Source organism: Propionivibrio sp., assembly GCF_047602565.1.
Taxonomy (GTDB): Bacteria; Pseudomonadota; Gammaproteobacteria; order Burkholderiales; family Rhodocyclaceae; genus Propionivibrio.
On the sequence record NZ_JASGGX010000001.1, the window covers coordinates 572,734 to 629,467 of the forward strand.

At 68.1% G+C, this 56,734-nt stretch carries 49 protein-coding genes and 4 pseudogenes (2 of these 53 running past the window's edge); 27 read left to right on the forward strand and 26 right to left on the reverse strand.

The genetic code is table 11. From position 1 onward, the window contains the following. Positions 1–207, reverse strand: the 5' portion of a protein-coding gene (locus QM701_RS02635; protein WP_415165545.1) for a dodecin. It extends 6 nt beyond the left edge of the window; 207 of the gene's 213 nt are visible here — the first part of the coding sequence; its start codon is at positions 205–207; the stop codon falls past the left edge of the window. Between the two features lie 312 nt (positions 208–519). Here QM701_RS02635 and QM701_RS02640 point away from each other — a divergent pair, with 312 nt between their 5' ends. After that, positions 520–906, forward strand: a complete 387-nt coding sequence (locus QM701_RS02640) for a hypothetical protein (RefSeq protein ID WP_415165546.1) — start codon at positions 520–522, stop codon at positions 904–906. An 87-nt stretch (positions 907–993) separates the two neighbouring features. Here the strand turns inward: QM701_RS02640 and QM701_RS02645 are convergent, their stop codons facing one another. The 6 genes from QM701_RS02645 to QM701_RS02670 form a co-directional block, all read right to left on the reverse strand. Then, on the reverse strand, positions 994–2,274 hold the full coding sequence (locus tag QM701_RS02645) for a TRAP transporter large permease (protein ID WP_415165547.1): 1,281 nt from the start codon (positions 2,272–2,274) through the stop codon (positions 994–996). A 4-nt stretch (positions 2,275–2,278) separates the two neighbouring features. Next, entirely contained in the window at positions 2,279–2,764 is a 486-nt protein-coding gene (locus tag QM701_RS02650; RefSeq protein WP_415165548.1) for a TRAP transporter small permease, read from the reverse strand. Positions 2,765–2,847: 83 nt separating this feature from the next. Next, positions 2,848–3,831, reverse strand: coding sequence for a TRAP transporter substrate-binding protein (locus QM701_RS02655; RefSeq protein WP_415165549.1), 984 nt, complete (start codon positions 3,829–3,831; stop codon positions 2,848–2,850). Between the two features lie 184 nt (positions 3,832–4,015). Then, positions 4,016–4,879, reverse strand: coding sequence for a phosphogluconate dehydrogenase C-terminal domain-containing protein (locus QM701_RS02660; protein WP_415165550.1), 864 nt, complete (start codon positions 4,877–4,879; stop codon positions 4,016–4,018). Positions 4,880–5,098: 219 nt separating this feature from the next. Next, positions 5,099–5,842, reverse strand: a complete 744-nt coding sequence (locus tag QM701_RS02665) for a FadR/GntR family transcriptional regulator (RefSeq protein WP_415165551.1) — start codon at positions 5,840–5,842, stop codon at positions 5,099–5,101. 97 nt (positions 5,843–5,939) lie between these two features. Next, positions 5,940–6,734, reverse strand: a complete 795-nt coding sequence (locus tag QM701_RS02670) for a sugar phosphate isomerase/epimerase family protein (RefSeq protein ID WP_415165552.1) — start codon at positions 6,732–6,734, stop codon at positions 5,940–5,942. 274 nt (positions 6,735–7,008) lie between these two features. On the opposite strand from QM701_RS02670, the gene QM701_RS02675 reads away from it, so the two are divergent. Beyond that, positions 7,009–8,067 (forward strand): AraC family transcriptional regulator ligand-binding domain-containing protein, encoded by a 1,059-nt coding sequence (locus tag QM701_RS02675; protein ID WP_415165553.1) that lies wholly within the window; start codon positions 7,009–7,011, stop codon positions 8,065–8,067. A gap of 137 nt (positions 8,068–8,204) precedes the next feature. On the opposite strand, the gene QM701_RS02680 is transcribed toward QM701_RS02675, so the two are convergent. The 4 genes from QM701_RS02680 to QM701_RS02695 are packed head-to-tail and all read right to left on the reverse strand — an operon-like array spanning position 8,205 to position 15,514. Continuing rightward, the gene (locus tag QM701_RS02680) at positions 8,205–11,507 is read right to left on the reverse strand and encodes an ESPR-type extended signal peptide-containing protein (protein ID WP_415165554.1); all 3,303 of its coding nucleotides are present in this window, start codon (positions 11,505–11,507) and stop codon (positions 8,205–8,207) included. A 54-nt stretch (positions 11,508–11,561) separates the two neighbouring features. Continuing rightward, positions 11,562–14,327: an autotransporter outer membrane beta-barrel domain-containing protein gene (locus QM701_RS02685; protein WP_415165555.1), complete on the reverse strand. Its 2,766-nt coding sequence runs from the start codon at positions 14,325–14,327 to the stop codon at positions 11,562–11,564. 10 nt (positions 14,328–14,337) lie between these two features. Continuing rightward, on the reverse strand, positions 14,338–15,375 hold the full coding sequence (locus QM701_RS02690) for an HD-GYP domain-containing protein (RefSeq protein WP_415165556.1): 1,038 nt from the start codon (positions 15,373–15,375) through the stop codon (positions 14,338–14,340). Further along, positions 15,365–15,514, reverse strand: coding sequence for a hypothetical protein (locus tag QM701_RS02695; protein WP_415165557.1), 150 nt, complete (start codon positions 15,512–15,514; stop codon positions 15,365–15,367). The genes QM701_RS02690 and QM701_RS02695 overlap by 11 nt, the downstream gene beginning before the upstream one ends. Positions 15,515–15,991: 477 nt before the next feature. On the opposite strand from QM701_RS02695, the gene QM701_RS02700 reads away from it, so the two are divergent. The 5 genes from QM701_RS02700 to QM701_RS02720 all read left to right on the forward strand — a co-directional run bounded on the left by QM701_RS02700 (position 15,992) and on the right by QM701_RS02720 (position 20,105). Further along, positions 15,992–17,653, forward strand: a complete 1,662-nt coding sequence (locus tag QM701_RS02700) for an ATP-binding protein (protein ID WP_415165558.1) — start codon at positions 15,992–15,994, stop codon at positions 17,651–17,653. Next, the gene (locus tag QM701_RS02705; RefSeq protein WP_415165559.1) at positions 17,646–18,347 is read left to right on the forward strand and encodes a response regulator; all 702 of its coding nucleotides are present in this window, start codon (positions 17,646–17,648) and stop codon (positions 18,345–18,347) included. Before QM701_RS02700 ends, QM701_RS02705 begins: the two co-directional genes overlap by 8 nt. Before the next feature lie 106 nt (positions 18,348–18,453). Further along, on the forward strand, positions 18,454–18,819 hold the full coding sequence (locus tag QM701_RS02710; protein ID WP_415165560.1) for an Hpt domain-containing protein: 366 nt from the start codon (positions 18,454–18,456) through the stop codon (positions 18,817–18,819). A gap of 62 nt (positions 18,820–18,881) precedes the next feature. Further along, on the forward strand, positions 18,882–19,352 hold the full coding sequence (locus tag QM701_RS02715) for a bacteriohemerythrin (protein ID WP_415165561.1): 471 nt from the start codon (positions 18,882–18,884) through the stop codon (positions 19,350–19,352). Positions 19,353–19,520: 168 nt separating this feature from the next. After that, positions 19,521–20,105 (forward strand): hypothetical protein, encoded by a 585-nt coding sequence (locus tag QM701_RS02720; protein ID WP_415165562.1) that lies wholly within the window; start codon positions 19,521–19,523, stop codon positions 20,103–20,105. A 55-nt stretch (positions 20,106–20,160) separates the two neighbouring features. Here QM701_RS02720 and QM701_RS02725 read toward each other — a convergent pair whose 3' ends face one another. From QM701_RS02725 to QM701_RS02745, 5 genes and pseudogenes are all read right to left on the reverse strand, one after another. Further along, complete coding sequence (locus tag QM701_RS02725; protein ID WP_415165563.1) at positions 20,161–21,315, reverse strand: iron-containing alcohol dehydrogenase; 1,155 nt, start codon at positions 21,313–21,315, stop codon at positions 20,161–20,163. Between the two features lie 26 nt (positions 21,316–21,341). Next, positions 21,342–22,526, reverse strand: a complete 1,185-nt coding sequence (locus QM701_RS02730; RefSeq protein WP_415165564.1) for a sialidase family protein — start codon at positions 22,524–22,526, stop codon at positions 21,342–21,344. A 29-nt stretch (positions 22,527–22,555) separates the two neighbouring features. Beyond that, positions 22,556–23,566 (reverse strand): 4-hydroxythreonine-4-phosphate dehydrogenase PdxA, encoded by a 1,011-nt coding sequence (pdxA, locus tag QM701_RS02735; protein WP_415165565.1) that lies wholly within the window; start codon positions 23,564–23,566, stop codon positions 22,556–22,558. Between the two features lie 11 nt (positions 23,567–23,577). After that, a complete protein-coding gene (locus QM701_RS02740; protein ID WP_415165566.1) occupies positions 23,578–24,330 on the reverse strand; it encodes a nucleotide-binding domain containing protein in 753 nt (250 codons plus the stop codon). Positions 24,331–24,375: 45 nt separating this feature from the next. After that, a pseudogene (locus QM701_RS02745) lies at positions 24,376–24,489 on the reverse strand (four-carbon acid sugar kinase family protein); the annotation flags it as partial. Positions 24,490–24,503: 14 nt separating this feature from the next. On the opposite strand from QM701_RS02745, the gene QM701_RS02750 reads away from it, so the two are divergent. Beyond that, positions 24,504–24,905: a hypothetical protein gene (locus QM701_RS02750; RefSeq protein WP_415165567.1), complete on the forward strand. Its 402-nt coding sequence runs from the start codon at positions 24,504–24,506 to the stop codon at positions 24,903–24,905. Here QM701_RS02750 and QM701_RS02755 read toward each other — a convergent pair. Beyond that, positions 24,883–25,731 (reverse strand): DeoR/GlpR family DNA-binding transcription regulator, encoded by an 849-nt coding sequence (locus tag QM701_RS02755; protein WP_415165568.1) that lies wholly within the window; start codon positions 25,729–25,731, stop codon positions 24,883–24,885. The genes QM701_RS02750 and QM701_RS02755 overlap by 23 nt on opposite strands. Positions 25,732–26,242: 511 nt before the next feature. On the opposite strand from QM701_RS02755, the gene QM701_RS02760 reads away from it, so the two are divergent. The 14 genes and pseudogenes from QM701_RS02760 to QM701_RS02825 all read left to right on the forward strand — a co-directional run bounded on the left by QM701_RS02760 (position 26,243) and on the right by QM701_RS02825 (position 38,061). Then, entirely contained in the window at positions 26,243–27,139 is an 897-nt protein-coding gene (locus QM701_RS02760; protein ID WP_415165569.1) for a dihydrodipicolinate synthase family protein, read from the forward strand. Positions 27,140–27,153: 14 nt separating this feature from the next. Next, on the forward strand, positions 27,154–28,104 hold the full coding sequence (locus QM701_RS02765; protein WP_415165570.1) for a phosphoglycerate dehydrogenase: 951 nt from the start codon (positions 27,154–27,156) through the stop codon (positions 28,102–28,104). Between the two features lie 62 nt (positions 28,105–28,166). Next, entirely contained in the window at positions 28,167–28,625 is a 459-nt protein-coding gene (locus QM701_RS02770) for a tripartite tricarboxylate transporter TctB family protein (protein ID WP_415165571.1), read from the forward strand. A gap of 9 nt (positions 28,626–28,634) precedes the next feature. After that, the gene (locus tag QM701_RS02775; RefSeq protein ID WP_415165572.1) at positions 28,635–30,137 is read left to right on the forward strand and encodes a tripartite tricarboxylate transporter permease; all 1,503 of its coding nucleotides are present in this window, start codon (positions 28,635–28,637) and stop codon (positions 30,135–30,137) included. A gap of 78 nt (positions 30,138–30,215) precedes the next feature. Beyond that, positions 30,216–31,193, forward strand: coding sequence for a Bug family tripartite tricarboxylate transporter substrate binding protein (locus QM701_RS02780; protein ID WP_415165573.1), 978 nt, complete (start codon positions 30,216–30,218; stop codon positions 31,191–31,193). 91 nt (positions 31,194–31,284) lie between these two features. Further along, positions 31,285–32,280, forward strand: coding sequence for a Bug family tripartite tricarboxylate transporter substrate binding protein (locus QM701_RS02785; protein ID WP_415165574.1), 996 nt, complete (start codon positions 31,285–31,287; stop codon positions 32,278–32,280). A 95-nt stretch (positions 32,281–32,375) separates the two neighbouring features. Continuing rightward, complete coding sequence (locus tag QM701_RS02790; RefSeq protein WP_415165575.1) at positions 32,376–32,828, forward strand: tripartite tricarboxylate transporter TctB family protein; 453 nt, start codon at positions 32,376–32,378, stop codon at positions 32,826–32,828. Positions 32,829–32,936: 108 nt separating this feature from the next. After that, positions 32,937–33,536: pseudogene (locus tag QM701_RS02795) on the forward strand (tripartite tricarboxylate transporter permease); the annotation flags it as partial. 115 nt (positions 33,537–33,651) lie between these two features. Continuing rightward, positions 33,652–34,365 carry a tripartite tricarboxylate transporter permease gene (locus QM701_RS02800; protein ID WP_415165576.1) on the forward strand — a complete coding sequence of 238 codons (714 nt, stop codon included), beginning with the start codon at positions 33,652–33,654 and terminating at the stop codon, positions 34,363–34,365. 106 nt (positions 34,366–34,471) lie between these two features. Then, a complete protein-coding gene (locus QM701_RS02805) occupies positions 34,472–34,744 on the forward strand; it encodes a hypothetical protein (protein WP_415165577.1) in 273 nt (90 codons plus the stop codon). Positions 34,745–34,791: 47 nt separating this feature from the next. Continuing rightward, the gene (locus QM701_RS02810; RefSeq protein WP_415165578.1) at positions 34,792–35,232 is read left to right on the forward strand and encodes a DUF192 domain-containing protein; all 441 of its coding nucleotides are present in this window, start codon (positions 34,792–34,794) and stop codon (positions 35,230–35,232) included. A 19-nt stretch (positions 35,233–35,251) separates the two neighbouring features. Continuing rightward, positions 35,252–35,818 carry a chorismate--pyruvate lyase family protein gene (locus QM701_RS02815; RefSeq protein ID WP_415165579.1) on the forward strand — a complete coding sequence of 189 codons (567 nt, stop codon included), beginning with the start codon at positions 35,252–35,254 and terminating at the stop codon, positions 35,816–35,818. Positions 35,819–36,082: 264 nt separating this feature from the next. Then, a complete protein-coding gene (locus tag QM701_RS02820) occupies positions 36,083–37,501 on the forward strand; it encodes a DEAD/DEAH box helicase (protein ID WP_415165580.1) in 1,419 nt (472 codons plus the stop codon). A gap of 83 nt (positions 37,502–37,584) precedes the next feature. Continuing rightward, positions 37,585–38,061, forward strand: a complete 477-nt coding sequence (locus tag QM701_RS02825) for a hypothetical protein (protein ID WP_415165581.1) — start codon at positions 37,585–37,587, stop codon at positions 38,059–38,061. 744 nt (positions 38,062–38,805) lie between these two features. Here QM701_RS02825 and QM701_RS02830 read toward each other — a convergent pair. The 4 genes from QM701_RS02830 to QM701_RS02845 form a co-directional block, all read right to left on the reverse strand. Beyond that, positions 38,806–39,582 carry an MBL fold metallo-hydrolase gene (locus QM701_RS02830; protein ID WP_415169334.1) on the reverse strand — a complete coding sequence of 259 codons (777 nt, stop codon included), beginning with the start codon at positions 39,580–39,582 and terminating at the stop codon, positions 38,806–38,808. Further along, positions 39,582–40,727: an outer membrane protein assembly factor BamC gene (bamC, locus tag QM701_RS02835; RefSeq protein ID WP_415165582.1), complete on the reverse strand. Its 1,146-nt coding sequence runs from the start codon at positions 40,725–40,727 to the stop codon at positions 39,582–39,584. The genes QM701_RS02830 and bamC overlap by 1 nt, the downstream gene beginning before the upstream one ends. A gap of 28 nt (positions 40,728–40,755) precedes the next feature. Continuing rightward, positions 40,756–41,640, reverse strand: coding sequence for a 4-hydroxy-tetrahydrodipicolinate synthase (gene dapA / locus QM701_RS02840; RefSeq protein ID WP_415165583.1), 885 nt, complete (start codon positions 41,638–41,640; stop codon positions 40,756–40,758). A gap of 112 nt (positions 41,641–41,752) precedes the next feature. Then, positions 41,753–42,718: a 3-hydroxybutyryl-CoA dehydrogenase gene (locus tag QM701_RS02845; RefSeq protein ID WP_415165584.1), complete on the reverse strand. Its 966-nt coding sequence runs from the start codon at positions 42,716–42,718 to the stop codon at positions 41,753–41,755. 68 nt (positions 42,719–42,786) lie between these two features. Between QM701_RS02845 and QM701_RS02850 the strand changes: the two are divergent. From QM701_RS02850 to mltB, 4 genes and pseudogenes are all read left to right on the forward strand, one after another. After that, a pseudogene (locus tag QM701_RS02850) lies at positions 42,787–43,720 on the forward strand (AAA family ATPase). After that, positions 43,720–44,670, forward strand: a complete 951-nt coding sequence (locus QM701_RS02855; RefSeq protein WP_415165585.1) for a DUF58 domain-containing protein — start codon at positions 43,720–43,722, stop codon at positions 44,668–44,670. The pseudogene QM701_RS02850 and the gene QM701_RS02855 overlap by 1 nt, the downstream one beginning before the upstream one ends. Continuing rightward, complete coding sequence (locus QM701_RS02860) at positions 44,663–46,696, forward strand: transglutaminase TgpA family protein (protein WP_415165586.1); 2,034 nt, start codon at positions 44,663–44,665, stop codon at positions 46,694–46,696. The genes QM701_RS02855 and QM701_RS02860 overlap by 8 nt, the downstream gene beginning before the upstream one ends. Continuing rightward, positions 46,693–47,739 (forward strand): lytic murein transglycosylase B, encoded by a 1,047-nt coding sequence (mltB, locus tag QM701_RS02865; RefSeq protein ID WP_415165587.1) that lies wholly within the window; start codon positions 46,693–46,695, stop codon positions 47,737–47,739. The genes QM701_RS02860 and mltB overlap by 4 nt, the downstream gene beginning before the upstream one ends. Before the next feature lie 21 nt (positions 47,740–47,760). On the opposite strand, the gene cimA is transcribed toward mltB, so the two are convergent. The 5 genes and pseudogenes from cimA to surE form a co-directional block, all read right to left on the reverse strand. Beyond that, the gene (gene cimA, locus QM701_RS02870; RefSeq protein WP_415165588.1) at positions 47,761–49,359 is read right to left on the reverse strand and encodes a citramalate synthase; all 1,599 of its coding nucleotides are present in this window, start codon (positions 49,357–49,359) and stop codon (positions 47,761–47,763) included. Positions 49,360–49,450: 91 nt separating this feature from the next. After that, on the reverse strand, positions 49,451–50,407 hold the full coding sequence (gene rpoS, locus QM701_RS02875; protein ID WP_415165589.1) for an RNA polymerase sigma factor RpoS: 957 nt from the start codon (positions 50,405–50,407) through the stop codon (positions 49,451–49,453). 2 nt (positions 50,408–50,409) lie between these two features. Next, complete coding sequence (locus QM701_RS02880; RefSeq protein WP_415165590.1) at positions 50,410–51,369, reverse strand: peptidoglycan DD-metalloendopeptidase family protein; 960 nt, start codon at positions 51,367–51,369, stop codon at positions 50,410–50,412. Continuing rightward, positions 51,366–52,026, reverse strand: a pseudogene (locus QM701_RS02885) (protein-L-isoaspartate(D-aspartate) O-methyltransferase). Before QM701_RS02885 ends, QM701_RS02880 begins: the two are co-directional and overlap by 4 nt. Next, positions 52,023–52,766, reverse strand: a complete 744-nt coding sequence (gene surE, locus QM701_RS02890) for a 5'/3'-nucleotidase SurE (protein WP_415165591.1) — start codon at positions 52,764–52,766, stop codon at positions 52,023–52,025. The pseudogene QM701_RS02885 and the gene surE overlap by 4 nt, the downstream one beginning before the upstream one ends. A gap of 473 nt (positions 52,767–53,239) precedes the next feature. On the opposite strand from surE, the gene QM701_RS02895 reads away from it, so the two are divergent. Next, positions 53,240–56,734 carry the 5' end (the start) of a hemagglutinin repeat-containing protein gene (locus QM701_RS02895; RefSeq protein ID WP_415165592.1) on the forward strand. Its footprint extends 6,498 nt past the window's final position, so 3,495 of the gene's 9,993 nt are visible here — the first part of the coding sequence; the start codon lies at positions 53,240–53,242; its stop codon lies off the right edge, out of view.

A 56,734-nucleotide genomic window follows, 5' to 3' on the forward strand; every position in this document is an offset into this window, starting at 1 on the left:
GGACTCGATGCGGAAGCCGACCTTGAGCGTCACCTGGACGTGCGCCACCTTGCCGTCCACGACGTGCCCGGTCGTCTTGACCACCTCGAACCAGGAAATATGGCGGAGGGTGTGCGCGCTCGTTTCGATCGCGTTGCGGATCGCGTCGTCGACGCCCAGATGCGAAGAACCGACGATCTCCACAATCTTGTATACATGGTCCGACATCGAAGACTCCTTTCATGCGGGAAGAATGTTCGCCCCTTTCTTTCCTGGGGGCACGGCGGGGGTTGCCGGTCCAGTATAATCCGGCCCGGCGGGAAACGCGCAGCCGCCGGAGCGGCGCGGGCCCGGGGCGCGTGACAAGAGACTCCCCGGATGCTAGGGTTACGTTCGAGCCGTCGGATTGTCCGCAGCGAAAAGCATTCCGTGGAACGCCCTCCGGGCGTGCAGCTGCCGTTCAAGGATTCCAGTGCTCGATCGGCCACGGCGGAAGGTGATTTCTGTTTTTTCGGCAATCAGGAATAGGAGTAGCGAGAGATGAACATCAAGGACACTGTCAAGGAAAACATCGCCTACAGCAAGGAATTGCTGGAAGCGGGCATCGATGGCGCCAACACCGCGCGCAAGGAAGTGCTGGCCTCGGAGGCGACGCCCGATCTGGTCACCTCCGCCGCGCAGGAATCATGGCAGCCGGCGACCATCGGCGTGCTCGCCGGCGCGATCTGCGGCGTGCTGGCCGACGACCGCAGGCCGCTGCGCGGCGTGATCGCCGGCGGGCTGTTCGGCGCCGTGCTCGGCTTCGCCGGCAGCTTCGCCTGGAAGACCCGGCCGCTGACCTCGGCCATGGCCCGCAAGGCCGGCAAGCGCATCACCGAGGTGCGCGACGGCCACTGGCTGAGCAAGCATCCGATCAACTACGGCTGAAACTACGGCTGATCGTCGGGCATTCATCGAAAAAACGAAGGGCCGGTCTGGAAAACCGGCCCTTCGCGTTTCCGGTCGGGCGTTGCCTCACTTCATGATCAGGTGGGGCAGGAAGGTCGTCAGCGCGGGGATGTAGGTGATCAGCCCCAGGACGCCGAGCGCGAGGAAGAACGGCACCCAGATGCCCCTGGCGAGTTTGTCGAGACTCAACCCCGAAATGCTGCAGATGGAGAACAGGACCGCGCCGACGGGTGGCGTGATCAGCCCCAGGACGAGGTTGAAGCAGACCACGATCCCCAGGTGCACCGGATCGATTCCCAGCTGCGCGGCGATCGGCGCGATGACCGGCGTCACGATGGTGATGGCCGGCGCCGTTTCGAGGGGAATCCCGACCAGGATCAGCAGCAGGTTGATCAGCAGCAGGACGATGTACGGCGAGGTGCTGATCTGGCCGATGGCGTTGATGATGATCTGCGGGATTTCCTCGGAGGCGATGACCCACGAGAAAGGCTCCGAGAGGCCGAGCAGCAGCATCACCATGGCCGATTCCAGCCCGGAGACCAGAAGAATGTCCGGGATGCGCCGCCACTTGAGCTTGCGGTAGAAGAAGGCGCCGACGAGGATGGCGTACGCGACCACCACGCCGGCGGCTTCCGTCGGCGTGAAAACCCCGCCCAGGATGCCGCCCATGATGATCACCGGCATCAGCAGCGCCGGCAGCGCCTGCCAGGCGCCCTTGCAGATCTCGCCGAACGATGCCTGCGGTTCCCGCGGATAGCCCCGCTTCCTGGCGACGAGATACACGTACACCATCAGGAACGCGCCGAGCAGCAGGCCGGGAATCACGCCGCCCAGGAACAGCGCGCCGATCGACACGTTGGCGATCACGCCGTACATGATGAATGGAATGCTCGGCGGAATGATCGGCCCCATGCACGACGCCGTCGCCGTCAGGGCCGCGCCGACTTCCTCGTCGTAGCCCGCCTCCTTCATGGCCGGAATCATGACCATGCCGATCGCCACGGCGGTGGCCACGGCGGAGCCGGAAATCGCCGCGAAGATGGCGCTGGCCAGCACGGTCGCCAGCCCCAGGCCGCCGCTGATGTGCCCCATGACGAGCCGGGCGAAACGCACGAGGTCCTTGGTCAGGCCGCCCTCGTTCATCAGGTTGCCGGCCAGCATGAACAGGGGAATCGCCAGCAGGGGGAACGACGACATGCCGCCGAACGTGGTCTGGACCAGCATGGTCAGGGACAGGTCTTCCTGCATGAGCACGTAGGCCATGGCCGAGGCGCCCAAGCCCAGGGCGATGGGCATGCCGAGCGCGAGCAGGACGACGAAGCTGATGCCGAATGCGATGAGGATCATCTCGTCACTCCTCCACCGGCTTGGCGAACAGGAAATCCGCCAGTTGTTCGATCGTGACGAAGAACATGATCAGGAAGCCGATCGGCAAGGCCAGATAGGGAATGCTCATCGGGATGCCGATGGTCGAGGACACCTGCGTGCGATTCACCATCACCTGTTCGAAACCGTAGTACGTGACGAACGCCAGGAACACCAGGACGACCAGGTAGCTGACGGTCTGCACCGCCCGCGCCGGCCCGGGTGAAAGGCTGTCCGTCAGGGAGGTGATGCCGACCTGATAGCCCCGCTTGAGCCCCACGGCGCCGCCGAGCATGGACGACCACACCAGGCAATACTGCAGAAATTCGCTTCCCCACATGGACATGTTGCCGAGCACGTAGCGCCCGAACACTTCGTAAGGCACGACGATGGCGATGGCCGCCATCGACGCGATGACCACCCAGCCCGCCACTTTCAGCACGACGGCATTGAACTGACGCAAAAGCCGCATGTTCGACCCCCCTGGTTTTCCCTGATGCGCCGAGACGCGAACCGGAGGCTCCCCGGCGGGGAATCCCCGGCCCGCGCGGACCGTTACTTGGTTTGGATGATGGCGTCGATCTTGTCCTTGCCGAACTGCTTGGCGAACTCGTCGAACGCGGGCTGCATCGCCTTCTGCCAGGCTTCCTTGTTGACGTCGCGGACGACCACCAGGCCCTTGCCTTCCATTTCCTTCAGTTTCTTGTCTTCATCGTCGCGGTTGAGCTTGCGCTCGAACGCGGCCGTCTCGAGCGCGGCCTTGGCGATGATTTCCTGGTCTTCCTTGGGAATGCGGTTCCACTTCTTCTGGCTAAACAGCACCAGCGCCGGCGAATACACGTGTCCGGTCAGCGACAGGTACTTCTGGATTTCGTTGAGCTTGGAGGCGTAGAACACCGCCACCGGATTTTCCTGGCCGTCGATCACGCCGACCTGCAGGGCCGAGTACACCTCGCTGTACGCCATCGGCGTGGGGTTCAGGCCGGCCGTCTTGAAGGCCAGCATGTGCGCCTTGTTTTCCATGGTGCGCAGCTTCAGCCCCTTGGCTTCCTCGGGCGTCTTGGCGGTGACCTTGTTGTTCGACACGTGGCGGAAACCATTCTCCCAGAAAGCCAGGCCCTTGAAGCCGGACTTGTCCACGTCGGCCAGCAGCTGCTTGCCGATCGGACCGTCGAGCACCTTGTCAACGTGGTCGTAGTCGCGGAACAGGAAGGGAATGTCGACGATCAGCATCGACGGGCTGAAATTGCCGACCGGGCCGGTCGAGCCGACGTAGATGTCGATGGTCCCCTGCTGCAGGCCTTCGAGCATTTCGCGCTCACCCTTGGCCAGCGTGCTGTCGGTGAACACCTTGAGCTGGATGCGGCCGTTGGTGCGCTCCTTGACGAGATCGCCGAACTTGTTGGCCCCCAGCGCATAGGGATGCGCCGCCGTCTGCGTCATGGTGACCTTGTAGGTCGCCGTGAACGGCTCCGCCTGAACGAGGGAAGACTGCAAGGAAAACGACAACAACACGCCTGCTGCGATCATGCATTTCATAACGTTACCCTCCTGGAATGTTGAAAAGCACCCCTCACCGATGAACGCGAAGCCGGGCGGCGTTATTCTGGTCCCTTGACTGCCAAGGGTTGGCCGTTCCCGGTTCCGCCTGCTACATGCTGCGCACTGCCTGAAGCACCTCCTGTACGAATGTCATATTGTACGGCATTTTATTCCAGTGTATTCAAATCTGCGGCTGCTCTGGATGGAGCATGGTGGCGATGGCCTTGTCCAGGACGTCGTCCTCCCAGATCCGCTTCCAGTCGTCGCGCAGCACCAGGCGGTTGCCGAGCCCGATGGCCACCTTGCAGGCGTCCGAAACCTGGACGTTGCCGAGGCGGCCCAGGAAAATCGAGGACAGCACGTTGATGTGCCCGGTCAGGAAGGAAACCGCGGCCTCGCGCTGGATGCCCCGGCGCTCGGCTTCGTTGACCGTCTCGGCCATCGCGTAGAGCGTGGACGCGCCGAGGATCTCGACCAGCGTGGGCTCCAGGAACGCGATGTCGCGAATGCCCATGACGAAGCAGTTGGTCACCGGCGCGAACATCAGCTCGCTCACCGTCTTGGCGTTGGCGAAATTGGCGTCGTCGCCCTGGATCTTGGCCATCACCAGATCCTGGGTCGCGGCGATACCGCCGAAGGCGTCGGCGCGGGCCTCCTCCGATTCCTGGTTGACGAAATAGGACGGGTGGCACGGATGCGTGACGACGAAGGAGCAGTCGTCGCGCAGCGCCAGTTCCCGGGCCACGGCGGCGGCGGGGTCGAGAATGATCAGCGTGGCGCCGGGCTTCATCAGGGCGACGATGCCCACCGACACTTTCTTGATGATCACGTCCGGAACGGCCAGGACGACGATGTCGCTTTCCGGAACGGCTGTCTCGGCCGCGACGACCGAAAAACCGCGCGCCTGGATCGCGGCGACGCCGCCCGCCGAGTTTTCGCAGAAACGGAGGTCGATGCTGTCCGGGTGCTTGGCGAGATTGTTGCTCACCCGCGTTCCCATTTTTCCGCCCGCACCGATGACGCTGACCACGATCCTCTCGCTCATGACGATCCTTTCCGAAAGTTGATGAAACGTTGAAATCCCCGGCGTGCGGCCGGTCATCGCCAGCCCGTGACGCGCGTGTCTTGGTTCTTGCAGCCCCCGCTTATATTCTCATACAACAGACGTTTGACGTTTGACAAAACTAGCACAGTGCGTTTTTCACTGTCAATGGATTTCTTGGGTATGCGGAAAACCCGGCGCGGGGATTTCCCCGCCGCCCTGCTACGGCTTGAAAACCAGGGATTCCCAGACTTCCAGCGATTCCTCGACGGCCTTTTCCGCCGTGGCCACGTCGCGCCGCTCGACCGCTTCCAGAATTTTCCGGTGCACGTCGCAGGATTCGTGGCTGAAGTTGCTGTGCTTGGTCAGGCTCTGCGCGATGTAGGGCCGGAAATACTGCATGACGAACCGGTAGATCGTCTCCAGCGGCCGGTTCTTCCCCGCGCGGCCGAGGATGGCGTGGAATTCGAGGTCGAGCGCCAGGAGTTCGTCGTAGTTCTTTTCTTCCTTGTCCTTCAGGGCCCGCGTTTTCTCCACGCATTCGCACAGCGCCGCCAGATCGTCGTCCGCCGCATGCAGCACCGCCAGGCGCACCACGTTCTTTTCGAGGATGACGCGCAGTTCCTTCAACTCGGCGAATTCGGGCTGCGACACGATCATGCTGAACAGCAGGGGATCGAACATCACCTCGCCGCTGCCCGTGGAAATGTACGTGCCGTCGCCCCGCCTGACCTCGACGATGCCGAGCGCCGAGAGAATCTTCATGGCCTCGCGGACCGAGCCGCGGCTGACCGACAACAGCCGGCACAGCTCGGTTTCCGGCGGCAACCGGTCGCCGGGCAGGACTTTTTTCCCGAGCAGCAGCTCCTTGATGCTGTCGACCACGAAATCGACCGACGACGCCGTCGGCCGGGATGCCAGGAACGCCGAAAGATCGGGTTCCCGGACTGTCTCCTGGGTACTCACCACTGTTCTCCTGCCATCCGCAATGCCCGCAGCCGCGCGTTGCGGAGGCGTTACCGTTTTGATGGCGCGAAGTGTACCGCATACGGCGCGCCGGCCACTACAGGACGGCGCGCATACGTTCCAGATTGTGGGCGTTCCATGCGTTCTCGGTGCGGGCCGTCTGCTCGTAATCGTCCTGCCAGGTCAGCCAGTGCTCGACGATCTGGTTGATCCCGCGCGCCGCCGGATCGACCTTGCCGATCATGTAGTCGTAAGGCAGCAGCCCCTTGCCCAGTTCGACGCCCTCCAGCGTGAAACCGACCCAGCCGCCCCGCCGGGTGAAGGCGAAATCCTTGACGTGCAGGTTCGCCACATACGGCGCGCAACGATCGATCACCGCCACCGGATGCTCCAGGTTGGCCACGCAATTGGCCGGATCGAGGCAGATGCCGAGGCTCCGGCTGCCGACGCTTTCGACCAGCGCGACGAGCTCCGTCGAACTCAGCTGCTCGTAAGTCTCCAGCGCGAGCGTCACGCCGGATGCCTCGTAGGCCGGCAGCGCCGTCCTCAGCAGCGCCTCCGCCTCGGCCAGCGTGGGCCGGTGATCCGGCGCAGTCACCATGCTCCGGATCGTCTTCGCGCCGAGCCGGTCGGCCATGCGCAAATGATTCGCCAGATGCTCGGGCCGGATGCCCTTGGTGCCGAGCTCCAGGACGATCCCCTGATCCTCGGCGCATCGCCGCAGATCATCGAGCCGGGCGTCGGAGTACGTTTGCAGCGGCGGGTAATCGCAGATCTGGAACACCTCCGCGCCCAGCGCCCGGGTGCGCGAAAGCAACGCCTCCAGGCCGAGCGGCTCGGGCGCACGGTCGGATATCTGCCAGAAAAACGCATAGGTGCTCAGCCCGATCATGGTTATCCCCTGGAATTGATTGAATCCGACACGCCGATTGAAAACACCAGACGTTTGATGTTTGATCAAAATTATCAAAGGAGAGAACATGGCTTGTCAATCGCTATCCGCCATCGGCATATGCAAACGCCGCGCCGGGCGATACATCGTTACCAGGAAACCACAGCCGGGCGCCGCAGAAGGCGCCGTGGCGGCCTGCCGACACATCGGACGCTGCAATTTCCGGCGCACCTGATAGACTCGAAACAGCCTCGACCCCCACGGAAGGTTATCCATGCCGACCTTTCTGCAAAGCCTGAGCAACGTCTTCGTGCGCATGGCCGACGCGCTGCGGATAGACACGGGCCGCATCATCGGCTCCCCCGCCGGCCTGCCGGGAGAGCGGGTGCCGTTCGCCACCGTCGAAAAACTGGGCTATGCCATCCTCGACCGATCCGGCGACCCGGCCGTCGGACTGACCGCCGCCTCCTGCTGGCATCCCGCCGACCTCGGAGCGTTCGGCTACTCCTGGTTCTCGTCCGAGAGCCTGCATGCGGGCCTGAAGCGGCTGGTCCGCTACTCGAAGGTACTCAATTCCCACCAGACCCTGACGCTGAGGGAGACCGGCGACGTCCTGCGGCTGGCCCTGACGACCCATTTCCGGCCGTTCCCTCCGGACAGGGTCCGGTACTTCCTGAACGACGTGCACAGCGCACTGACCGTTGCGCTGTGCCGCAAGAATTTCGGCCCCGGCTTCGCGCCGGTCAGGGTGGGCCTGACCCGCCCACGGCCGGAGAATACGGCGCCGTATTTCCAGTTCTTCGCGTGTCCGGTCGAATTCGGCGCCGACATCAACTTCCTGGATATTCAGCGCGCGGTCGCCGACATGGCGCTGCCCACAGCCAATCACGCCCTGGTGGCGACGTTTGACGAAATGCTCTGCCGGGAACTGGCCCGGCTGGACGCGAGCGACATCGTCACCGTGACCAAGGCCATGCTGATCAAGACGCTGGTCGACGGCAACCCGCACGACAGCGACATCGCCGGCCAGCTTTTCATGAGCCGGCGGACCTTCCAGCGCCGCCTCGCCGAACGCGGCACCAACTTCTCCCGGCTGGTGGACGAAGTGCGGCGCGACCTGGCGATGAAATACCTCGCCGACCCGCATCATTCGGTGACCGCAATCACCTACCTGACCGGCTTCTCGACGCCCAGCGCGTTTACCCGAGCCTTCATGCGCTGGGCGGGCACGACGCCATCCGCGTGGCGGGAGAATCTGGTATCGGCGGCGAAGAAGACCTCCGACAGCGCCGCCGTGCCGACAACTATTGATGGCGTCCGGCCGGTCGCGTGAAATCGTTTTGACCACGGCGACGCGGCGGGCACGACGAAAAACAAGATTTGTCTTTCGTTGTGCCCGTTGTGTTCGTTGTGGTTAAAAGTTCTTGCCTTTCGCCGTGCCCGCCGTGTCGCCGTGGTTAATGTGCTTTTTTAGAACTTGTATTGCACCTGTACCGACGCGCCGCCGCCGTCGCGCTTACCGGCGTAGCTGGTGGCGGCGAAGTCCAGGGTCAGATTGCGGCTGGTGGTGGGCCGGACGCTGGCACCCAGGGACAACAGGCCGGTGCCGCCCTTCACGCTCGGCGCCTCGATCCTGTAGCTCCCATACGTGGTGGCTTTCGCCTCGCCGTCGAACTCCCGCTCGTAGCCCAACCCCGCCTTGAGCGTCACCGCCGGGGAATAGCGGTGCGCCAGTTCCGCGTTCAGGCGCAGGCGCTGCGAATCCACGCGCTCGAAGTGGAGCGGATCGCCGGCCACGGTGACGTGCTTGCCGCCGACCCGGCTGCCCAGATATTTGGCCGAGAGGTCCAGCGTCTGGTCGGCGGTCAGCGGCAGTTCATAGCCCACGCCCAGGTGCGCGCTCACGTAGCGGGAATGGAGGCGGTAGCGCGCGAACTCGCCGGTCGCCAGGTTCTGCAGGTCGCCGGTGTCGAAGCTCAGGCGGGTCCTGCCGGCGCGGAGGGAAGCCTCGGTGTAGAAGCCGCCGGCGAAGGCATAGCGCCCGAGCAGGCCGGCGCCGTAATAGCGGGCGTTGCCGTCGCCGTCGACCGAAGCGGCGTTGTAGAAACTGTTGTGGCTGTCGTAGTTGCCCCAGCCGCCCTCGACGAAGGCGGCGGCAGTGAGTGCCTCCTGTCGGAAGCTGAAGCCGGCGGCGAGGAACTGGTCGTTCGAAGTGACGTGCGAGCCGCTGGCGTAGCGGGAGCGGCTCGCCGAGGCCAGGGCGAAGGACGACGCGCCGAGGCCGGACGTCTGGGCGGCGATGGCGTCGAACGCCTCGTCGGCGAGGCGATCGGCGCCGCGAGCGACCAGCATCGTGCCGCCCAGGTAGCCTTCGGACAGGGCCTTGAGCTGCGGATTCACGCGCGCCGCCGGGCGGCCGCCCGAGCCACCACCGGAGTCGCCACCGGAATCACCTCCCGAAACAGTACTCGGACACGTCTCGCCCGCGCTGGCCTGGCAGGCGAGGATCGTGGCGGTCACTTCCTTGCCGGCGAGATCGACGCGGGTCTCCACGTCGTACAGCAGCGAGATGCCCTGCTGGGCCACGCCGGTGGAGGTGAAGCCGATGCCGCTGCCGGACAGGTCGGCCGCACGCATCAGGACGAACTGGTCACCGGTGTTCAGCGCGTTGCCGGAATGGATGCCGACGACCTTGATCTCGGAGGCCTTGGCCGTCTGTGCACTGTCCAAGTTGTCGGCGTTGCTGCCGAGGACGATCTCCTGCGCGCTGATCAACGCGGTCGGCTGGTTGGCAAGCGCGGGCTGGAGGGTGAAGTTGTATTTCTCGAAGTTGGCGACGGTATGCACGCTGACCGGTTGCGCCGAGAAGTTCAGGGTGTTGCCGGAGAACACGTCGTAGCTTTCCGGCTTGTGGTTTGGCGCTTCCAGGAAACCACCGTAGAGCGAGACGTTCCCAGCCAGCGTGGCGTGATCGCCGATCGTGACGGTGTTGTCGGTGGCCTGCGCCCGGGAACCGGACGAAAGAACGCCAGCCACGGCCGTTCCGCCGCTTGCGGACGCATCGGCGGTTCCCTGCACGGCCTGGAAGCGGACATATCCGCCGTAGACGGAACCCCCCTGCAAGCGGCCGTCCAGGGTCACGGCGTTGCCGCTGGCGCTGACCCGGCTGCCCGTCACGTCCACGCCCGCGAAGGCGTAGGCGCCGGTCGCCGCAACGAGCGCGGCGTGTCCCGCCCACGTGTCGAGAGACGCATGGCCGCCGTACAGGCTCCCCGTCACGAGCGCGTCGCGGTTTATGGCGACGGCGTTGCGGTCGGCGCCGACCGTGGAGTCCTTGGCGTCGGTCCTGACGTCGGCGCTGCTGGCGTCCGCCGTGCCGCCCGTGGCGTGCCCCGCCCGCGCCTCGAGAGACGCATGACCGCCATACAGATCTCCCGCGACCGTGGCGCCGCCATCGACGGTGATCGTGTTGTCGTCGGAGCTCACCCGGGAACCGGAGATGTTGACGAAGGAGGAGACGATGCTGGTGACGGTGGCGCCGGCCTCGCCGGTCGCCTCGCCGCCTCTGGCCGCATCGGCGTAAACGGCAGCCCCCGCCTGACCGCCATACAGGCCCCCAATGACATTGGCACCGCTGTGCAGAATGACCTTGTTGTTGCCGGCATGCACCGAGGAATTCCGGGCTGAAGCGTAGGTATCGGCGTCGGCATAGGCATGGGTAGTCCCGCTTGCCGTACCGCCCAGGGCCTTGCCGGCGCTCGCGGCGATCCCCGCATGGCCGCCATGGAGGTCTCCCGTCACCGAGCCGCCCTCCTTGATGGCGACCGTGTTGCCGTCGGCGCGCGCCACGGCGGAATCGGCACGCGCCGAGGTGCCGGCCGAGGAATCGGCCACGGCCTCGGTCGCCGCACCGCCCGCGGCATCATCGGCGCGCACGGCGATCGCCGCATGGCCGCCGGACACGCTCCCCCCGACAGCGGCGCCGCCATCGACGGTGACCGTGTTGCCGTCGGCGCCGGCCATGGTCCGGCTGCCGTCGGCATGCGCATCGGCGTTGGCCGCCGAACCGGTGCCGGCCGTGGCCTTGCCGGCATGCAAGGCGATCATCGCCCGACCGCCGTACAGGCCGCCGGCCACGGCCGCGCCCTCCGTGGCGGCCACCCCATTGCCGTGAGCACGCGCCGCCTGATCGGCCAGGTTGATGTCGGTCGCGGCGGAGGCATCGCCGCCGGAGGTTCCGCTTCGGTCATCGTCGGCCACGAAGGACGTACGCTGCGACAGCCCGCCATGAACGCTGCCGTGCACGTTCCCTCGGACCATCGTCACCGTATTGCCCTCGACCGTTTCCGTACCGTCCTCCAGATAGCCGCCGATGACGAACCGCGGCTCCGTTCCCGGAGCGGCAACGATGGTCAGGTCCGCGCCGGCCGCCGCGGTAGCGCCGCCGGTGCGATAAATGACGCCCTGATCCGCCGCAGTCAGCCCCGTCATCCAGTTCAGGGGCGACGAGCTTCCCGTGGCCAGCGGTTCGAGCGATGCCGTGCCGGGATCATTGCTGCCGTCGTAGATCAGTCCCTGCGCGAATGCGCCATCGGCGGGCAAGACCAGGGCCAGGGCGGCGCCGGCGTTCGCGATCAGGCACAGCGGGCCGTTCCCGGGGCGCCTGCGCGCCGGCCCCTGGCGGCCGCTCTTGCCCCGGCTGCGGGCACATTCCGGCGCCGCGACCGCATGCCCCGTCGAGGGGTGGCGGATGATTTTGTGGATTTTGTTCATGGGTTGAATGCTCCGTGTTCAGGATGTGAAGAAGGTGTCTTGCCGGGCGGGGTCTCACCACCGGTAGCTGAATCCGGCCATGCCTTCGAGCTGCCGGTAATCCGAGTCGCCGCGCTGCAGGCCGGCGTGTATCCAGCCGGTCCAGTTCTTGCCGATCGCCCCTTGCAGCCCGGACTTCAGTTCCCAGCGGCGGCGCGGCGCGCCCTGGTTGACGTCGATGCCGTTGAAGGCGATCGACAGGTTCCGGTCCGCATGCCACCAGTTGGCCTCGACGTACGGCCGCAGATCGCCGCCGTCATGCGCTCCGTCGCGGGACAGCCGCATCCCCAGCCGGGTCTGTACCGTGCCGTCTCCCGAGTGGTCGATCACGGTGCCGGTTTGCTCCGCGTACCCGTCGGCCCGCTGGCGGCTGTGGATGATCTGGGCCTGCGGCGTCAGGCGCACGGCGTGCGACGCGCCTTCGGCCAGAATGAGTTGGTAGCCGGTTTCCAGCGAGGCGGAAATGACTCTGGAATCGTAATTCTCCGGCTGCAGCAGGTCGCCCTTGACCTGGTTCCGGTAGCGGCCGTATTGCAGCCAAGCGTCGGCATACGCGCCGCGCCGCGTTTTGCCGTCGGCATGCCAGGTGGCGTAAAGGCCGAGGCTGTAGCCCTCCAGCTCTCCCGTGGCCCGATGGCGGTTGCCCTGCGCCCCGGCATGCGTCCGGCCCTGCCCCCAGCTGCCCATCAGGCCCAGGCGCAGATCGTCGCGTCCGGACAGCCCGACGTCGCCGCCGACGTGCAGCAGTGCGTAGTCGGTGTCCTGGTCGACCTGGCCGCCGGCGGCGTGACCGCGCTGGCGCCCGCCGATCGCCCGGCTCCAGACGGCGTCATGGCCGCGCTGCGCGCCCTGGCGGTCGAACAGCGTATGCCGCTGCAGCGCGGCGGCCAGGTCCTGATTGGCCAGATACGCGCCGACCTCGGGCCGCCATTCCGGCGATTTGACGCCGCCGGCGCCCGCATCGCCGCCGCCCGAGCCACCGCTGTCCGTGCCGCCGTCGGACTGCTCCGAGCGCAGATACCAGTCGCCGCCGCTGCCGTCGGGCAGGCCTTTGTGCAGGCTGTACTCATACGGCCCGGCGACCACCCGGTTGGCCAGCGTGAACCGGCCGTCGGAAGCGCCGCCGACGGCGATGACCCGCGTGCCGTTGACGGTCTGTCCGCCCTGGGCGCCGGTCCCGTTGACCCGCACGGCGGTCCGGCCGGCGGTATCGCCCTGCACGACCAGCCTGTCCGTGGCGGAGTCGTCGCCGCCGAGCGCCGTGTTCAGGACCAGCGTGCCGTCGTCGCCGACATAGTTTCCCCGGACGGTCAGCGTGGAGAACGAGCCCGGCGCATCGAGCGCGCCGGGCGCCAGCGTCCCCGCGTTGCGCAGGCTGCCGCCCGCCGTACCGATCGCGCCGCCCCCGCCGAGCGTGCCGCCGGACGCCACAGTGAAGTTTCCGCCGAGGCCGTGAGCGACGATGAGCCGTCCGCCCAGGACCGAGACGGTGCCGGCGAAGGCCGAGCTGTCGGCGGACAGGACGGTCGTGCCCGCATGCACGGAGACATCCCCCCGGCCGGTCAGTATCGAATCCTGGACGTACGCACCGCTGTCGTCGGTATGGTTGAAGTTGATGCGGCTCGTTGCCGGCTGCGCCAGATGGATTCCGGGCGTGTCGAGGCGGCCGGGCGCCAGCGCGCGCTCGCCCGGCGCCGCGCCGACGTTCAGCGTGCCGGTCGAGCCGTTCCCGACGGCGACGGCGATGAAGGGCGCCTGCACGCTTCCCCCGTTCGCGACGGTCAGCGTGCCCGCGCCTTGGACGCCCACGTTCAGCCCGGTGGAGCTGATCCACCGCGCACCGGCGCCGCGCACGAGCACCTCGCCGACGCTGCCGGCCCCCTGGCCGACGGCGCCGTCGGCGCTCGCCACGTACCCGCCGTCGGCGACGTCGAGCCGGCCGGCGCCGCCGTCGCCCACGGTCAGCAGGCCGGCGTTGATCCAGCGCGATCCCGCGCCGCTGACCAGCACGCGGCCCCTGCCGTCCGGCCCGGTACCGAGAGAGGCGTTCGCATTCGACACGCTGCCGCCATCGGTGATTTCAAGCAGGCCGTCGCCGCCAAAGCCCGCGAACAGCTCGCCGGCCTGGGTCCACCGCGCGTCCGGACCGCTGACCCGCACATGGCCCGCGGCACCCTCGCCGGTACCGATGAAACCGTCCGTGCTCGATACCCTGGCGCCGTCGATGATCTCAAGCGTGCCGGCGCCGCCATAGCCGACGAACAGTTGGCCGGAGTTGTCCCACTGCGAACCGGCACCGCGCACGGATACCGCGCCGGCGCTGCCGGGCGCATAGCCGAGCACGCCATCGCTATTCGACACGCGGCCGCCGGCGGCGATGTCCAGCGTACCGGCACCTTCCTCGCCCACGCTCAGCACGGCGGCGTTGACCCACCGCGCACCCGGACCGCTGACGACGACCGCGCCCGAACTGCCGGGAGCGAGGCCCAGGAAAGCGTGCTCGTTCAACACGACGCCGCCGCCGGAAATGACGAGCGCGCCGCCGCTGGCGGTAGCGCCCACGATCAGCGGACTGCCGGCATCCCAGGGCGATGCGTACGATCCCGGCACGGTGACCGTCTGCCCGTCGTCGATCGTCAGCGCGAAAGCGGACGAACAACTCAGCAGCGCGGCCACCGGCACGGAGGCTCCTGGCAGCACTCTCATGCGCAAAAGCGAGCGCGCAAAAAAGAAGCGCGCCGAAACGTCGCGCCACGAAGGCGCCTGCACAGACATCTGCATTGTTTTCTCCTCAAGCCGCGCAGGCCATGTCGTCGCCGGCCGGGACGCCGGGCAACGCGCCAGCGCGCGTTCCGAGGCGGGCGCCGCCCGTGTCCACCGGGACGGTCCGCTCCGCCGCCGCGCGCACCGTCGGCGCCGGGTCCTCGAAGACGCGCGCGATCCGGATCAGCCGCTCCTCCGCCGCGTCGAAGGCCGCCACCACGGCGGGATCGAAATGGCTGCCGCTGCCCGCGCGAATGATCTCGGCCGCCGCCTCGTACGACATGCCGGGCTTGTAGACGCGGGCCGAAATCAGCGCGTCGTAGACGTCGGCCACGGCCATCAGCCGCGCCGAGAGCGGGATCGCCTCGCCGGCCACGCCCTGCGGATAGCCCGTCCCGTCCCAGCGTTCGTGGTGGCCGTGGACGATCTCCTTGGCGATGCGCAGGAACTCGATCGGGCCGCCGAATTCCTTTTCGGCGCGCTCGATCACCTGCAGGCCGATGCGCGCATGTGTCTTCATCGTTTCGAACTCGTCCGCATCGAGCCTGCCCGGCTTGAACAGGATCGCGTCCGGGATGGCGATCTTGCCGATGTCGTGCAGCGGCGCGGACTTGAAGAGCAGCTCGATGACCGGCGGCGTCAGCTGTCCGGCATAGTCCGGATGGCGCGCCAGTTCCTCCGCGAGGGCGCGCACCAGGTGCTGCGTCCGGCGGATGTGGCGGCCGATATCGTCGTCCCGCGCCTCGGCCAGCGCGGCCAGGGCGAAGATCGCCGCCTCATGCGCGGCGGCCACCTCGCAGCGGGCCGGCTTCCGGAGCAGTGCATGGACTTCGCCCGCCGCAGCGTCCGCACCCCGGCCGTGGCGTCCGGCATGGCCGTCGTCCTCCCGCCGGAACGCGCTCGGGCCCTGGCCTCCGGCGATCTCCATATCGTTTACCGCATCGTTCGGAATCACGCGCACTGCCGCGCCGCCCTGGCCGGCAACCGACGTCGTATGCACGCGCCCGCCCCACGTCCCGAAACGCGCCTGCGGCAGTCCGCCGGACGCATGCGGCTCACCGGTCATGCGCGAGCCCTCCACGGTGGAGCGCGATCGGCTGCCGCACCGCGTTGCCGGGGTCGCGCGGAAAGCAGGAAACCGGCCCGCGATCGCCGCGCGAACCCTGCGCGAAGGCGGAACCGAGAAAACGGCTGAGGTGATTCATCGTGGCTGCTCCTGTGACGAACTGAAGGAAGCGCCACTATGCCCACCGGCCGCCGGGCGGACTTCTCCGCGGACGCCGATGCATATCCCTCGCGCGCCATTCGCCCCTTCCGAAGTCCCGCGACGGCGCTCCGATAGGAACACTCCTAGCGACCGGGCATCGCGAAACATCCTCCGGCACGACGGCCAAGAAATGCAAAACGCATCGAATTCGCAAAAAACGTTCTATTTTCCGCATGCCTGCCGTTGCGCGGAATTCAATCAAATTCAGATAAGTCCTATTGCCGGCTTCGGAGTCCTAGACAGAGAATAAATCTCAACATCGGACAAGACGATGGCATTCTCCGGCGCCGCGAGGCATGGCAGATGCGCCGACGATCGGCCTGACGCTCCGGGGACATCGTCTGGCGCCAGCGAAACAGCTTTGCCGAACCGTCGCAGCTACATTGCCGGCGCCAACCACTGACCACGCCACATCATGGACAACGACGCGAACAACCAGATCAGCCCCCGCTCCGGACAGGAAACGGCAGGATGCAAGCTCGGCGAGACCGGCCTCACGCTCGCGGAAGCCCTCGTCCAGGTTCTGGACACCATCCCGGACTACGTCTTCATCAAGGACCTCGACGGCCGCTACCTGGTGGCCAACCAGGCGCTGTGCATCGAACTGCAGAAGCCGCGCCACGAGATCATCGGCCAGACCAACGCCACCCTCTTCCCGAAGCGCATCGCCGACACCACCACCGAAATCGACCGGAAGACGTGCGCCCTGGGCAGGACCTACCACGCGACCACCCAGATCGGCCAGGACGACGGCTCGCTCATCCACATCGATTCCGTCAAGAGCCCCCTGCTCGACGCCGGGGGCCGCACCGTCGGCGTCGTCGGCATGACGCGCGACATCTCGGAACGCACGCGCCATACCCAGGAGCTCGAAATGGCGCGCCGCGAAGCCGAGAGCGCGGCCAAGGCCAAAACGCGGTTCCTGGCGCACATGAGCCACGAGATCCGCACGCCGCTCAACGGCATCATCGGGTTGGCGCACCTGATCCTCGACGACAGCCTTTCCGACGCCCAGCGCTGCCGCGTCACCAAACTGATCTCCACCACGCGCTTCCTGCTCGGCCAGCTCACCGACATCCTCGACTATGCCCGCCTGGAAAGCCGCAAGATGGAAATCTGCGAAACCGAGTTTTCGCCGCAGGACGTCTTCCAGACGATCTCCGACGTCTTCCTGCACCAGTTCGCCGAAAAGGGGCTGTCGCTCGACTTCGCCCACGACGCCAACCGCATGCAGCGGCTGCTGGGCGACCGGCAGAAGATCGAACAGGTCATCACCAACTTCGTCAGCAACGCCCTGAAATTCACCTGCGCCGGCGGCGCCCGGCTGTCGATCAGGGTCAGGCGGACCGAGAACGCCGACGCCGCCTGCCTGCTCACGGCGACCGTCGAGGACAGCGGCCCGGGCATCCCGCCCAGCCTGCAGAACCTGCTGTTCGAACCCTTCGAGCAGGCCGATGCCTCCACCACCAGGAACTACGGCGGCAGCGGCCTGGGGCTGGCCATCTGCAAGGAACTCGCCGCGCTGATGCACGGCACGGTCGGGGCGAGAAGCACGGTCGGCCAGGGCAGCGTGTTCTGGCTGACCGTGCCGGTGCGGGAAGCCACCGGAGCGCTCGGCGAGGACGCCGGCACCCAGGCGCGCCGTTCGCTCGAAGGCGTGCGGGTGCTGCTGGTGGAGGACAACGAACTCAACCGCGAGGTGGCGTTCACCATGCTGCGGCGCGCCGGGGCCAAGGTCGTCCTCGCCGCCGACGGACAGCAGGCGCTCGAACATGTCTTCGCCGACAGCCAGGGCTTCGACTGCGTGCTGATGGACATGCGCATGCCCAGGATGGACGGCCTCGAAGCGACGCGCCGGGTGCGGTTCCACGGCCAGTTCGGCGAGCTGCCCATCGTGGCGATGACCGCCAACGCCTCCAAGGACGACCAGGACGCCTGCCTGGCCGCCGGCATGAATGGCTTCATCAGCAAGCCGTTCGATCCGCCGCAGCTCTATGCCAAGATCCTCAACACCATCGCCGCCGGCCGGACGGGCCGGGCGGCGACCGCCATGCACACCGAGCGCATCGATGGATAAGCCGAGCCCGTTCTCCACCTTCAGCCGCCCCGCCATCCGCGCCGTCGTGGCCGACGACCACCCGCTGGTCGTCTGGGGCATCCGCAAGATGCTCGAAAGCCACGGCATCGCCGTGCCGGCAACCACGGGCGACATCAACGACATCGTGCCGATGCTGGAACGGACGAAGCCGGACATCCTCATCCTCGACTACTACTTCGAGAGCCTGCGCTCGTCCGACGGCCTGCGCATCCTGCAGCAGATCCGGCAGAGGAAGCTTTCGCTGCAGGTCATCCTCTATTCCGGGGCGACCGATCCGGTCACCGTGATTTCGGCCCTGCGGCTCGGGGCGCGAGGCTTCGTGTCCAAGTCCAGCAGCCTCACCTGCCTGCGCGACGCCATCTTCGCGGCCGCCGAAGGCCACCTGTACGTCGATGCCGACACCGAAAGGCAGCTCCTGCAATACAACGTCGGCAAGTACGCGCGCCAGCCAGACAGGGAAGTCGTCCTGTCGCGCCGCGAGGAGCAGGTGGTCTCGCGCCTGGCCGCCGGGCTGACGCTCGTCGAGATATCCCAGCAGTTCCAGCGCAGCATCAAGACCGTCAGCACCCAGAAAAGGAGCGCCATGCGCAAGCTCGGAGCGACCTCCGACTACTCGCTCATCAAGGCGTACAACAACATCAACGAGATGAAAGGACACCGAGGCGAGAAATGAACTCCCCCCATGCCGCCCGCCACGTCCCCTTTGGCAAGCTTCCGGACCGGATGACCGGCTCCGGACGGGCGGAACCCGGCTGCAGGCTTCCCGCGAGGACAGGGCCATGGAGAAAAGCCTTCTGGCGCTGGACGACGCGCAACGGATGCTTCAGGTGGACGAGGCGGAGTGGCTGCAATTCCTCGGCCTGTTCGTCACCACGTCGGACCGCGACCTCGCCCGCCTGCGGGAAGCCTTTTCCGGCCGCCAGCTGGATGACGTCCGGATGCTCGCCCATCGACTGAAGGGCAGCTGCCGGACGCTCGGCCTCGACGATGCGTTCCGGGCGCTCGAACTGCTCGAACGGATGGACGCGGCCACGCCCGATCCGGCGTGGAGCCGCGCCTATGCCGACGCGCTCGCCGCGATGGCCCGCTGCATCGCCGCGGCGCGGCGCCGGATGGGCTCCGCATGCCCGGAATCGGCGGATTGAGGAGGCGCGCAGACATATCGAGCGTGGCCAAGGATTTCTTGTCCTGAAAGGAGGGAGGCAACATGGCGCATCTGGAATGGCAGAACGGGTTCAGCGTCGGCCTTGAGGTGCTGGATCAGCAGCACATGCGGATCATCGACTACCTCAACGCGCTGGACGACGCCGACGTCAACGACCGGGCGCTGATCGCCCGCATCCTGGACGAAACGATCGACTACACGCAGACGCACTTCACCTACGAGGAAACGCTGATGGAAGAGGCCTCCTACCCCTTCCTGCGCGCGCACACGCGGGTGCATGAGCTCTTCACCCACCGGGTGGCCGACTACAAGCGCCGTTTCGACGCGGGCGAAGACGTCGCCCGCGAACTGCATGAAACCCTCGCCCACTGGCTGGTCAGGCATATCAAGCGGGAAGACGCCGACTATGCGAAATACCTGCGCGCGCATTTTGTCAAGGCCGCGGCGGCCAGCCGGCCGACGCCGGCGCCCGGCCTGATCGCGAGAATCCGGCGCTTTTTTGCCGACGAATGAAGCAAAGCCCGGCCGCGCGGGGCGGGAGAGTCCACGGCCGGCCGTTCGTGGAAATCGGAATGGTCTGATTTCGGTTTGCAGCAGCGGCGGCCATGCTTGTATCCCTTTCGGGACGCGGCCGCCAGACGTTCACCCGCCTCCCGCTCCCTGAACAGAAAGAGGTAAAGCATGGGCAACGGCACCGATCCCCGCGCAGCGAACGGAACGGACGACGGGCGCAGCGAACTCTCCCAGGCCGGGCAGCAGGCGATCCTGAAGGTCTATGTGCTGACCCACCACCTGTACCACCGGCACCAGTATCTGAGCCGCGCCTGCCGCCAGAAGGCCATCGAGGTCGTGACCATCGTCTGCGGCGTGCTGTGGTTCGCCGGCCCTCTTCCCGGCTTTCCCGTCCTGCCGTGCGCGGCCGCCTTTCTGGCCGGGCTGGCGATGCTGCTGGTCATGCAGTTCGGCAACAAGGGCCAGGACGCGAGCCAGCGGACGTGCCACTGGGAAGTGCTGCTGCGCGAGATCGAGGCGGCCGTACCCCGCAAGTGCACCGAAACGCAGCTGTATCACTGGTACCAACGCGCGGTCAACCTGCAGAACGGCGAGCGGATCACCGACCAGCGCCTGCTCCAGCGCTGCTACCAGCGCGCCCAGGCGGCCACGAACTGCGTCTATCCCGAGGCGCCGCCGCTTTCCCCGCGCGCAGCGGCGGAATCGTCGGGCACGCCCGCCGGCTATTCCGGACGGCCCGGCGGCACACGCTGAGCGAGAGTAAAAACGGCGTGGCCCCGAACCTCGGGATGTCGGCGCCGCACCGGGATCAGATCAGCTGCTCGTAGATGGCGCGGATGTCGGCCTTGTCCATGGGCCGCGGATTGTTGTCGAGCAGGCGGGTGACCTTGGCCGCGCCGTCGACCAGCGTTTCCAGGTCGCCGCCGGTGATGTTCCAGCGTTTGAGATCGCCGGGAATCCGCAGGTCGCGGTTGAGCGCGAACAGCGCGTCGACCATCGCGTCGGCGGCCTGGGCGGGCGACAGCGAGGCCACGTCCAGTCCCATCGCCAGGGCCACGTCGCGGAATTTCTCCTCGTTGCCCACGGCGTTGAAGCGCATCACGAAAGGCAGCAGGATGGCGTTGGAGATGCCGTGCGCGATGCGGTACTTGCCGCCCAGCGGATAGGACAGCGCGTGCACGGCCGTGGTGCTCGACGTGGCGATGCACATGCCGCCGTACATCGCGCCGAGCAGCATGTCGTGCCGCGCGTCGAGGTCCGTTCCCGTGGTGAATGCCCGGCGGATGCTGCGCGAGATCAGCGTGATCGCCTTGAGTGCCAGCAGTTCGCTGAAGGGGTTGCCCTTTTTCGAGGTGTAGCATTCGATCGCGTGGCACAGCGCGTCCATGCCGGTCGAGGCGGTGATCGCCGGCGGCAGGCCGAGGGTCAGCTCCGGATCGAGGATGACGCAGTCGGGCATCAGCTTCGGGCTGACGATGCCGACCTTCAGTTCGTCCTCGGGCACCAGGACGATGCTGTTCGGCGTGGTTTCCGAGCCGGTGCCGGCGGTCGTCGGGACCATCAGCGTGGGCACGCCGCGGCGCGCGATCGGTGTCTTGTTCACCAGTTCGCGCAGCGACACGGCGTTGTTCAACAGCACGGCCACGACCTTGGCCACGTCCATGGCGCTGCCGCCGCCGATGCCGACGACCAGATCCGGCGCATGCGGCCGCGCCGCCGCGAGGATGGCCTCGACCTGCCCGACTTCCGGCTCGGGCGGCGTGTCGTCGAGCACGGCGACGCGCAGGCCGGCTTCCTCAAGGAGCTTTCTCGGCCGTTCGATCAGGCCGGCGCCGGCGACGCCCCTGTCGGTGACGATCAGCACCCGTTCGGCGCCCAGGTCGGCCGCCACGTCCTTGATGCCGGCGATGCTTCCCGGCCCGGCGATGATGCGGCCGGCATTCAGCAGCGTGTATGTGCTCATGTGTTTCGCTTCCTGCAAAAAATGCGTTACCGGCTGCCGCCCCGGACCCAGGCCTCGTCCACCCGCGCGTAGCGGATCTTCTGGCGGAAGAAGGTGTAGGCGATGTGGAGCGCGCCGTCGCCGGTCTGCTTGATGCTGGGATAGGAGTATTCCCGGTTCAGCTGCAGTTCCGAGTTGTTGGTCATGCAATAGCCGTCGCCCGTTTCGAGGTTGCGCCGGTACGGCCAGGTCCTGCCGCCGTCCTCGGAGATGGCCAGGGTCATCGGCGCGCGCGGCGCGCCCCAGAAGGCCGTGCGGCCCCGCGCCGCCGGCTGCGGCGCGGCGGCGGCCGGTGTGGCACCCGCCGCCTCGTCCTCGATCTCGTCGTACAGCGACGCGCGGCGCCCGGTCGCCTGCGCGGCGCTGGCGTCGTTGAAGACCACGGCCAGGTGGCCGTTAGCCAGCGTGACGAACTGGATCGACGAGTTGTTGTTCGGCAGCCCGGCGGGGACGGGCGCCGTCCACGTGCGGCCGCCGTCCGTCGACCGGCTCTGGTAGACGTGATCCGCCCAGCGGCTGCGGAACAGGGCCAGCAGCGAACCGTCGGGCAGCTTGCCGATGTTCATGTGCACGCAGCCGACGCTGCCCGGCACCTCGACCTCGCTCCAGGTGCGCCCCTGGTCTGACGAAATGCGCACAGCGCTGACGTCGTCGTCGCCGACCCACTTCTCGCCCGGCCGGGTGCGGCAGTAGAACACCGGCAACAGCCAGTCGCCGTTGTCGAGCACGACCACCGGCTGGCGCACGAAGGTGCCGGCCTTGTCGAACAGCACGCCGATCGGCCCCCAGGTGCGGCCGTGGTCGTGCGAGACGCGGCAGCGGATGATCGAGGTGTCCTGGTTGCCCGACTTCTGGGCCGTGTAGAACAGCCACAGCGCGCCGTCCGGCGCCGGGAACAGCACAGGGTTCTGTTCGGAGCGCGCGGGGTCGTCGGAAAGCTTCACGGCCTCGGTCCAGCACGCGCCGCCCGCCGGCAGCCGGGAAAAGTAGATGGAAATGTCGGACTTCCCTTCCTGGCTGCCGCCGAACCAGACGCAGGCGAGGTCGCCGTTGGGCAGCGGCATCAGGTTGGCCGCGTGGTTCTGCACGCACGGCGACGGGATGTCGGCGATCAGCCGCGCCGCGTCGTCCGGGTGCGGATGCAGGCAGGCGGGATTCGTGGAGTCGGTCATGGTCGCGTCCCTCGCTTCGCGGATGGTTTTTACAGGCCCTTCCTGCGCCGTCCTTCGAGCAGCTTCAAGGCGTATTCGGCGGCGTCGACCAGGCTGTCCGGGTTGGCGATGCCCTTGCCGGCGATGTCGAAGGCCGTGCCGTGGTCGACCGAGGTGCGCAGGATCGGCAGCCCGAGCGTGACGTTGACGCCGCTGATCGCCTGCCACTTGCCGGTCTGCGGGTCAACGTCGAAGCCGAGCAGCTTGACCGGGATGTGCCCCTGGTCGTGGAACATCGCCACCACCGCGTCGAACTGGTTGGCGCGCAGCTTGATGAACACCGTGTCGCCCGGCACCGGCCCGGTGACGTCGTAGCCCTGGTCAACGAACTCCCTGATGATCGGCGCGATGATTTCCTCGTCTTCCCGGCCCAGGATGCCGCCCTCGCCCGAATGCGGATTGAGCCCGGCCACGCCCAGGCGCGGCTTGTCGAAGCCGAGGCATTCCAGGGCTTCCAGCGTGACCGAGAAGACCCGGCGCAGGCGCGTCGGGGTCAGGCGGCCGGGCACGTCGGCGATGGGGCAGTGCGTGGTCACGTGCGTCACGCGCATCGGCCCGTGCGCCAGCATCATCACCGCGTCGCGCTGGCCGGTAAGGTGCGCCAGCAGCTCGGTGTGCCCTTCGAACAGGTGGCCGGCGAGGTGCAGCGCCTCCTTGGACAGCGGCGCGGTGACGATGGCGTCCGCCTCGCCGGCCTGCACCAGCTCCGTGGCCCGCTTCACGGCGCGGTACGCCCACTCGCCGCCGACGGCGGCAATCCGGCCGGTCACCACCTCGCCATCGACCGGGCCGACGTCGATCATGCGCAGCGGCAGCGCGTCGGCCGCCACGTCCAGTTGCGCGCAGGCCTTGGCCAAGGCTTCGGCGCTGCCCAGGACGAGCAGTTCGATCCGCCCCGCCGCGATTTCCGGCTCCAGCTTGCGCGCCGCCTTGGCGACGATTTCCGGCCCGATGCCGGACGGGTCGCCCATGGTCACCGCCAGACGAATGGCTTTCGACATAACGTTTCCTCTCAACAAGATGTTGGCTGCTCCAGGGCGCTGACCAGGGCGACGAGATCGTCCGCCGCGCCGAAGGCCCCGGAGCGTGAATAACAGGGCACGCCGTCCCAGGCGCCGCCCATCAGCCGCGCGCAGCCCCAGCCCGGACGGAGCGAAGCGCGCGCCGTCAGGCCCGCCGCCCCCGCGGCGCGACACAGGCCGAGCAGGGTGTCGCCGCCGACCACGATCAGCCGGCCGGGCACGGGCAGCTCCTCAACCAGCCGCCGCGCGTTCGCTTCCAGGCGGCGCAAGGCCTCCTCCGGGCGGATCGACGCGCGCGGCGAAAGGTCGAACCACGCCTCGCCCGCCCCGGCGCGCGCCTGCGCGATGGCCGCCGCGATGCCGGCGGCGTCGCCAGCTTCGGCCACGGCCGGCGCCGGCCGGTTGGCGCGCAGCCGCGCCCACTGCTCCCTGAACACCGGCTGGAAACTGGCGCTGATCAAGACGCTCGGCCCCGCGCCGGCGGCCAGCGGCGCGGTCGGGGCCGCGTCCGGCGCCAGGCCGAAACGGCGCGCCAGCGCGTTGCCCAGGCCGGCGCTGCCCACCCACATCATGCCGTCCCCGCCGGTGTCCGCCTGCCGGACGACCTGATCGAGGTCGTGGTCCTCGGCGACCTCGGGAATCCAGATATGCACGCCGTTCCGGAACGCCCCGAACGCGCCGAAGGCCTCGAACGCCTGCGCCGAGCGCAGCCCCAGGCGCGACAGCGCCTTCTGCAGCGGCACGGCCACGGCTTCCCGCCCGAGGCCGGAGCGGATAATCCACTGCCGGCCGCCGACCGTGATCCGGCCCTGCGCCGGGAAGGCCGGCGCGAAGACCGCCCGCGCGAACCCGGCGTTCCTGAACAGCCAGGCGATCTCGGCGAAAGTGTTGCCGCGCAGCAGGCTGTCGAACTTTCTTGAACGACAGGCTCCCCGACCGGAACCACTCGACCGCCGGCGCCAGGAAACCGGGCAGCGCCGCGGCCGCCACGTCGCGCGTCGGCGTGGCCACCACCGCGACCGGCGGCGCGGCCGCCTCGACGCCGGCCGGCGGGCGATCGATGTACACCGGCACCTCGCCGGCGAACGCGGCGGCGGTGTCCAGCGCGCCGGTCAGATCGTCGGCGAGGATGCGGATGCCGCTCCGCGTGCCGCCCTCCTGCCGCTGCGCGGCGGCGGAGCGGCTGCGCACGGTGGATCGGCCGCGCAGCCGCGGCGCCGTGCCCGGCGAAACTCCCTGCGCCGCTTTCCCCGAGGGAACGGGAGCGCCCCCTGCGGGCGGACGGGCGGGGGCGCTCATGGCAGGTTCTTGGCGATGACCAGCTTGACGCCCGCCGAGCGGATGCGCTCCAGCTCTTCCTGCGGCGCGCCCTCGTCGGTGATCACCTCGGCGATCTCGCTCATGTCGCAGACGGTCATGAATACGCGCGGACGGAACTTGGAGGCGTCCACCAGCAGGCGCGACGAAGTGGCCGAGCGCATCAGCGCGCGCTTGACGGCCGCCACCTCGGGTGACGTTTCGGAGACGATGTTGTCGGTCACCGCGTGCGCGCCGAAGAACAGGACGTCCGCGCAGATCCGCTTGGCCGCGTTCTGCACCTGCTCGCCGACCACCGTGTTGCTGCCGGGGCGCAGCTGGCCGCCGAAGAGGTGCACCTGCACCAGCGGACTGGCGTTCAGCACCTGGGCGATCTCGATGTCGTTGGTCACGGCGACGATCGGGATCTTGCGCGCGACCACCGCGCGCGCCGCTTCCAGCACCGTGCTGCCGCTGTCGAAGATGACGCTCTGCCCCGGCACCAGCGACTCGGCCGCCGCGGCGCCGACCAGCCGCTTTTCGCGCGGCGACAGGTCGCGCGCCGCGGCGATGTTCGGCTCGAAGGTGCTGTACTGCAGATGGCGCAGGATCGCGCCGCCGTGCGTGCGCTCGACGACGCCTTCCTCGGCCAGCGCGTCGAGATCGCGGCGCAGGGTGGACAGCGAGACGTGCAGCGCCTCGGCCAGCTGCTGCAGCGTCACTGCGCCGTGATGATGGAGGAATTCCGCGATGCGCTGCCGGCGCAGCGCCGGCAGCAGCGGCACGCTGTCGGCATCCGGCAGGTTATCGTTATGCGCGACCAGTTCCATGACTCCTCGCTTTTCCATTCACCCAGGACAATCCAGAAAACTGCGGCGCGATCGGACACGCCATTGATAGAACGTGAAACTTTTTGAACGAGTTTACACCGGAGATCGCCTAAAAATCAACCAAGACCGCACATTCATTTAGCGAGACAAGACCGTTTCGGGGCGCGGTTACGTCATGGAAACAATCCGCGGCAGCCCGTGCGACATTTTGGCAACAGCCGGTGAAAGATTTCAGAATAATAAAAATACACTTTAAAATCATTATATTAATTTAAAAACAGCAAGATCGGCGGCGGCCTTTGGGCGGCTTGTCAACTTCCGGCGGCATGCCAGATCCGTTCCGATGAGAGATATTAGGCATTAACGAAACAATCCGATAGATTTTGTTGACATCGATTATCAAATCAATCAACATTGCTCAAACGCCATAACTTCGGATGGATTCGGGCAGGCGGAATCATCGGCGTGCCGCGCCTCCCTCCCCAACCCAACGACCGACCGTCGATTTGCAGAAAAAGGAGAAATTTCGATGCCCGCCCGGATTCAAGGAGTGCTCACCGCCATCGTCACCCCGTTCGACGCCGCCGGCGCCGTCTGCCCGGACCGGCTGCGCCGGCAGGTGCGGCGGCAGATGCAGTTCGGCAACGGCATTTTCTGCAACGGCACCAACGGCGAGTTCTTCGTGCTGAACACGGAAGAGAAGCTGCGGGTGACGCAGACCTGCGTCGACGAGGCGGCGGGCAAGGTCCCGGTCGTCGCGCACATCGGCGAGAACTCCACCGCGACGACCATCCGCCTCGGCCAGGACGTCGCCGCCATGGGCGTCGACGCCGTCTCGGTGATCACGCCCTCCTTCGTGCCGTTGCGGCAGCATGAGCTGATCTACCACTACACGGCCATCGCCGACGCGGTGCCGGTGCCCGTCTTCCTCTACAACATCCCGGCGCGCACCGGCAACACCATCGAGCCGGCCACCGCGGCCGCGCTGGCCAGACACCCGAACATCGTCGGCATCAAGGACAGCGCCGGCAGCTACGAGAGCCTCAAGGGCTTCCTCGACGCGGTCAGGGACATTCCCGACTTCGACGTGCTGAGCGGCCCGGACCACCTGGCGCACCAGGGCTTCCTGGAGGGCTGCTCGGCCTGCATCTCCGGCCTGGCCAACGTCTGCCCGGAAGGCGTCAGCCTGATCTGGAAGCACTTCCGCGACGGCGACGTGGCGAAGTCGAAGGCGGCGCAGGACTTCATCAGCGGGCTGCGCAAGGACCTCTACGCCGTCTGCTTCGCCCCGGCCGCCGTCAAGAAGGCGACGGCGCTGCTCGGCGAGGACGTCGGCGACAGCCGCTACCCGATCCTGTTCTCCGAGCAGGACCTCGCCACGATCCGCGAGGTCGTCGCCAAGTACGGCAACGTGCCGGCGTTCTGAGGCAGGCGCGGCCCATGAAAGTCATCTCCACCTCGCCGTCCTTCGCCAAGTACAGCGACCACCCGGTCGTGTACTTGAAGGAGCACGGCTTCGAAGTCCAGTCGTTTCCCGCGGACGTGACGCTGGCCGAGCTGAAGCCGCATCTGGCCGACGCCGACGCGCTGATCGTCGCCTTCACCGAAATCGGCGCCGAACTGCTCGACTGCGCGCCACGCCTGGGGATCGTATGCAAGCACGGCGTCGGCGTGGACAACATCGACCTCGCGGCCACCCGGGCGCGCGGCATCTGGGTGACCAACGTCCCCAACGCCAACAAGCATGCGGTCGCCGATTTCACCTTCGCCCTGCTGCTCGCGCTCGCCCGCCAGATTCCGCAGGCCAATGCGCTGACCAAGGGCGGCGAATGGCCGCGCATCTTCGCCACCGACGCCTGGGGGAAGACCATCGGCATCTGCGGGCTCGGCAACATCGGCAAGCAGGTGGCCTTGCGCGCCAGGGGCTTCAACATGCGCGTCATCGCTTTCGACTTCTTCCAGGACCAGGCCTTCGCCGAGGAGCACGGCATCGCCTTCGTCGACAAGGACGAACTGCTGGCGCGCAGCGACTTCATCACGCTGCACATGCCGCTGACCGATGCGACGCGGAACTTCATCGCCCTCGGCGAGATGAAGAAAATGAAACCCGGCGCCTACCTGATCAACGCCTCGCGCGGCGGCGTGGTCAACGAGGCCGACCTGTTCGCGGCGCTCGCGGACCGGGTGATCGCCGGCGCCGCGTCGGACGTCTTCGAGACCGAACCGCTCGCCGAACACCCGCTGTTCGCCCTGGACAACTTCATCGCTACCTCGCACATCGCGGGCTACACCGACGGGGCGGTCAACGCCATCGGCGAGCACTGCGTGGAAAACATCGTCGCGGCCCTGGTCAGGAAGGTCCGCCCGGAGAACGTGATGAACGGCCTGTAGGCCGCAGGCGCCGGCCGGCGTTCCGCACGTCATGAAAAGCACTACGGGAGGGAGTCGTCAGCGTGGAAATCAGGAACAAGCAGAATTTTGGGGCGGGGGTATTTTTCGCGGCGTTCGGGGGATTCGCGGCGGTGGTGGCGCGGGGCTACACGCTGGGCACGGCGGAGGATATCGGGCCGGGCTACTTCCCTTTCTGGCTGAGCGTGCTGCTCGGCGTGCTGGGCGCGGTGCTGGCGGTCTCGTCGCTCGCGCCGCGGGCGCAGCGCACGGAAGTCGGCCGCCTGGACTGGAAATCGATGCTGTGGATCGTCGGCGCGGTGCTGCTGTTCGCCGTCCTGCTCGCCCCGCTCGGCGTGATCCTGGCGATGGTCGCGCTGGTCCTGGTGGCCGCGCGCGGCAGCCATGAATTCACCTGGACCGGCGCCGTCGGCTCGGCGCTGGTGCTGGGCGTGCTGGTCTATCTCGTCTTCGTCCAGGGATTGCACCTGCAATTCCCGACCTGGCCGACGATCTTTGCCTGAGCGCGCGCCATGGACCTGATCGCCAACCTCTCGCTCGGCTTCGCCACCGCGCTGACCCTGCAGAACCTGCTCTACGCCTTCATCGGCTGCGTGCTCGGCACGCTCATCGGCGTACTCCCCGGCCTCGGCCCGGTGGCCACCATCGCCATGCTGCTGCCGGTCACCTACGGCCTCGATCCGACCACCGCCCTGATCATGCTCGCCGGCATCTTCTACGGCGCCCAGTACGGCGGCTCGACCACCGCCATCCTGGTCAACCTGCCCGGCGAATCGTCCTCGGTGGTCACCGCCATCGACGGCTACCAGATGGCGCGCCAGGGCAAAGCCGGCACCGCCCTGTTCACCGCCGGCTTCGGCTCCTTCTTCGCCGGCTGCGTGGCCACCCTGGTGCTCGCCGCCTTCGCCCCGCAGCTCGCCGAACTGGCCTTCAACTTCGGCCCGGCCGACTACTTCTCGCTGATGGTGCTCGGGCTGGTCGGGGCGATCATCCTGTCCTCCGGCTCGATCCTCAAGGCCATCTGCATGATCCTGCTCGGCCTGATCCTGGGGCTGGTCGGCACCGACGTGAATTCGGGAGTGATGCGCTACACCTTCGCCCTGCCGGCCCTCTTCGACGGCATCGACTTCGTCTGCGTGGCGATGGGCCTGTTCGGCTTCGCCGAGGTGATCGCCAACCTGTCGCTGAAGGAGCACCGCGAGACCTTCACCAGGAGCGTGTCCGGCCTGTGGCCGACCCTGGCGGACTTCAAGCGCATGCTGCCGGCGATTTTCCGCGGCACCACGCTCGGCTCGATCCTCGGCATCCTGCCCGGCGGCGGCGCGGTGCTCTCGTCGTTCGCCTCCTACACCTTCGAGAAGAAGGTCTCGAAGTACGCGCACGAGTTCGGCCACGGCGCCATCGAGGGCGTCGCCGGCCCCGAGTCGGCCAACAACGCGGCGGCGCAGACTTCCTTCATCCCGCTCCTCACCCTCGGCATCCCGTCCAACGCGGTGATGGCGCTGATGGTCGGGGCGATGACCATCCACAACGTGCAGCCCGGCCCGCAGGTGATGCAGAACAACCCGGAGCTGTTCTGGGGCCTGATCGCCTCGATGTGGGTCGGCAACCTGATGCTGGTGATCCTCAACCTGCCGCTGCTCGGGGTGTGGGTCAAGCTGCTGACCATCCCGTACCGCTTCCTCTACCCGGCGATCCTGGTGTTCTGCTGCATCGGCGTGTATTCGCTGAACAGCAGCGTGGCCAACGTCTACATCACCGCCGTCTTCGCGGTGGTCGGCTACCTGCTCGCCAAGCTCGGCTGCGAGGCGGCGCCGATGCTCCTCGGCTTCGTCCTCGGGCCGATGATGGAGGAGTACTTCCGGCGCGCGCTGATCCTCTCCCAGGGCGACTACGCGGTCTTCGCCACCAGCCCCATCTCCGCCGCCCTGCTCCTGCTCACCGCCGCCCTCGTCGCCGTCATGGCCTTCCCCGCCGTCAAGCAGAAACGCCAGGAGGCCTTCCAGGAGGAATGAGGACCGCGGACCGTCCGCCACGCATGCTTCGCCAATAAAAGTCAGCCGTTGGGTTAAACACATCGAAAGGGGAAAGTCATGAAGAAACGCCTGTTTTCAATCGCCGTCGCCGCCTGCGCCGCGCTGTCGCCGGCCGCCGCGCAGGCCAAGGACGAGTGGCCGACCGACACGGTCAAGATCATCGTGCCGTTCACCGCCGGCGGCACCACGGACATTTTCGCCCGGGTCATCGGCGACCACCTGCAGAAGACCTTCGGCAAGCCGTTCATCATCGAGAACGTGCCCGGCGCCGGCAGCGTCAGCGGCATCGCGCAGGTCGCCCGCGCCAAGCCGGACGGGCTGACCATCGGCATCGCCAGCACCTCCGGGCTGGCGATCAATCCGCTGCTGCGCCCGGACCAGATCCCCTACAAGCCGCTCAAGGACCTGATCCCGGTGGCCATGTTCGACCGCGTGCCCAACGTGCTGGTGATCAACCAGAACAAGCTCAACGTCAAGACCGTCCCGGAACTGATCGAGTATCTCAAGAAGAATCCGGGCAAGGTGGCCTACGGCTCCTCCGGCGTCGGCACCTCGCAGCATCTGGCGGCCGAGCTCTTCCAGCAGATGACCGGCACCAAGATGACGCACGTGCCCTACCCCGGCTCGGCGCGCATGATCACCGACATGATCGGCGGCCAGGTGGCGCTGACCTTCGACAACGTGCCGCTGCTGCTGCCGCACGTGCAGGGCGGCAAGCTGACGATGCTGGCCACGGCCACCGGCAAGCGCGCCGCGTTCGACGAGAAGGTGCCGGCGGTCGCCGAATTCCTGCCCGGCTTCGAGGCGGTCGCCTGGCACGGCTTCGTCGCGCCGGCCGGCACGCCGAACGAGATCGTCCAGAAGCTCTCGGCCGAAGTGCAGAACTGCATGAAGAAGCCGGAGACGATCAAGAAGTTCTCCGAACTCGGCGCCGAGGCGTTGGCGATGAATTCCAAGGAGTTCGCCGACTACATCGCCGCGGAAATGGACAAGTGGAAGGTCGTCATCGAGAAGGCCAACATCGTCGTCAAGTGATTCCGGCAGCGGCCCGTTGGCGCCAACGGGCCGGGAAACGGCTGGCGGCGGATGCCGCCATTACAACGCAGCACCATCGAGGAGGCTCATCATGAACCATGCAACACGCACATCCCGGCGCGGCTTCACCCGGCTGCTGGCCGCCGTCGCCCTGGCCGGCATCGGCGTCGTCGGCGCCGCCCACGCCCAGAACTACCCGGCCAAGCCGGTCACGCTGATCGTTCCCTATCCGGCCGGCGGCGCCAACGACATGCTCGGCCGCCTGATCGGCCAGAAGCTGTCCGAACGCCTCGGCCAGCAGTTCATCATCGAGAACAAGCCCGGCGCCGGCACGCTGATCGGCGCCACCGTCGTCGCCAAGGCGGCGCCGGACGGCTACACCCTGCTGGTCGGCGGCTTCGCCTCCAACGCGGTCACCCCGCTGCTGTTCAAGGCCGAGTACGACCCGATCAAGGACTTCGAGCCGATCGGCATGTTCGGCACCGCGCCGACCGTGATCATCACCTACCCCGATTCCGTTTACAAGACGATCAAGGACGTGGTCGACGCGGCCAAGAAGAAGCCCGGCGAAATCATGTACGGCTCATCGGGCAACGGTTCGCCGCTGCACATGGCCGGCGAGATGTTCACCGCGCAGGCCGGCGTCAACATGACGCACGTGCCGTACAAGGGCGGCAGCGCGCACATCCTCGACCTGATCGGCAAGCGCCTGGACGTCATCTTCGACACCTCGACCAACTCGACGCCGCTGATCAAGGGCGGCAAGGTGCGCCCGATCGCCGTGTCGTCCAAGACGCGCCTGCCGGACTTCCCGGACGTGCCGACGCTGACCGAGGCGGGCTATCCCGACTTCTCGGTCAACGGCTGGTACGCCCTGTACGCGCCGGCGAAAACGCCGAAGCCCATCGTTGACAAGCTGAGCACCGAGCTGCAGGCCGTGCTCAAGCAGCCGGAAGTGATCGAGAAGCTGCGCGGCGTCGGCGTCACGCCGGGCTCCGGACAGGCCGACGAACTGGCAAAATACGCACCGGCCGAGCTGGAGAAGTATCGCAAGCTGATCAAGGACGCCAACATCAAGGCCGACTGATCGCCGGTTTGCGCTCTGGAAGTCCTCCCGCCGCGCCGGCTTGACCCGACGCGGCGGGAAACCTCCGGCCGCACCTGCCAGAACTGAGAGCGTCCATGAAAATCAAGAGCCAAAAGGATTTCGTCTCCGGCCTCGCGCTGATCGCGGTCGGCGTGGCCTTCGCCATCGGCGCCACGAACTACAACTTCGGCACCTCCATCCGCCCCGGTCCGGGCTATTTCCCGTTCGGCCTCGGCATCATCCTGGCCATCCTCGGCGCGGTCGTCCTTTTCGAAGCCTTCACCACCAAGCGCAAGGACGGCGACCCCATCGGCCGGATTCCCTGGCGGCCGCTGATCTGCATCGTCGGGGCCATCGCCTTCTTCGGCTACTTCCTGCCCAAGCTCGGCTTCATGATCAGCTTCCCGGCGATGATCGTCATCACCTCGGCCGGCGGCAGCGAGTTCCGCTGGAAGGATGCCATCCTCAACGCCGTCGTCCTCACCGCCCTGTCGTACGCGATCTTCATCTACGGGCTGCAACTGACCATTCCGGTGTGGCCGGCCTGAGCCGGTTCGATACGCTGAAAGACGCTCATGGATCTGCTGAACAACCTCTACATCGGCTTCCAGACCTCGCTGTCGCTGATCAACCTCTGGTACGCCTTCCTCGGCGCCATGCTCGGCACGCTGATCGGCGTCCTGCCCGGCCTCGGCCCGATCGCCACCATCGCCATGCTGCTGCCGTCGATGTACTCGCTGCAGCCGACCTCGGCGCTGATCATGCTGGCCGGCATCTACTACGGCGCCCAGTACGGCGGCTCGACCACGGCCATCCTGATCAACGTGCCCGGCGAAGCCTCGTCGGTGGTCACCGCGCTCGACGGCTACCAGATGGCGCGCAAGGGACGCGCCGGCGCGGCGCTGGCGGTATCCGCCCTCGGCTCGTTTTTCGCCGGCACCTTCGGCACGCTGGTGGTCGCCGCCTTCGCCCCGCCGCTCACCGCGCTGGCCTTCGAATTCGGCGCGCCCGAGTACTGCGCGCTGATGTTCCTCGGCCTGGTCGGCGCCGTCGTCCTGGCCTCGGGCTCGCTGGCCAAGGCGCTGGCCATGGTCGTCCTCGGCCTGCTGCTCGGCCAGATCAACACCGACGTGATCACCGCGGTGCCGCGCTTCAGCTTCGGCATCCCGGAACTGATGGACGGCATCAACTTCGTGGTCATCGCCATGGGCGTGTTCAGCTTCGGCGAAATCATCGCCAACCTCGGCAAGACCGAGGAACACCGCGACGTATTCGTCAAAAAGGTCACCGGCCTGTGGCCCAGCAAAAAGGACTTCCGGGAAGCCTCGCCGGCCGCCGTGCGCGGCACCATCCTCGGCTGGCCTGCTGGGCGTGCTGCCCGGCGCCGGGCCGATGCTCGCCTCCTTCACCTCGTATTCCTTCGAAAAGAAACTGGCCAGGCATCCGGAAGAATTCGGCAAGGGCGCCATCCAGGGCGTCGCCGCGCCGGAAGCGGCCAACAACGCCGGCGCGCAGACCTCCTTCATCCCGATGCTCACCCTGGGCATCCCGACCAGCGCGGTGATGGCCCTGATGATCGGCGCCATGACGCTGATGGGCATCCAGCCCGGCCCGCAGGTGATGACCAGCAACCCGGAACTGTTCTGGGGCCTGATCACCTCGATGTGGGTCGGCAACCTGATGCTGGTGATCCTCAACCTGCCGCTGATCGGCATCTGGGTCAAGCTGCTGACCGTGCCCTACCGCTTCCTCTTCCCGGCGATCATGGCGTTCTGCGCGATCGGGGTCTATACGCTGGCGAACAGCACCTTCGACGTCTATTGCGCCGCCGCCTTCGCGGTCGTCGGCTATATGTTCCACAAGCTCGGCTTCGAGCCGGCGCCGCTGATCCTCGGCTTCATCCTCGGCCCGATGATGGAGGAAAACCTGCGCCGCGCGCTGCTGATGGCCCGCGGCGACTGGAGCGTCTTCGTCACCCGCCCGATCGCCGCGACCATGCTCGCCGTGGCCGTCGCGCTGATGGTCGCGATCATGCTGCCGGCGATCAGCAGGAAGCGCGAAGAGGTGTTCGTCGAAGAGGAATAGCCCGCGCGGCAAGACGGCCGCACCGCCCGGCGTTTCGAATAGAATGTGGCCTTGCCGCGGCCGCCGGCCGCTTCCGTTCAACGCCCACGCATACGTCCACACGGCCATGACTTTCCGCTCCCGCTTTTTCCCACGCTTTCTTGCCGGCATCGTCCTGCTGCTCGGCGCGACCGCCGCCAGCGCCATTCCCAAGGCGGCGGAGCACGAAGACGCGCCGGTGATCATCGCCCCCGACGTGGCGAAGCCCGCCAAGGCGTCGGCCAAGCCGGTGAAGAAGACGGTGCACAAAAAGGCCACGCCCGCCGCCAAAACCAAGCCCGGCAAGCCGGCGGCCACGGCCAGGAAAAACAAGGCCGCCAAGGCCGCGGGCAGGAAATGACGCCCGCCGGGCATCGGCACGCAACGCTTTTTTCCGATGGAGTCCGCATGTTCCGACTGACCCGCGTGGCAGGCGTCGCCCTGTCGCTGCTCGCCGCGACCGCCCTGGCGCAGATGCCGTCGATCGCGCTGACCGCCAGCTTCCACCGCATCGAGGCCGAGGTCGCCGCCGACCAGGCGTCGCGCATGGAGGGGCTGATGCACAGGAAGAGCCTGGCGCCCAACCAGGGCATGCTCTTCGTCTTCCCGCGCCCCGATCGCTACTGCATGTGGATGCGCAACACCTTCCTGCCGCTCTCGGTGGCCTTTCTCGACGACGAGGGCAAGATCCTCAACATCGAGGACATGAAGCCGCAGACCGAAGACAACCATTGCGCCGGCGCGCCGGCGCGGTTCGCGCTGGAGATGAATCGCGGCTGGTTCGCGGACAAGGGCATCAAGCCGGGACAACGCATCGGCGGGCTGGAAAAATCCCCCCGCCCGCAATAGGCGGCCTCCGGCATTCCGCATGCGCGCAGGCATCCGGACGAACTGGCGCGCCCGCCCGCCGCTCGGCGCGGACGGCCGGCCCTTCAAATCCTGGTTGAACGATCGCGGCTCGCTCACCGCGCGCCTGCAGTCCGCGGGGCGCTTCGCCCTGGCGGTGCTGGGCCAGCGCCTGGACGCGCCCACGCGCGACGAGGCCCGCCGGCTTGAGCTGGCGCCGGGACGGCTGGCCTGGGTCCGCGAAGTCGTGCTGTACTGCGACGGCCGGCCGCTGGTGTTCGCACACAGCGTCCTGCCGCGGCGGCCGCGCGGGCCGATGACCCGCTGGCTGGCGCGGCTCGGCGCCCGTTCGCTGGGCGCCCTGCTCTTCGCGCACCCGCGCTTCGCGCGCGGCGATCTGGCAGCCTGCCGCCTGGATGCCCGGCATCCGCTGTTCCGGCCCGCCGTCGCCGCGCTGGGCCTCGAAGACGCGCCGCCTCCGGCGCTCTGGGCGCGGCGCTCGTCGTTCTCCTTCGGATGCCAGTCGCTGCTGGTCACCGAGGTGTTCTCGCCGGCGGTCGCCGGACTGCGCTCGACGCGCCGCCGCTGATCCTGTATAGTCCGCCCCTCGCTGCCGTCTTCGGACGCGGCGACCACGCGCTTCGCACACCTGGCCGCATTTCCAAAGCCCTCCTGCCTCCTGGCGCCGAACCTTTCAGGCGCCGTCCTGGCACAAAGCTTTTGTGCCGAAAAGTTCCGGATTCTCTCGCCCCGGCGAGAACTTTCCCGCTGTTCAGACGGTTGCGTTGCATTACCGAAACCCGTGCGCCGCACGCCGCGGCCGCGCGACCCCGTTACATCAGGAAAGAGAACCATGACCTTCGCAGAAACCGGACTCCAGGAAATCCTCCTCAAGGCCCTCGCCGAAGCCGGCTACCAGGAACCCACCCCCGTGCAGGCGCAGGCCATCCCGGCCGCGCTGGAAGGGCGCGACCTGCTGGTCTCCTCGCAGACCGGCTCCGGCAAGACCGCCGCCTTCATGCTGCCGGCGCTCGACCGCCTGGCGGCGCAGCCGCGCCGTCCGTTCGTGCCCGACGCGCGCCGCGCCTCCGGCAAGGAACGCCCGTCGTCCCGCCCCCGCCTCCAGCCCGCGCGGCCGAGGATGCTGGTGCTCGCACCGACGCGCGAACTCGCGCTGCAAGTCACCGCCGCGACCGAAAAGTACGGGCGGCACATCCGCCATCTCAAGGCGGTCGCCATCCTCGGCGGCATGCCCTACCCGAAGCAGACGATGCTGCTCGCGCGCAATCCCGAGATTCTCGTGGCCACGCCGGGCCGCCTGATCGACCACATGGAATCGGGCCGGATCGATTTCTCGGAGCTGCAAATGCTGGTCCTCGACGAGGCCGACCGCATGCTGGACATGGGCTTCATCGAAGACATCGAGAAGATCGTCGCCGCCACCCCGGCCGACCGCCAGACGCTGCTGTTCTCCGCCACGCTCGACGGCGCGGTGGGCCGCATCGCCCGCGAGATCACCCGCGACCCGCTGCAGATCAGCATCGCGGCGGCGCACACCCGGCACGAGAACATCGAGCAGCGCCTGCACTTCGTCGACGACCTGGCCCACAAAAACCGCCTGCTCGACCACCTGCTGCGCGACGCGAACATCGACCAGGCCCTCGTGTTCACCGCCACCAAGCGCGAGGCCGACACGCTGTCCGACCGGCTCAACCTGGCCGGCTTCAACGCCGCGCCGCTGCACGGCGATATGCACCAGGGCGCGCGCAACCGCACCCTCAACGCCATGCGCCGCGGCCACATCCGCGTGCTCGTCGCCACCGACGTCGCCGCGCGCGGCATCGACGTGCCGACCATCACGCACGTGTTCAACTACGATCTGCCCAAGTTCGCCGAGGACTACGTACACCGCATCGGCCGCACCGGGCGCGCCGGCCGCGACGGGCTGGCCATTTCGCTGGTCAACCACGCGGAACAGTTCGCCGTGCGCAAGATAGAACGTTTCACCAAGCAGACCATCCCCGTCGAGACCGTCGCCGGCCACGAGCCGGTCCGGCGGCCGGCGGCGAAACCGGCGAAACCCGCCCGCGCCAAGGGCGGTTGGCCAACCGGCGAAACGCGCAAGGGCGCGGGGCGGCCGCAGGGCAAGCCGGCCGCGCATTCCCAGGACAAATCCCGCGCATACGCGGCGCCGCGCTCCCCGGCCGGTGGCGACCGGCGCGCGCCCGCCGGCGCCAAACGCTCCGGCGCGGCACAGCGCCGCGCCGGGTAGCTCGGCAACGCCGGGAGGAAGCGCCCCGTCCTCCCGGTTTTTCCTTAAGATACGTGCCGGCCATCCAACGCAGCGAGACCGCCATGAATCCGGAACTGATCACCCAGTGGTCCGAACACGACGGCGCGGTGCAGAAGATCCTGCTCCTGGCGACACGCAGCCTGCGCATCTTCGACCCCGATCTGGCCCGGCTGGGCCTGGAAAGCCGCGAAAGCGAGTTTTTCCTGCGCCGTTTCCTGACCGCCGCGCCGCGCAACACGCTGCAGATCGTCCTGCGGAACGCGGAGCCGTTCCGGCGCAGCAGCCCGCGCCTGTTCAAGCTGCTCGCCGATTTTCCGCATGCGCTGCAGGTCTGGGAATGCCCGCCGCATCTGGCGCACCTGACCGACGCGATGTTCCTCGCCGACGACCGCCATGCGCTGGTCCGCATCCATCAGGACCACGCCCGGTCGCGCGTCATCATCGACAACGCGGACGCCTGCCGCCCCTACCTGACGCGCTTCGACGACATCCTCCGGGAAGGCGGCACGCCCGTCGGCGCCACGACGCTCGGCCTTTAGACCCTCCGAAGAAGCACCGCGATTCCCGGCCGCGGGCCGGCCGCGAACGACAGGGCAATTGCACGAACGCTGCTCTCTCCTGGCGGTAGCAAAGAAGCATAGTTTCGCGCAGACACCGTCGTCCCGGCGCAAGCCGGGACCCAGTGCGTGCACCATAAAACTGGATTCCGGCCTGCGCCGGAATGACGGCACGGGCACCTTGGCCCCACCCAGAATTCCACGAGCATCCGCGCGATAACCCTGCCGCGAACGGCCACGGCCCCGGCAACGCCCTTCGATGCTGTTATAATTCCGGGCTGACCGGTTTCGAGCCGGTCAACCAATCGTTTTTTGGCGCGTTCAGAAAGCTGTTGGTGATGTTGTAGTCGTATGGTGTTGTTTTTTTGTTGTCGTCGTTTTTTTAGATATAGGAAAGCTCAAGATGAAAAACTCGCTCCTCGTTGCCGCCCTCGTTGCTCTGACCCTGACCGCTTGCGGCAAAAAGGAAGAAGCTCCTGCTCCGGCCCCGGCTCCCGCCGCCGCCCCTGCTCCTGCTGCTCCCGCTCCTGAAGCTGCGCCCGCCGCTCCGGCTCCCGCCCCGGCTGCTGAAGCCCCGGCGCCCGCCGCAGACGCCAAGCCCGCTGAAGCCGCGCCCGCCGCTCCGGCCCCTGCAGCCGAAGAACCCAAGAAGTAAGCGTTTCTCCGCTTCGGTCAAAAGCCGGCATTGCCGGCTTTTTTGTTGCCCGGCGCCTCGGGCCGGGCGGATCAGAGTTCGCGCGCGAGATCCCGCCAGCCGGTCCCGTCTTCCTGTGACGCCACGCCGATCCACTCCTCCGCGCAGCCCAGCGCCTGCGCCAGCGCCGCCCTGGCCAGGGCGGGCCGATTGTTCTCCTCGCTCAGATGCGCCGCAACGACGTGGCGCAGCAGGCCGGCATCGATCTGCTGCAGCAGGGACGCCGCCTGGGCATTGCCGAGATGCCCGAAGTCGCCCGCGATGCGCCGTTTGAGCATGGCCGGGTAAGTCGAGGCCGCCAGCAGGTCCGGATCGTGGTTACATTCCAGGACGAGCGCGTGGCAGCCGTCCAGCACCGCCGCCACGTGCGGCGTGATCGTCCCGCAATCGGTCAGCACGCCCAGCCGGCACTGGCCGTCCGAAAAGACGAACTGCACCGGCTCGCGCGCGTCGTGGGGCACGGGAAACGGCGTCACCTCCACGCCGTCAACGGAAAACGCGGCATGGCCGTCGATCAGGCGGCAGCCGGCCGGGACGCCCTGGCCCTGCGACGCGGCGGCATGGGTGCCGTGCGTCATGTAGACGGGAATCCCGAAGCGGGCGGAGAAGCGGAAGATGCCGGCGATGTGGTCGCTGTGCTCGTGCGTGACGAGAATGCCGGAGATTTCCTCGGGAAGGATCGCCAGCCGGGCGAGCCGGCCGACCATCGAGCGCACCGAAAAGCCGCAGTCCAGCAGCAGCTTGGTGCCGCCGGCATCGACAATCAGGGAATTTCCCCGACTGCCGCTGCCCAGCGACGCGAAACGCATCACTTCAACTGTTCGAACAGGAGATCCAGGATTTTCTTGCCGGTATCCGACTGGTCGGCGCCGCCCTCGGCGGAGAGCACCTGGACCGTCGTCCGCGCGCCGCCTTCCTTGACGTAGACGCGATATTTCGTCTGCGGATCGGGCGTCGAGGGCTTCCAGAACGCCAGCTTGGAGAGCAGGCCGGGGTCCTTGTTCTGGACGTCGCTTTCCGGATCGACGTAGCGGACGAAATACAGGCCCTTCGAACGGTCGCGGTCCTCCACCGTGAAGCCGACGCGGTCCAGCGCCAGGCCGACGCGGCGCCACGCCCGGTCGAACGACTCGTCGACCACCAGCGAAGCCGGGCCGTTGCCCGGACGTTCGAGCTTGGCGCGTTCGGCCGGACGAATCTTCGCATCCGCCAGTTCGATCTGCGCCCGGCGCTCGTCGCTGCCGAAACGCACCATCAGGCGGCGCAGCATTTCGGCCTCCAGATCGGGGTCCGGTTCGCGCGGCTGCCAGCGCGTCTGGTCCTTGCCTTCCGAAACGTAGATCTCGTACATGCCACGATGGCTGATGTAGACCTCGGTCGTCCCCGGCACGGCGCCGGGCTCCAGGCGGGTGCGGAACTTGTCGCGCTCGGCGGTCGAATAGAGCGAATCGATCACCTTGCCGAGCCAGTTGCGGATGAAGTCGTTGCCGATCTTGGCGCGGTTTTCCGCCCAGTCGGTCTCCATCACGCCGGCCTCCGGCAGTTCGAGCTTGATCAGGAAGCCGAGCTCCTGCCAGAAATCCTTGACCTGCCCCCACAGCTTGTCAGGCGGTTCCTTGATCACCAGCCAGCGCTGGTTTCCGGACCGCTCGACGCGCACCTTGTCGATGTCCGGCAGCACTTCGCTGGGCTTTTGGGCGGCCTGCGTCCGCTCGCCGGAGTACGCGGAATACGTCGCCGAGCCCTTGCCGCCGGTGTCGGGCACGACGAACCTGTCGTCCCGCGTGGGCGAGGTGAGATCGGGAGGTACTTCCAGCGTCGGAGCCCGGACGGTAGAGGCCGACTTGTAGTCAATCTTCTTGGACTCGATCGCCAGATCGGCACAGCCGGCGACCACTCCTGCCAATGCTGCGGCCAGCGCGCACGACGCCAGCCGCCGAACAACAACTCTCATCGAAACCCCTGGAACTGGAAGCAAAAAATCACCCCAACAAGCCGGCCTGGCGCATGGCGGCACGGACGCGCTCATGGAACTCCGGCGACAGCGGCGTCAGGGGCAGCCGGATGCCGCCGCCCATGAAGCCCAGCTGCTGGCAGGCCCACTTCACCGGAATCGGGTTGGCCTCGCAGAAAAGCTGCCGGCTCAGCCCGCTCATGCGGAAATTGAGTTGGCGCGCCTTCGCCAGGTCGCCCGCCAGCGCCGCCGCGCACATGTCGCTGACCAGGCGCGGCGCGACGTTGGCCACGACGGAAATATTGCCCTTGCCGCCGAGCAGCATGAGCGCGCACGCCGTCGCGTCGTCGCCGCTGTAGATGGAGAAGCCCTGCGGCGCGCGGTTGATCAGTTCCGCGCCGCGGTCCATGTTGCCGGTGGCGTCCTTGATTCCGACGATGTTGGGAATCTGCGCCAGGCGCAGGGTCGTTTCGTTGGCCAGATCGGCGACCGTGCGGCCGGGCACGTTGTAGAGGATGACCGGAATGTCAACGGCCTCGGCGATGGCCTTGAAATGGCGGTACAGGCCTTCCTGCGTCGGCTTGTTGTAGTACGGAACGACCGACAGGGCCGCGTCCGCGCCGACCGTTTTGGCGAACCGGGTCATTTCGATGGCTTCGGACGTCGAATTGGCGCCGGTGCCGGCAATGACCGGGATGCGTCCGGCCGCGTGCTCCACTGTGACGCGGATCAGTTCGTGATGTTCCTCGACGTTGACGGTCGGCGATTCGCCCGTGGTCCCGACGATGACGATGGCGTTCGTCCCTTCCTGCACGTGGAAATCGATCAGCTTGCGCAGGCTGGGCAGATCGAGCTTTCCATCCTCGTGCATCGGCGTGACGATGGCGACAATGGAACCGGTAATCGTATTCATAAGCAAGCCCCAAGGTTTATTTCGACAATTCTAACTGAACACAGGCATGACGAACATGAAAAACGCGACATGCCCGAATCCGCTGACACCGGGGCCGCTTTTTTTCCCGGAATTACACGTAGCTGAAAAAACCCTGGCCGGTCTTGCGCCCGAGCCGGCCCGCCTCGACCATTTCGACCAGCAGCGGCGCGGGCCGGTATTTGGGGTCCTTGAACCCTTCGTGCAGGACCTGCATGATCGCCAGCTCGACGTCCAGGCCGATCAGGTCGCACAGCGCCAGGGGGCCGAGCGGGTGATTGGCGCCCAGCTTCATCGCCTCGTCGATCTCGGCCGGCGTCGCCAGCCCTTCGGCGACGGCGAACACCGCCTCGTTGATCATCGGGCAGAGCAGGCGGTTGACCACGAAGCCGGGGCTGTTGCGCACCTTCACCGGCGTCTTGCCGATCCGCTGCGCCAGCCGCCCGGCGGCGGCCGCGGTCTCGGCCGAGGTCTGCAGGCCGCTGATGATCTCGACCAGCGCCATCATCGGCACCGGGTTGAAGAAATGCAGCCCGATCACCTGGGCGGGGCGCCGCGTGGCGGCCGCCAGGCGGGTGATCGACAGCGACGAGGTGTTGCTGGCGAGGATCGCGTCCGGCCGGGCGAGCGCGTCGAGCTGCCGGAAAATGTCGAGCTTGAGCCTTTCGTCCTCGGTCGCCGCCTCGATCACCAGGTCGCAGCCGGCGACCACCTGCACGTCCCGCTCCGCGGCGATCGCCGCCAGCGCCCGCGTCTTCTGTTCCGGCGTGATCTTTTCCTTCTTGATCATCCGGTCCATGCTCGCGGAGATCGTTTCCATGCCGCGCCGCAGCGCGCTCTCCGCCACGTCCGTGATCACCGTCTCGATGCCGGCCAGCGCGAACGCCTGGGCGATGCCGCTGCCCATGACGCCCGCCCCGACGATGCCGACTTTCCGGATTTCCAAATTTTCCATTGCCGCCCCCGTTGTCTCGAATGATCGCCAAAATGTCCGCCGGAGGCGCTTCCCGGACTTCCGGAGCCGCCGCGGCCGCCGCCTCTTTTTCCCCCGCCCGGCCATCGAGCGATAGAATCGGGCCGGTGACTACATTACCTCATTCCCGATCGTTTCGCGCCGACGCCATGGACATGTCATCCGCCTTCCCCGCCTCGGCGTCCGTTGCCGAAGTCATCGCCGCCGCCAACCGCATCATCCTCGGCAAGGATGCCCAGGTGCGCCTGGCGCTCGCCTGCCTGCTGGCGCGCGGCCACCTGCTGATCGAGGACCGGCCGGGCGTCGGCAAGACCACCCTGGCGCAGACGCTGGCGCGCCTGCTCGGCCTGCAGTTCTCGCGTATCCAGTTCACCAGCGACATGCTGCCCGCCGACGTCATCGGCATCTCGATCTACGACCGCGAACGCAACGCCTTCCGCTTCCTCCCCGGCGCCGTCTTCTCGCAGGTGCTGCTGGCCGACGAGATCAACCGGGCCACGCCGAAGACGCAAAGCGCCCTGCTCGAAGCCATGGAGGAGCGCCAGGTGACGGTCGACGGCGAGACCCGCCCGCTGCCCGAACCGTTTTTCGTGATCGCCACGCAGAACCCGTTGAACGCAGATCGGCACCTTTCCCCTGCCGGAATCCCAGCTCGACCGCTTCCTGCTGCGCGTGGAACTCGGCTATCCCGACCGCGCCGCCGAGCGCGCGCTGCTCGAAAGCGGAGGACGCCGCGACGCGCTGCCGGCGCTCGCCGCCTGCCTCGCGCCCGAGCAGATCGTGCCGCTGCAGCAGGCCGCCGGCGGGGTGCATGTGGCGCCGGCCCTGCTCGATTACGTACAGGCGCTGGTCGAGGCGACGCGGACCAGCCCGCGCTTCGTGCACGGCCTCAGCCCGCGCGCCGCGCTGGCCCTGCTGGCGGTGGCCCGCGCCTGGGCCTTCCTGGCCGGCCGGCGGATGGTCATGCCGGAGGACGTGCAGGCGGTGCTGCCGAGCGTCGCCTGCCACCGGCTGCAACTGGCCGACGGCAACGGCCACGCCGGAGCCGAGGACATCGCCGGGCTGATCCGCTCCATCCCGGTCACGTGATGGCGCTGCGGCAGGCGCTGGCGCAGCGGCTGTTCCGCTGGGGGCGCGACGAACGGCTACCCGTGGTGCTGACGCAGCGGCGCATCTTCATCCTGCCCACCGGCGCGGGGCTGCTGTACGCGGTGGTCCTGTGCGCGATGCTGACCGGCGCGATCAACTACAACCTCAGCCTCGGCCACGCACTGGTCTTCCTGCTCGCCGGGCTGGGGCTGGTGGCGATGGTGCACACCTTCCGCAACCTGCTCGGGCTGCGCATCGCGCCGGGACGGGCCGAGCCGGTGTTCGCCGGCGACACCGCGCATTTCACGCTGCACGTCGAGAATCCCTGGCGGCACGCGCGCCGGGCGCTGGAACTGGCGATCGGCAGGAACCCGCCGGTCGCGCTCGACGTGCCGGCCGGCGAGCGGGCGTCCGTCGCGCTGCCCTGCGCCGCGCCGCGCCGGGGACGCCTGGAGCCGGGCCGCGTAACCCTCGCCTCGCGCTATCCGCTCGGGCTGTTCCGCGCCTGGAGCTATCCGCACCCGCCGCTGTCCTGCCTGGTTTACCCGAAGCCGCTGGCCGCGCCGCTGCCGCCGGCCGCGCCCGCCCGGGAAGCAGCCGGGCGGCGAGGCAACGGCGGCCAGGAGGATTTTTCCGGCCTGCGCGAACGCCAGCCCAACGATTCGCCGCGCCACATCGCCTGGAAGGCGGTCGCCCGCGACTTCGCGCATCGCCCGCTGCTGATCAAGCAGTTCGACGGCGGTGCGGCGGAAGCGCTGTGGCTGGACTGGCAGGCGACGCCGCCCCACGCCGACACGGAAACGCGGCTGTCGCTGCTGGCCGGCTGGGTGCTGGCGGCGGAACGCGAACAATGCCGCTACGGCCTGCGCCTGCCGGGCCGGGTCATCGCGCCCGAGTGCGGCCCGTCCCACCGCGACGCCTGCCTGGAGGCGCTGGCGCTCCATGCCTGACACCGGCCGCCTGCGCTGGCCCCGGCGGCGGCCGCGCGCGCCGGCCGCGCCCCGCCCGCTGCTCGAACACGGCGCCATTCCCTGGCTGCTGGCGGTCGCCGTGGCCACCACGCTGCCGCACGTCGGGCATCTGCCGGCGTGGCTGTCGCTGCTCGCCGGCGCGGCGCTGCTCGGACGCGCCTGGCTGTGGCTGCGCAACGGGCGGCTGCCGCGCCGCTGGGTGTTGGCCTTGCTGGTCGTCGCCGGCACCGCCGGGATCGCCTGGCAGTACCGCACGCTGTTCGGACGCGATCCGGGCATCGCGCTGCTGGTGTTCTTCATGGCCTTGAAGCCGATGGAGATGACCACCCGCCGCGACGGCCTGGTCACCGTCATGCTCGGCTTCTTCCTGCTGCTGACACACTATTTCCATGCGGAAGACATCGCCACCGGGGTCTGGCTGCTGGCCTCGGCCACCCTGCTCACCGCCGCGCTGCTGCGCATGCACGGCGGCGCGCAGCCGCTGCGCGGGATTTTCCGCTACGCGGCGCTGCTGGTCGCGCAGGCGCTGCCGTTCATGCTCATCCTCTTCCTGCTTTTCCCGCGCGTGCAGGGGCCGCTGTGGGGGCTGCCGCAGGACGCCTACGCCGGGCTGACCGGCCTTTCCGACCAGATGTCACCCGGCTCGCTGGACAGCCTGATCCAGTCGGGCGAGATCGCCTTCCGCGCGCGCTTCGCGGCGGGCGTGCCGGACCGCTCGCGGCTGTACTGGCGCGGGCCGGTATTCGACAGCTACGACGGGCAGACCTGGCGCACCAGCCCGGCCAGCGCCTCGCGTTCGGCTAACCTGCCGGCGACGATCGAAACAACGGGCGCGGCGCCCGTCGATTACACGATCACCCTGGAAGCGCACAACCGGCGCTGGCTGCTGGCGCTCGACCTGCCCGTCGCCCTGCCGGAGGGCGCCGCGCTGGCACCGACCTTCGAGGCGCTGGCGCGCATGCCGGTGCGCTACCGCACGCGCTTCGCCTTCCGCTCCGTACCGGAGTACGCGGCCAACCGCGAGGAATCGCGGCGCATGCTGCAGCAGGCGCTGCGCCTGCCGCCCGGCCTCAACCCGCGGGCGCGCGAACTCGCCGCGTCGTGGCGGCAGGCATTCGCCGAGCCGGAACGGATTTCCGCCGAGGCGCTGCGTTTCTTCAGGGAGGAGCAGTTCTTCTACACGCTGCAGCCGCCGCGGCTCGGCGCCAACGCGGTCGACGAATTCCTGTTCGACACCCGGCGCGGATTCTGCGAGCACTACGCCGGCGCCTACGTGGCGCTGATGCGCGCGGCCGGCGTCCCGGCCCGCGTGGTGACCGGCTACCAGGGCGGGGAAATCAACCCGGTCGACGGCTACCTGACGGTGCGCCAGTCGGACGCCCACGCCTGGGCGGAAATCTGGCTGGCGGGCAAGGGCTGGACGCGCGTCGATCCGACCGCGGCGATCGCGCCGTCGCGCATCGAGCGCGGCATCGGCGCCGCCCTGCCGGACGGCGAGCCCCTGCCCGCGCTGGTGCGCCTGGACAGCGACTGGCTGGTGCAGCTGCAGCGCCTGCGCTACCGCTGGGAAGCGGTCAACAACGCCTGGAATCAATGGGTTCTCGGGTACAATGCCGAGCGCCAGCGCGAAACGCTGGCCAGCCTCGGCATGGCGGACCCGGACTGGCGGAGCATGGTCCGGGCCATGGCGGCGCTGAGCGGCGCCGCGCTGCTGGCGCTGGCCGGCTGGACGCTGGTCCGGCGCACTCGCGCCGCCCCCGAGGTGCGGGCCTGGCAGTCTTTCTGCGCCCGGCTCGCACGTTTCGGCATCCGGCGCGCGGCCTGGGAAGGCCCGCTCGACCTGGCCGCCCGCGTCGCCCGCGAGCGGCCGGACCTGGCGCCGGTGGTGGACCGCGCGGCGGGCCATTTCGCCGAGCTGCGCTACGGCACCGGGCGCCGGGAACATTTGCAGGCCTTGCGCGAGTGCGCGAAACGGCTTGCCTCACTCAGGAAAAAACCGCTTTGAAACATCGACTCGCCGCCATTTTCATCAGCCTCGCCTCGGCCGCGCTACCGTTCCAGGCCGGCGCCGCCAAGAACGCGGGCGCGCCCGCCTTCGCCGACGTGCCGGCGGTCCGGGAATTCATCGCCGAGATGCACGTCCGGTATGGTTTCGACGCCGCGCACCTGACCCGCCAGTTCGCCTCGATCCGCAGCAATCCGGCCGTGCTGCGCGCGATCCAGCCGGCGGCGGTGCCCGAGCTGCAGCGTTCCTGGCAGCGCTACCGCGCGCGCTTTCTCAACGAGCGGCGGCTGACCCAGGGACTGCGCTTCTGGCGGGAACAGGGCGCCGCGCTGGCGCGCGCCGAGGCCATCTACGGCGTGCCGCAGGAAATCATCGTGGCCATCATCGGCGTGGAGACGGAATACGGCCGCAACACCGGCGCGTTCGGCGTGCTCGAGGCGCTGTCCACGCTGGCCTTCGACTATCCGCCGCGCGCCGACTTCTTCCGCGGCGAACTGGAGCAGTTCCTGCTCATGGCGCGGGAGAGCGGCGCCTCGCCGCTGGCCTACAAGGGGTCGTACGCGGGCGCCATCGGCATCCCGCAGTTCATGCCGAGCAGCCAGCGCCGCTTCGCCGTCGATTTCGACGGCGACGACCGCATCGACCTGGGCGGCAGCGCCGCCGACGCCATCGGCAGCGTGGCGCGCTTCCTGAGCATGCACGGCTGGCAGCCGGGCGGGCCGGTGGCCGTGCCGGCCGGCGTGGAAGGCGACGCGGCGGCGCTGGTCGCGGCGGGCATCAAGCCCTCGCTGCCTTTGCGCGAGATACGGGAACGCGGCATCGTACCGCTGACCATCGGCGCGGAACGCTTCGCCGACGCGCCGGCCGCGCTGATCGACCTCGTCTCGCCCGACCAGCCCACCGAATACTGGCTCGGCTTCGACAACTTCTACGCGATCACGCGCTACAACCGCTCCAGCTTCTACGCCATGTCGGTGTTCATGCTGGCCGAGTCGCTGCGCGAAGCGCGGGACGCGGCGGGCCGGGAGGCGCCGGAGAAATAGCGCGCCGTGGGCGGCGCCGGTTCAGCCGGCGTGGGCTGCCTGCGTCCGCTTGGCTTCCTCCAGCTTGAGCAGCTTGTACTCGATCGAATCCACCAGCGCCAGCCAGCTCGCCTCGATGATGTCGGTCGACACGCCGACCGTCGTCCAGATCACCTCGCCGTCGGTCGATTGCAGCAGGACGCGCACCTTGGACGCGGTGGCGTCCTTGCCGTTGATCACGCGCACCTTGTAGTCGGTCAGGTGCACGTTGGCCAGTTCCGGGTAGAAGGTCTCCAGCGCCTTGCGCAGCGCGCTGTCGAGCGCGTGCACCGGGCCGTCGCCCTCGGCGGCGGTGATCTCGTCCTCGCCGTCAACCTTGATCTTGATGATCGCCGACGAGCCGTACTCGCCCTTGGCCGGCTGCTCGCCGATGATCCTGAAGTGCTCCAGCTCGAAGAAGGAGCGGTACTTGCCGAGCTGCTTGCGCACGATCAGCTCGAACGAGCTCTCGGCGCCCTCGAACTGGTAGCCGTCGTGCTCCATTTCCTTCAGGCGCTTCATGATGCGGTCGGTCACCGGATCGTCCTTGGTGACGGAGGGATCGACCTCCCAGATCTTGTCGAGGATCATGCGCCGCCCGGACACCTCGCTCATCAGGAAGCGGCGCTGCCCGCCGACCCGCTCCGGATCGATGTGCTCGAAGGAGTGCGCGGCCTTGTTCACCCCGTCGATGTGCATGCCGCCCTTGTGCGCGAAGGCGCTGTTGCCGATGAATGGCTCGCGCTCGTTGAGCGCCACGTTGGAAATCGCCGCGACGTGCCGCGCCACGTGCACGATGTTGCGGTACTGGTCCGGCGGCAGGCATTCGTAGTCGCGCTTGACGCCGAGATTGGCGATGATGGTCAACAGGTTGGCGTTGCCGCAGCGCTCGCCGAAGCCGATGTAGGTGCCCTGCACGTGCCGGGCGCCGTGCTCGACCGCCGCCACGCTGTTGGCCACGGCCATGCCGCAGTCGTTGTGCGCGTGGATGCCGAGCGGCACGTCGAACAGTTCCGCCATGCGGGTGACGATCACCCCCACTTCGGACGGAAAGGTGCCGCCGTTGGTGTCGCACAGCACGAGCGTGCCGGCGCCGCCCTCGACCGCCGCCCGCAGGGTCCGCACCGCGTACTCCGGGTTGTGCTTGTAGCCGTCGAAGAAGTGCTCGGCGTCGTAGATCACTTCCTTGCCCCTGGCCTTGAAGAACGCCAGCGTCTCGCGGATCATCGCCAGGTTTTCCTCGAGCGAGGTGCGGATGATGTCGGTGACGTGGAAATCCCAGCTCTTGCCGAAGATCACCACCACCGGCGTGTCGGCCAGCAGCAGCGAATGCACGTTGCTGTCCTGCTCGACCTGGATATCGCGCCGGCGGGTGCTGCCGAACGCCGCCAGCCGCGCGTGCCTGAGGTGGATCGCCTTGGCCCGGGCGAAGAACTCGAGGTCCTTCGGATTCGAGCCCGGATTGCCGGCCTCGATGTAGCCGACGCCGTGGCCGTCGAGCAGTTCGAGCAGCCTGAGCTTGTCCTCCACCGAGAACGAGATGCCCTCGGCCTGCGCGCCGTCGCGCAACGACGAATCGAATATCGCAACCTTCTTGCTCATTTCAGGCTTCCCTCATCAAAACCCGTTTCCAGGAACGGCGAACGGCCGCGCGCCGCCCGGCGCGAAGCCGGCCCGGCACTATAGCAAACAATCAGATCAGGTTTTCGCGCGTCACGCCGCCGCGCTTGATCACCCGGCGCAGCTGGTCGAGCGCCTCGATCTGGATCTGGCGCACACGCTCGCGGGTCAGGTTGAGCTCGGCCGCCACCTCCTCCAGCGTGCTGACCTCGGCGCCGCCGAGGCCGTAGCGCCGTTCCAGGACGCGGCGCTGCTTGTCCGTCAACTGCTCCACCCACTGGTTCACCAGGTTGCCGATCTCGGCCGATTGCAGCAGCTCTTCCGGATCGAGCGCCTTCTCGTCCGCGATGGCGTCGGCGATGGTGTGGTCCGGGTCGACTTCCAGCGGCGCGTCGAGCGAGGCGATGTGTTCGTTCAGGGCGATCGCGCGGCGCACGTCCTCGACCGGGCGGTCGATCAGGTGGGCGATCTGTTCGAGCCGCGTTTCCTTGCCGTTGGCCATTTCCAGGTGCCGGAAGGCGCGCAGGATCAGGTTGATCTCCTTGACCACGTGCACCGGCAGCCGGATGGTGCGCGACTGGTTCATGATGGCCCGCTCGATGCTCTGGCGAATCCACCAGGTGGCGTACGTCGAGAAGCGGAAGCCGCGCTCGGGATCGAATTTCTCGATCGCGTGGATCAGGCCGAGGTTGCCTTCCTCGATCAGGTCGAGCAGGGGAATCCCGCGGTTGAGGTAGTGCTTGGCGATGTTCACCACCAGCCGCAGGTTGTGCTCGATCATCTTCTGGCGCGCCACGAAATCGCCGATGCGCGCCCGGCACGCCCAGGCGTATTCCTCCTCCGGCGTGAACAGCGGCTTGGCGCCGATCTCGTTCAGGTAATGCTGGGTGACGTCGTTGAGCAGTTCGACTTCGGGCGGCGACGCGCTGGTCTCCTCCTCGGGATCGGCGAGAAAGCCCTCCTCGCCGCCTCCCCCCCGAGGGGCTTCGTCGTCCATCAGTTCGGCGTCCTGATCGGCGTTCGTTTCCATCTTCAGCGCGACGGCAGATGCTTCAGCGGATCGACCGGCTTGCCCTGGCGGCGGACTTCGAAATGCAGCTTGACCTGATCTGCGTCCGTATTGCCCATTTCGGCGATTTTCTGCCCCTTGGTCACCGACTGCCCTTCCTTGACCAGGATGTTCTGGTTGTGCGCGTAGGCCGACAGGTAGGTGGCGTTGTGCTTGATGATCACCAGCTTGCCGTAGCCGCGCAGGCCCGTGCCGCTGTAGACGACCCGGCCGTCACCGGCGGCGATCACCGGATCGCCGGCCTTGCCGGCGATGTCGATGCCCTTGCTGCCGTTTTCGCTGAAGGTGCCGACGATCTTGCCGTTGGCCGGCCAGATCCAGGGCACCTCGTCGCCGCCCGCCGCGGGCTCGGGCGCTTTGTCCGCAGGTTTGTCCTCGGGCTTCGGCTCCGGCTTGGCCACCACCGCCGGCGGCGCTTCGGACGGCTTCGGCTGCCCCTGGGCCTGCGCCGAGGCCAGCGCCTGCTCGGAATACGGCTCCTTGCCGGCCTTCGGCTCGCGCTTGAGCTTTTCCGTGTTGCCACCCGCTTCCGGCCGCGCCTCGACGGCCGGAGCTTCGCCGATCGGCCGGGTGACGACGACGTCGGACGTCACCGGCGCGGTGACCGCCACATCGGGCGCGGCCGAGGTCGACGGCGGCCTCACCTTGAGCACCCGCCCGACCGCGATCTGGTTGGGATTCTCGATGCCGTTCAGCGCGATCAGCTCGCGGAAGTCCATGCCGTGTTCGCGGGCGATGCTGTAGATCGTGTCGCCGCTCTTGACCGTATAGGTATCGGCCTGCGCCGCCGCCTGGGCCGGCGTCCGCTGCCCGCCGCGCTCGACCACCGGCGCGGGCGACCGCGAGGCGCAGCCGGCCAGCGCGAGGGCGAAAATCACCAGGGCGGCATGCCCGATGCCTGAAGGGAAACCAATCTTTCTCATTCGAGTCCTGAAAGTAGCGGAACGAAACGAACACCGTCCAGACGGGTTTCGACGTAACCTTCAGCACGCCGTTCGATCAGCACCAGATACTGATCCCCGGAACCCAGCGGCAGGAGCATTCTGCCACCAAGCGCCAGTTGCTGCAAAAGCGCGGGCGGCACGCTTGGCGCGGCGGCGGCGACGATGATGGTGTCGAACGGCGCGGCCTCGGGAATGCCGAGCTGCCCATCCGCATATTTCAGGCGCACGCGGAACTGGCGGATCGCCCGCAGGTTGACCTTGGCCCGGGCGAGCAGCGATTCGATGCGTTCGACCGCGTAGACGTCGCGCGTCGAACTGCGCCAGCACGGCCGCCTGATAGCCGCAGCCGGCACCGATTTCGAGCGTCTTGCCCAGGCCGGCGCGCCCTTCGCGCAGGATTTCGATCATGCGCGCCACGACGAACGGCTGCGAAATGGTCTGCGCAAAGCCGAGCGGCAGGGCCGTGTCCTCGTAGGCGCGCGAGGCCAGGGCCTCCTCGACGAACAGGTGGCGCGGCACGGCGGCCAGCGCCGCCAGCACGGCCTCGTCGCGGATGCCCTGCTCGCGCAGGCGTTCGATCATGCGCGCCCGGGTGCGCTGGGAGGTCATGCCGAGCCCGGCGGCGCTGCGCGTCATCGTTGCAGCCATGAACGGACCATGGCCAGTTGCGCGTTGTGCGTCAGGTCGATCTGCAAGGGCGTGATCGACACGTAATTGCTGGCGACGGCGTGGAAATCCGTCCCCTCGCCGGCGTCCTGCGCGGCGCCCGCGGCGCCGACCCAGTACACCGTCTCGTGGCGCGGCGTGACCGTGCGCACCACCGATTCGGCCTTGTGCCGCTTGCCCAGGCGGGTGACCACCCGGCCGCCCAGGGCCGCGTAGGGAACGTCCGGCACGTTGACATTGAGCAGCACCGGCTCCGCCGATCCCCGCTGCTGGATCATCTGCACGACTTCCAGCGCGATCCGGGCGGCGGTTTCGTAGTTCGCCCCGACCTTGCTGCACAGCGACACCGCGACCGACGGGACGCCGAGCAGGAACCCCTCGGTCGCCGCCGCGACGGTGCCCGAATAGATGGTGTCGTCGCCCATGTTGGCGCCGTTGTTGATCCCGGACACGACCATGTCGGGCATCGCGTCGAGCATGCCCGTCACCGCCAGATGCACGCAGTCGGTCGGGGTGCCGTTCACGTAGTAGAAGCCGTTGGCCGACTGCTTCAGCGACAGCGGCCGGTCCAGCGTCAGGGAGTTGCTGGCGCCGCTGCGGTCGCGCTCGGGGGCGACCACGGTGATTTCGGCGACGGCCGACAGGGCGTGCGCCAGATGTTCGATTCCCGGAGAGAAGTAGCCGTCGTCGTTACTCAGAAGAATGCGCATATGAACCCAAAAATGCGGTAAAGAAAAACCGGCCGCCGCCGGTTTCCGGGAGATCGCCTCAACGGTCGGCGTCCCTTTTTCAAGCCTGGAAATTATACGGGGATTCGGAAACCTCGGCAGCATGGCGACGCCGAATTGTGCCGGATCTGCTACCGATCATCGCCACCGGCGGCCCGATGGCTGATCGGAAGCGTGGCCATTTTCCCGCTCGGAACTCTCCGGCGCCTGACCGGCGATCCCGGCACGAGCGAGGCCCTCCCGCAAGGCATGCCCTCTTTCCGTTTTCGGCAAGGGCCGGGAAACATTACGTATTCCCTATAGCTGAATCGATATCCATAAAAAATACTCAATACAAGTCGCAAGAATTTGATGGCATAGTCCACAGCCATAAAAAATGACTCCAGGGCTCGTCACCGGACATCGACGCCGCAGCCCCTTTGCCATTCCTCACACCACGCCCCCAGGAGGCCACGATGAACCGAGCTCTGTACCGTCATGTATTCAACGAGAAGCGCGGGCAGGTGATGGCGGTGGCGGAGAGCGCGGTGGGGGATGGCAAGGGGACGGGGGCGGCCGGGCGGCATGGGGCGGGGACGGCACGCTGGGCGCGGCTGCGGCGGCTCGGGTTCTGCCTCCTGGTGGCCTTCGGCGGGGCGGCGGTGCTGCCGGCGGCGGCCCAGGTCGTCGCCTACAAGGCCGCCCCGGCCGCGCAGCAGGCGACGATCCTGTCGGCCGGCAACGGCGTGCCGCTCATCAACATCCAGACCCCGAGCGCGGCGGGCGTCTCGCACAACACCTATGGCCAGTTCGACGTCGGCGCCGCCGGCGCCATCCTCAACAATTCCAGGAACAACGTCGCCACCCAGCTCGGCGGCTGGGTCCAGGGCAACCCCTGGCTCGCCCGCGGCACCGCCCGCGTCATCCTCAACGAAGTCGTGTCCAGCACCCCCAGCCTGCTCGGCGGCTATATCGAAGTGGCCGGCGACCGCGCCCAGGTCGTCGTCGCCAACCCGGCCGGCGTCACCTGCGCGGGCTGCGGCTTCCTCAACGCCCACCGCGCCACGCTCACCACCGGCACCCCGCTCCTCTCCGCCGGTACCCTCGACGGCTACCGCGTCGAGGGCGGCACGCTGCGCATCGACGGCGCCGGGCTGGACGCGCGCGGCGCGGACTATACCGACCTCATCGCCCGCGCCGTCGAACTCAACGCCGGCGTGTGGGCGCAGACCGTGAAAGTCACCACCGGCGCCAACCGGGTCGATGCCGCGCACACGCAGGCCGTGCCGATTTCCGGCGCCGGCCCGGCCCCGGCCTTCGCCCTCGACGTCGCCCCGCTCGGCGGCATGTACGCCGGCAAGATCGTCCTCGTCGGCACCGAGGCCGGCGTCGGCGTGCGCAACGCCGGCACGCTCGCCGCCTCGGCGGGGGAGGTGCTGGTCACGGCGGAGGGGCAACTGATCAACCGCGGCACCGTGGTGAGCGGCGAGTCCTCCCTGACCGTCGCCACCCGGGGCCTGGACAACACCGGCACGCTGGCGAGCGACGGCAATCTGACCGTGGCGAGCCGGGGCGACATCGACAACAGCGGCCTGCTGCACGCCGGGCGGGAACTGGTCCTTGCCACCGACGGGCAGCTCGCCAACCGCCAGGGCACGCTCGACGGCCAGCGCCTCGACCTGACGGCCGGCGTCTTCCGCAACGACGGCAGCGTGCGCCAGAGCGGCACGCAGGCGCTCGCCCTCACCGCCGCGCATCTCGACAACGCTGCGGCCGGGGTGATCGGCCACCTTGCCGCTCCCTCCGAGGCTGGCGGCGGTACGCCTTCGGGCGGGGCCGGGAGCGGGTCCGGCGCCGGGACCGAAACCGGCGCCCTCGCCGGCGTCCCCACCGCCAGCACGGCGGGCGGCACGCTCGCCGTGGACACCGCCGTCCCGCTCCCGCTCGCCGACGGACGCATCGCCGTGGGCACCCTGGCCAACACCGGCACCCTCGTGGCCAGCGGCACGTTCGCCCTCACCGCCACCAAGGCCCTGGACAACGCCGGCACGCTCACCCTTGACCGACTCACCGCCACGGGCACCGCCTTCCGCAACTCGGGCACCGTCACCGCCACGGATGCCGCCCTCGCCGCCGCCACCCTCGACAATCGCGGCGGCGCCCTCTCCGTGAGCGGCCGGCTCGCCGTCGCCGCATACGACCTGCTCAACGTCCGGGGCACCTTCGACTACGCCGGCGCCGACGCCCTGACTCTCACCCTCGCCGGCCGCTTCGACAACACCGAAGGACGCTTCGCCAGCAACGGCCACGGCCTGTCCCTGAGCGCCGACACCGTCGACAACACCGGTGGCGTCCTCACCCTGGCCGGCGACGGCATGCTGACGCTGACGAGCGGACAGCTCATCAACGCCGCCGGGACGATCCAGGGCCAGGGCGCGGTCACCGTGCACGCGGGCACGGTGAACAATGCGGCGGGGGTTCTTGGCGCCCAAGGCGCCCTGGTGGTCACGGCGGCCGGACTGGACAACACCGGCGGCCGCATTACGAGCGAGCAGGGCGGCATGCTCACGGTCGCCGGCGCGCTCGACAACCGGGGCGGCACGCTCGCCAGCGGCCAGGCGCTGACCATTCAGTCCGCCACGCTCGACAACCGGACCGGCGGCCGGATCGTCGCCAACGACGCGCTCGCCGTCACCACCACGACGGGGCGGCTGGACAACGCCGGGGGCACGCTCTCCGCAGCGAAGGCGCTGACGGTCACGGCGCAGGGCGACGTGGCCAACGCCGCCGGCCAGCTCGTCGCCGGCACCGACCTCACGCTGCGCTCCGAGGGCGCGCTCGACAACACAGCCGGCACGCTCGGGGCGGTCGCCGGGCGGCTCGACCTCAGCGCGGGCGGCGTCGTGACCAACACCAGCGGGCGGCTCGAAGCGGCCACGGACCTCGTCCTGGCGAGCCAGGGCCTCGGCAATGCCGGCGGCACCGTGCTCGGCAAAACGCTCACCGTCGACACCCACGGGCAGGCGCTCGACAACACCCAGGGCGTCCTCGCCGCCGAAACCACCCTGCAGATCGACAGCGGCGCCCTCACCAACACCGGCGGGCTGCTCCAGGCCGGCGGCGCCCTGACCCTCGATACCCACGGCCAGGCGCTGACCAACCGCGACACCCTGGGCGAGAACCTCGGCATTCGGGGACAAGGCGCGGTCACGCTCACGACCGGGGCAATGGACAACGCCGCCGGCCTCGTCAGCGCCGGCGACGCGCTCGCGCTCACCGCCGCCGGTCGGTTCAACAACACCGGCGGCACGCTGGCCAGCGCCGCCGTGCTCACGCTTGCCGCCGGCGACATCGAGAACCGCGCCGGCGGGCAGATCGTCGCCGACGACGCCCTGACGCTCACCACCACGGCCGGCGGCCTGGACAACGCCGGCGGCACGCTCTCCGCCAAGCAGGCGCTGATCGTCAGTACGGCCGGGGCGCTGACCAACACCACCGGCACGCTGGTCGGCGGCACGGACCTCACGCTGAACACAAACGGCGCGCTCGACAACACGGACGGCACCCTCGGTGCGGTCGCCGGTGGGCTCACCCTCAGCGCAGGCGGCCTCCTGACCAATGCCGGCGGGCGGCTCGAAGCGGCGCACGCGGTCGTCCTGGCGAGCCGGGGCCTCGCCAACGCCGGCGGCACCGTGTTCGGCCAGACGCTCGCGCTCGACACGCGGGGCCAGGCCCTGGACAACGCGCAGGGCCAGTTGGTCGCCGACCGGACACTCCACATCGATAGCGGCGCGCTCGACAACACCGCCGGACTGATCCAGGCCGGCGACGCCCTCACCCTGGACACCCACGGCCAGGCGCTGACCAACCGCGACACCCTGGGCGACGGCCGCGGCCTTCGCGGGCAAGGGACGGTGACGCTCACGGCGGGCGCGCTGGACAACGCGGCGGGCCGGATCAGCGCCGGCGGC

Excerpts from the sequence above, each read along its gene's own strand:
- QM701_RS02640 (WP_415165546.1), top strand. The coding sequence starts at position 520 with ATGAACATCAAGGACACTGTCAAGGAAAACATCGCCTACAGCAAGGAA.
- QM701_RS02645 (WP_415165547.1), bottom strand. The coding sequence starts at position 2,274 with ATGATCCTCATCGCATTCGGCATCAGCTTCGTCGTCCTGCTCGCGCTC.
- QM701_RS02650 (WP_415165548.1), bottom strand. The coding sequence starts at position 2,764 with ATGCGGCTTTTGCGTCAGTTCAATGCCGTCGTGCTGAAAGTGGCGGGC.
- QM701_RS02655 (WP_415165549.1), bottom strand. The coding sequence starts at position 3,831 with ATGAAATGCATGATCGCAGCAGGCGTGTTGTTGTCGTTTTCCTTGCAG.
- QM701_RS02660 (WP_415165550.1), bottom strand. The coding sequence starts at position 4,879 with ATGAGCGAGAGGATCGTGGTCAGCGTCATCGGTGCGGGCGGAAAAATG.
- QM701_RS02670 (WP_415165552.1), bottom strand. The coding sequence starts at position 6,734 with ATGATCGGGCTGAGCACCTATGCGTTTTTCTGGCAGATATCCGACCGT.
- QM701_RS02675 (WP_415165553.1), top strand. The coding sequence starts at position 7,009 with ATGCCGACCTTTCTGCAAAGCCTGAGCAACGTCTTCGTGCGCATGGCC.
- QM701_RS02680 (WP_415165554.1), bottom strand. The coding sequence starts at position 11,507 with ATGAACAAAATCCACAAAATCATCCGCCACCCCTCGACGGGGCATGCG.
- QM701_RS02685 (WP_415165555.1), bottom strand. The coding sequence starts at position 14,327 with ATGCAGATGTCTGTGCAGGCGCCTTCGTGGCGCGACGTTTCGGCGCGC.
- QM701_RS02690 (WP_415165556.1), bottom strand. The coding sequence starts at position 15,375 with ATGACCGGTGAGCCGCATGCGTCCGGCGGACTGCCGCAGGCGCGTTTC.
- QM701_RS02695 (WP_415165557.1), bottom strand. The coding sequence starts at position 15,514 with ATGAATCACCTCAGCCGTTTTCTCGGTTCCGCCTTCGCGCAGGGTTCG.
- QM701_RS02700 (WP_415165558.1), top strand. The coding sequence starts at position 15,992 with ATGGACAACGACGCGAACAACCAGATCAGCCCCCGCTCCGGACAGGAA.
- QM701_RS02705 (WP_415165559.1), top strand. The coding sequence starts at position 17,646 with ATGGATAAGCCGAGCCCGTTCTCCACCTTCAGCCGCCCCGCCATCCGC.
- QM701_RS02710 (WP_415165560.1), top strand. The coding sequence starts at position 18,454 with ATGGAGAAAAGCCTTCTGGCGCTGGACGACGCGCAACGGATGCTTCAG.
- QM701_RS02715 (WP_415165561.1), top strand. The coding sequence starts at position 18,882 with ATGGCGCATCTGGAATGGCAGAACGGGTTCAGCGTCGGCCTTGAGGTG.
- QM701_RS02720 (WP_415165562.1), top strand. The coding sequence starts at position 19,521 with ATGGGCAACGGCACCGATCCCCGCGCAGCGAACGGAACGGACGACGGG.
- QM701_RS02725 (WP_415165563.1), bottom strand. The coding sequence starts at position 21,315 with ATGAGCACATACACGCTGCTGAATGCCGGCCGCATCATCGCCGGGCCG.
- QM701_RS02730 (WP_415165564.1), bottom strand. The coding sequence starts at position 22,526 with ATGACCGACTCCACGAATCCCGCCTGCCTGCATCCGCACCCGGACGAC.
- pdxA (WP_415165565.1), bottom strand. The coding sequence starts at position 23,566 with ATGTCGAAAGCCATTCGTCTGGCGGTGACCATGGGCGACCCGTCCGGC.
- QM701_RS02755 (WP_415165568.1), bottom strand. The coding sequence starts at position 25,731 with ATGGAAAAGCGAGGAGTCATGGAACTGGTCGCGCATAACGATAACCTG.
- QM701_RS02760 (WP_415165569.1), top strand. The coding sequence starts at position 26,243 with ATGCCCGCCCGGATTCAAGGAGTGCTCACCGCCATCGTCACCCCGTTC.
- QM701_RS02765 (WP_415165570.1), top strand. The coding sequence starts at position 27,154 with ATGAAAGTCATCTCCACCTCGCCGTCCTTCGCCAAGTACAGCGACCAC.
- QM701_RS02775 (WP_415165572.1), top strand. The coding sequence starts at position 28,635 with ATGGACCTGATCGCCAACCTCTCGCTCGGCTTCGCCACCGCGCTGACC.
- QM701_RS02780 (WP_415165573.1), top strand. The coding sequence starts at position 30,216 with ATGAAGAAACGCCTGTTTTCAATCGCCGTCGCCGCCTGCGCCGCGCTG.
- QM701_RS02785 (WP_415165574.1), top strand. The coding sequence starts at position 31,285 with ATGAACCATGCAACACGCACATCCCGGCGCGGCTTCACCCGGCTGCTG.
- QM701_RS02790 (WP_415165575.1), top strand. The coding sequence starts at position 32,376 with ATGAAAATCAAGAGCCAAAAGGATTTCGTCTCCGGCCTCGCGCTGATC.
- QM701_RS02805 (WP_415165577.1), top strand. The coding sequence starts at position 34,472 with ATGACTTTCCGCTCCCGCTTTTTCCCACGCTTTCTTGCCGGCATCGTC.
- QM701_RS02810 (WP_415165578.1), top strand. The coding sequence starts at position 34,792 with ATGTTCCGACTGACCCGCGTGGCAGGCGTCGCCCTGTCGCTGCTCGCC.
- QM701_RS02815 (WP_415165579.1), top strand. The coding sequence starts at position 35,252 with ATGCGCGCAGGCATCCGGACGAACTGGCGCGCCCGCCCGCCGCTCGGC.
- QM701_RS02820 (WP_415165580.1), top strand. The coding sequence starts at position 36,083 with ATGACCTTCGCAGAAACCGGACTCCAGGAAATCCTCCTCAAGGCCCTC.
- QM701_RS02825 (WP_415165581.1), top strand. The coding sequence starts at position 37,585 with ATGAATCCGGAACTGATCACCCAGTGGTCCGAACACGACGGCGCGGTG.
- QM701_RS02830 (WP_415169334.1), bottom strand. The coding sequence starts at position 39,582 with ATGCGTTTCGCGTCGCTGGGCAGCGGCAGTCGGGGAAATTCCCTGATT.
- bamC (WP_415165582.1), bottom strand. The coding sequence starts at position 40,727 with ATGAGAGTTGTTGTTCGGCGGCTGGCGTCGTGCGCGCTGGCCGCAGCA.
- dapA (WP_415165583.1), bottom strand. The coding sequence starts at position 41,640 with ATGAATACGATTACCGGTTCCATTGTCGCCATCGTCACGCCGATGCAC.
- QM701_RS02845 (WP_415165584.1), bottom strand. The coding sequence starts at position 42,718 with ATGGCCGGGCGGGGGAAAAAGAGGCGGCGGCCGCGGCGGCTCCGGAAG.
- QM701_RS02855 (WP_415165585.1), top strand. The coding sequence starts at position 43,720 with ATGGCGCTGCGGCAGGCGCTGGCGCAGCGGCTGTTCCGCTGGGGGCGC.
- QM701_RS02860 (WP_415165586.1), top strand. The coding sequence starts at position 44,663 with ATGCCTGACACCGGCCGCCTGCGCTGGCCCCGGCGGCGGCCGCGCGCG.
- cimA (WP_415165588.1), bottom strand. The coding sequence starts at position 49,359 with ATGAGCAAGAAGGTTGCGATATTCGATTCGTCGTTGCGCGACGGCGCG.
- rpoS (WP_415165589.1), bottom strand. The coding sequence starts at position 50,407 with ATGGAAACGAACGCCGATCAGGACGCCGAACTGATGGACGACGAAGCC.
- QM701_RS02880 (WP_415165590.1), bottom strand. The coding sequence starts at position 51,369 with ATGAGAAAGATTGGTTTCCCTTCAGGCATCGGGCATGCCGCCCTGGTG.
- surE (WP_415165591.1), bottom strand. The coding sequence starts at position 52,766 with ATGCGCATTCTTCTGAGTAACGACGACGGCTACTTCTCTCCGGGAATC.